This is a genomic window from Polyangium sorediatum (assembly GCF_029946465.1).
In the GTDB taxonomy this organism is placed as follows: Bacteria; Myxococcota_A; Polyangia; order Polyangiales; family Polyangiaceae; genus Polyangium; species Polyangium fumosum.
This window is the reverse complement of record NZ_JARZHI010000056.1, coordinates 1-57,294: the sequence shown is the minus strand read 5'-3', so window position 1 is coordinate 57,294 and position 57,294 is coordinate 1. Positions and strand designations below refer to the sequence as shown.

At 69.2% G+C, this 57,294-nt stretch carries 44 protein-coding genes and 2 pseudogenes (1 of these 46 only partly in view); 20 read left to right on the top strand and 26 right to left on the bottom strand.

Translation table 11 applies throughout. The annotated features are described in order from the left end of the window. The 4 genes from QHF89_RS37885 to QHF89_RS37870 form a co-directional block, all read left to right on the top strand. Nucleotides 1-459: the 3' portion of an FtsW/RodA/SpoVE family cell cycle protein gene (locus QHF89_RS37885; RefSeq protein ID WP_284721442.1), read on the top strand. 609 nt of this gene lie to the left of the window's left edge; 459 of the gene's 1,068 nt are visible here — the last part of the coding sequence; its start codon lies beyond the left edge, outside the window; it ends in the stop codon at nt 457-459. Between the two features lie 330 nt (nt 460-789). After that, nucleotides 790-2,232 (top strand): ferritin-like domain-containing protein, encoded by a 1,443-nt coding sequence (locus QHF89_RS37880; protein WP_136972603.1) that lies wholly within the window; start codon nt 790-792, stop codon nt 2,230-2,232. A gap of 316 nt (nt 2,233-2,548) precedes the next feature. Further along, nucleotides 2,549-3,238: a hypothetical protein gene (locus QHF89_RS37875; protein ID WP_136972604.1), complete on the top strand. Its 690-nt coding sequence runs from the start codon at nt 2,549-2,551 to the stop codon at nt 3,236-3,238. A gap of 56 nt (nt 3,239-3,294) precedes the next feature. Next, nucleotides 3,295-5,862 carry a hypothetical protein gene (locus tag QHF89_RS37870; protein ID WP_284721441.1) on the top strand — a complete coding sequence of 856 codons (2,568 nt, stop codon included), beginning with the start codon at nt 3,295-3,297 and terminating at the stop codon, nt 5,860-5,862. On the opposite strand, the gene QHF89_RS37865 is transcribed toward QHF89_RS37870, so the two are convergent. Continuing rightward, nucleotides 5,863-8,568, bottom strand: a complete 2,706-nt coding sequence (locus QHF89_RS37865) for a protein kinase domain-containing protein (RefSeq protein WP_136972606.1) — start codon at nt 8,566-8,568, stop codon at nt 5,863-5,865. It lies immediately after the preceding gene. 29 nt (nt 8,569-8,597) lie between these two features. Between QHF89_RS37865 and QHF89_RS37860 the strand changes: the two genes are divergently transcribed. Continuing rightward, on the top strand, nt 8,598-9,428 hold the full coding sequence (locus tag QHF89_RS37860) for a sigma factor-like helix-turn-helix DNA-binding protein (RefSeq protein WP_136972607.1): 831 nt from the start codon (nt 8,598-8,600) through the stop codon (nt 9,426-9,428). A 277-nt stretch (nt 9,429-9,705) separates the two neighbouring features. Here the strand turns inward: QHF89_RS37860 and QHF89_RS37855 are convergent, their stop codons facing one another. Continuing rightward, a complete protein-coding gene (locus tag QHF89_RS37855; RefSeq protein WP_136972608.1) occupies nt 9,706-11,016 on the bottom strand; it encodes a cytochrome P450 in 1,311 nt (436 codons plus the stop codon). Between the two features lie 465 nt (nt 11,017-11,481). Between QHF89_RS37855 and QHF89_RS37850 the strand changes: the two genes are divergently transcribed. Beyond that, nucleotides 11,482-11,805, top strand: coding sequence for a four helix bundle protein (locus QHF89_RS37850; protein ID WP_136972609.1), 324 nt, complete (start codon nt 11,482-11,484; stop codon nt 11,803-11,805). 51 nt (nt 11,806-11,856) lie between these two features. Here the strand turns inward: QHF89_RS37850 and QHF89_RS37845 are convergent, their stop codons facing one another. The 3 genes from QHF89_RS37845 to QHF89_RS37835 all read right to left on the bottom strand — a co-directional run bounded on the left by QHF89_RS37845 (nt 11,857) and on the right by QHF89_RS37835 (nt 14,874). Next, entirely contained in the window at nt 11,857-12,393 is a 537-nt protein-coding gene (locus QHF89_RS37845; RefSeq protein WP_284721440.1) for an RNA polymerase sigma factor, read from the bottom strand. A gap of 245 nt (nt 12,394-12,638) precedes the next feature. Further along, nucleotides 12,639-12,968 carry a four helix bundle protein gene (locus QHF89_RS37840; RefSeq protein ID WP_136972611.1) on the bottom strand — a complete coding sequence of 110 codons (330 nt, stop codon included), beginning with the start codon at nt 12,966-12,968 and terminating at the stop codon, nt 12,639-12,641. Between the two features lie 412 nt (nt 12,969-13,380). Continuing rightward, on the bottom strand, nt 13,381-14,874 hold the full coding sequence (locus QHF89_RS37835; RefSeq protein ID WP_136972612.1) for a hypothetical protein: 1,494 nt from the start codon (nt 14,872-14,874) through the stop codon (nt 13,381-13,383). A gap of 858 nt (nt 14,875-15,732) precedes the next feature. Here QHF89_RS37835 and QHF89_RS37830 point away from each other — a divergent pair. Continuing rightward, complete coding sequence (locus tag QHF89_RS37830) at nt 15,733-15,861, top strand: hypothetical protein (protein WP_284721439.1); 129 nt, start codon at nt 15,733-15,735, stop codon at nt 15,859-15,861. Between the two features lie 121 nt (nt 15,862-15,982). Here QHF89_RS37830 and QHF89_RS37825 read toward each other — a convergent pair whose 3' ends face one another. After that, nucleotides 15,983-18,178: an FHA domain-containing protein gene (locus QHF89_RS37825; RefSeq protein ID WP_136972613.1), complete on the bottom strand. Its 2,196-nt coding sequence runs from the start codon at nt 18,176-18,178 to the stop codon at nt 15,983-15,985. Between the two features lie 98 nt (nt 18,179-18,276). Here QHF89_RS37825 and QHF89_RS37820 point away from each other — a divergent pair, with 98 nt between their 5' ends. The 3 genes and pseudogenes from QHF89_RS37820 (at nt 18,277) to QHF89_RS37815 (ending at nt 23,493) form a co-directional block, all read left to right on the top strand. Then, nucleotides 18,277-20,577, top strand: a complete 2,301-nt coding sequence (locus QHF89_RS37820) for a DUF6891 domain-containing protein (RefSeq protein ID WP_136972614.1) — start codon at nt 18,277-18,279, stop codon at nt 20,575-20,577. 662 nt (nt 20,578-21,239) lie between these two features. Beyond that, nucleotides 21,240-21,469 (top strand): annotated as a pseudogene (locus QHF89_RS50045) (putative PEP-binding protein); the annotation flags it as partial. Nucleotides 21,470-21,804: 335 nt separating this feature from the next. Beyond that, nucleotides 21,805-23,493 (top strand): DUF885 domain-containing protein, encoded by a 1,689-nt coding sequence (locus tag QHF89_RS37815; protein ID WP_284721438.1) that lies wholly within the window; start codon nt 21,805-21,807, stop codon nt 23,491-23,493. A gap of 13 nt (nt 23,494-23,506) precedes the next feature. Here QHF89_RS37815 and QHF89_RS37810 read toward each other — a convergent pair whose 3' ends face one another. The 8 genes from QHF89_RS37810 to QHF89_RS37775 all read right to left on the bottom strand — a co-directional run bounded on the left by QHF89_RS37810 (nt 23,507) and on the right by QHF89_RS37775 (nt 29,638). After that, the gene (locus tag QHF89_RS37810) at nt 23,507-24,289 is read right to left on the bottom strand and encodes an amino acid ABC transporter ATP-binding protein (protein WP_136972616.1); all 783 of its coding nucleotides are present in this window, start codon (nt 24,287-24,289) and stop codon (nt 23,507-23,509) included. After that, entirely contained in the window at nt 24,286-25,359 is a 1,074-nt protein-coding gene (locus QHF89_RS37805; protein WP_136972617.1) for an amino acid ABC transporter permease, read from the bottom strand. Before QHF89_RS37805 ends, QHF89_RS37810 begins: the two co-directional genes overlap by 4 nt. Nucleotides 25,360-25,365: 6 nt before the next feature. Next, a complete protein-coding gene (locus tag QHF89_RS37800) occupies nt 25,366-26,244 on the bottom strand; it encodes a transporter substrate-binding domain-containing protein (protein WP_284721437.1) in 879 nt (292 codons plus the stop codon). Nucleotides 26,245-26,820: 576 nt separating this feature from the next. Further along, nucleotides 26,821-27,777: a hypothetical protein gene (locus QHF89_RS37795; protein ID WP_136973041.1), complete on the bottom strand. Its 957-nt coding sequence runs from the start codon at nt 27,775-27,777 to the stop codon at nt 26,821-26,823. Beyond that, entirely contained in the window at nt 27,774-28,079 is a 306-nt protein-coding gene (locus QHF89_RS37790; RefSeq protein ID WP_136929599.1) for a PadR family transcriptional regulator, read from the bottom strand. Before QHF89_RS37790 ends, QHF89_RS37795 begins: the two co-directional genes overlap by 4 nt. Nucleotides 28,080-28,182: 103 nt before the next feature. Next, nucleotides 28,183-28,578 carry a hypothetical protein gene (locus tag QHF89_RS37785; protein WP_136973040.1) on the bottom strand — a complete coding sequence of 132 codons (396 nt, stop codon included), beginning with the start codon at nt 28,576-28,578 and terminating at the stop codon, nt 28,183-28,185. A 131-nt stretch (nt 28,579-28,709) separates the two neighbouring features. Next, nucleotides 28,710-29,372, bottom strand: coding sequence for a hypothetical protein (locus QHF89_RS37780; RefSeq protein ID WP_136973039.1), 663 nt, complete (start codon nt 29,370-29,372; stop codon nt 28,710-28,712). Beyond that, entirely contained in the window at nt 29,306-29,638 is a 333-nt protein-coding gene (locus QHF89_RS37775; RefSeq protein ID WP_136973038.1) for a hypothetical protein, read from the bottom strand. The genes QHF89_RS37780 and QHF89_RS37775 overlap by 67 nt, the downstream gene beginning before the upstream one ends. A gap of 332 nt (nt 29,639-29,970) precedes the next feature. Here QHF89_RS37775 and QHF89_RS37770 point away from each other — a divergent pair, with 332 nt between their 5' ends. Next, nucleotides 29,971-30,291, top strand: a complete 321-nt coding sequence (locus QHF89_RS37770) for a hypothetical protein (RefSeq protein ID WP_136929603.1) — start codon at nt 29,971-29,973, stop codon at nt 30,289-30,291. An 87-nt stretch (nt 30,292-30,378) separates the two neighbouring features. Beyond that, a complete protein-coding gene (locus QHF89_RS37765) occupies nt 30,379-32,715 on the top strand; it encodes an MYXO-CTERM sorting domain-containing protein (RefSeq protein ID WP_136973037.1) in 2,337 nt (778 codons plus the stop codon). Between the two features lie 274 nt (nt 32,716-32,989). Here the strand turns inward: QHF89_RS37765 and QHF89_RS37760 are convergent, their stop codons facing one another. Both QHF89_RS37760 and QHF89_RS37755 read right to left on the bottom strand, forming a co-directional pair. Continuing rightward, the gene (locus QHF89_RS37760; RefSeq protein WP_170229126.1) at nt 32,990-33,826 is read right to left on the bottom strand and encodes a hypothetical protein; all 837 of its coding nucleotides are present in this window, start codon (nt 33,824-33,826) and stop codon (nt 32,990-32,992) included. Nucleotides 33,827-33,896: 70 nt separating this feature from the next. Then, nucleotides 33,897-35,072, bottom strand: a complete 1,176-nt coding sequence (locus tag QHF89_RS37755) for a hypothetical protein (protein ID WP_136973036.1) — start codon at nt 35,070-35,072, stop codon at nt 33,897-33,899. A gap of 100 nt (nt 35,073-35,172) precedes the next feature. Here QHF89_RS37755 and QHF89_RS37750 point away from each other — a divergent pair, with 100 nt between their 5' ends. The 4 genes from QHF89_RS37750 (at nt 35,173) to QHF89_RS37735 (ending at nt 43,602) form a co-directional block, all read left to right on the top strand. Continuing rightward, complete coding sequence (locus tag QHF89_RS37750) at nt 35,173-36,045, top strand: LysR family transcriptional regulator (protein ID WP_170229127.1); 873 nt, start codon at nt 35,173-35,175, stop codon at nt 36,043-36,045. Nucleotides 36,046-36,159: 114 nt separating this feature from the next. Then, nucleotides 36,160-37,080: a hypothetical protein gene (locus tag QHF89_RS37745; protein ID WP_136973035.1), complete on the top strand. Its 921-nt coding sequence runs from the start codon at nt 36,160-36,162 to the stop codon at nt 37,078-37,080. Nucleotides 37,081-37,704: 624 nt separating this feature from the next. Beyond that, a complete protein-coding gene (locus QHF89_RS37740) occupies nt 37,705-38,760 on the top strand; it encodes a hypothetical protein (protein WP_136973034.1) in 1,056 nt (351 codons plus the stop codon). A 3-nt stretch (nt 38,761-38,763) separates the two neighbouring features. Continuing rightward, nucleotides 38,764-43,602 (top strand): RHS repeat-associated core domain-containing protein, encoded by a 4,839-nt coding sequence (locus QHF89_RS37735; protein ID WP_136973033.1) that lies wholly within the window; start codon nt 38,764-38,766, stop codon nt 43,600-43,602. A gap of 213 nt (nt 43,603-43,815) precedes the next feature. Here the strand turns inward: QHF89_RS37735 and QHF89_RS37730 are convergent, their stop codons facing one another. The 3 genes from QHF89_RS37730 to QHF89_RS37720 form a co-directional block, all read right to left on the bottom strand. Then, complete coding sequence (locus tag QHF89_RS37730; protein WP_136929613.1) at nt 43,816-45,120, bottom strand: hypothetical protein; 1,305 nt, start codon at nt 45,118-45,120, stop codon at nt 43,816-43,818. 129 nt (nt 45,121-45,249) lie between these two features. Next, on the bottom strand, nt 45,250-45,462 hold the full coding sequence (locus tag QHF89_RS37725) for a hypothetical protein (RefSeq protein WP_136929614.1): 213 nt from the start codon (nt 45,460-45,462) through the stop codon (nt 45,250-45,252). Nucleotides 45,463-45,466: 4 nt separating this feature from the next. Continuing rightward, the gene (locus QHF89_RS37720) at nt 45,467-46,738 is read right to left on the bottom strand and encodes an FxLYD domain-containing protein (protein ID WP_170229130.1); all 1,272 of its coding nucleotides are present in this window, start codon (nt 46,736-46,738) and stop codon (nt 45,467-45,469) included. Nucleotides 46,739-46,842: 104 nt separating this feature from the next. On the opposite strand from QHF89_RS37720, the gene QHF89_RS37715 reads away from it, so the two are divergent. Beyond that, the gene (locus QHF89_RS37715) at nt 46,843-47,250 is read left to right on the top strand and encodes a PEGA domain-containing protein (protein ID WP_284721436.1); all 408 of its coding nucleotides are present in this window, start codon (nt 46,843-46,845) and stop codon (nt 47,248-47,250) included. A 304-nt stretch (nt 47,251-47,554) separates the two neighbouring features. On the opposite strand, the gene QHF89_RS37710 is transcribed toward QHF89_RS37715, so the two are convergent. Further along, the gene (locus QHF89_RS37710; protein ID WP_136929617.1) at nt 47,555-48,577 is read right to left on the bottom strand and encodes a tetratricopeptide repeat protein; all 1,023 of its coding nucleotides are present in this window, start codon (nt 48,575-48,577) and stop codon (nt 47,555-47,557) included. Nucleotides 48,578-48,613: 36 nt separating this feature from the next. Beyond that, the gene (locus tag QHF89_RS37705; protein WP_136929618.1) at nt 48,614-49,069 is read right to left on the bottom strand and encodes a hypothetical protein; all 456 of its coding nucleotides are present in this window, start codon (nt 49,067-49,069) and stop codon (nt 48,614-48,616) included. A gap of 174 nt (nt 49,070-49,243) precedes the next feature. Here QHF89_RS37705 and QHF89_RS37700 point away from each other — a divergent pair, with 174 nt between their 5' ends. Further along, complete coding sequence (locus QHF89_RS37700; RefSeq protein ID WP_136929619.1) at nt 49,244-49,567, top strand: hypothetical protein; 324 nt, start codon at nt 49,244-49,246, stop codon at nt 49,565-49,567. 55 nt (nt 49,568-49,622) lie between these two features. Here QHF89_RS37700 and moeB read toward each other — a convergent pair whose 3' ends face one another. Together moeB and QHF89_RS37690 are read right to left on the bottom strand one after the other, a co-directional pair. Continuing rightward, entirely contained in the window at nt 49,623-50,789 is a 1,167-nt protein-coding gene (moeB, locus tag QHF89_RS37695) for a molybdopterin-synthase adenylyltransferase MoeB (protein WP_136973031.1), read from the bottom strand. 98 nt (nt 50,790-50,887) lie between these two features. After that, a complete protein-coding gene (locus QHF89_RS37690) occupies nt 50,888-52,468 on the bottom strand; it encodes a hypothetical protein (protein WP_136973030.1) in 1,581 nt (526 codons plus the stop codon). A 103-nt stretch (nt 52,469-52,571) separates the two neighbouring features. Here QHF89_RS37690 and QHF89_RS37685 point away from each other — a divergent pair, with 103 nt between their 5' ends. Continuing rightward, entirely contained in the window at nt 52,572-53,270 is a 699-nt protein-coding gene (locus tag QHF89_RS37685; RefSeq protein ID WP_136973029.1) for a cob(I)yrinic acid a,c-diamide adenosyltransferase, read from the top strand. Between the two features lie 44 nt (nt 53,271-53,314). Here the strand turns inward: QHF89_RS37685 and QHF89_RS37680 are convergent. The 3 genes and pseudogenes from QHF89_RS37680 to QHF89_RS37670 all read right to left on the bottom strand — a co-directional run. After that, a pseudogene (locus QHF89_RS37680) lies at nt 53,315-53,845 on the bottom strand (phosphatase PAP2 family protein); the annotation flags it as partial. 326 nt (nt 53,846-54,171) lie between these two features. Beyond that, entirely contained in the window at nt 54,172-54,993 is an 822-nt protein-coding gene (locus QHF89_RS37675; protein ID WP_284721444.1) for a CDP-alcohol phosphatidyltransferase family protein, read from the bottom strand. A gap of 110 nt (nt 54,994-55,103) precedes the next feature. Next, nucleotides 55,104-56,258 (bottom strand): hypothetical protein, encoded by a 1,155-nt coding sequence (locus QHF89_RS37670; protein ID WP_136973027.1) that lies wholly within the window; start codon nt 56,256-56,258, stop codon nt 55,104-55,106. Between the two features lie 244 nt (nt 56,259-56,502). On the opposite strand from QHF89_RS37670, the gene QHF89_RS37665 reads away from it, so the two are divergent. Further along, entirely contained in the window at nt 56,503-57,117 is a 615-nt protein-coding gene (locus tag QHF89_RS37665; RefSeq protein ID WP_284721435.1) for an SRPBCC family protein, read from the top strand. Nucleotides 57,118-57,294: the final 177 nt, after the last annotated feature.

Here is a 57,294-nt window from a genome sequence, read left to right as displayed (position 1 = left end):
GCTGCGTTCGTTCACGGCGCCGATCCGATGACCGCCGGCTACCAGAGCGACCACGCGTTGCGGCTCGTCGGCGCCGGCCGTCTCCTCGGCGCCAAGAGCTTCGCGGGGAGCGAGCCCTACCCGCTGCCCGAGGCCCACGGCGACTTCGCCTTCGCGGTCTGGGCGCACGAGCACGGCTTCGCCGGCGCGGCGCTGGTGCTCGCGCTCTACCTCGCGCTGGTGCTCGCCGCGCTGCGGATCGCCGCGGGCGCGCGCGACCGCTTCGAGGCCCACGTCGCTGTGGGCGTCGCGGCGCTCGTGTTCTGGCAGGCGGTGATCAACGCCGGCATGGTGATGGGCCTGCTGCCCGTGGTGGGCGTCACGCTGCCCCTGATCTCGTACGGCGGCTCGAGCGCGTTCACGTGCCTCGTGGGCGTCGGGCTGCTCGCGAGCGTGGCCCGGCGGTCCACCACGGCGTAGCCAGGGCCGCTGAGCCTCGCCGGGCTGATCCGCCTCTCCACCACAGGCTCGGCGCGCTTCCGCTTCCGCTGCCGCTGCCGCTGCCGCCCCCGCTTCCGCTCCCGCTGCCGCTGCCGCTGCCGCTGCCGCCCCCGCTTCCGCTTCCGCTCCCGCTTCCGCTGCCGCTGCCGCTCCCGCTTCCGCCTCCATTCCCGTTTCCGACGCCCCCGCGCCGTCTCCGACGTCGTTCGCGTCGAGCACCACACGCGAACCGCACGCCCGCGGCATGCGTGTTGCCATGGATTCGGTCGAGCCGTTCGCTGTGTGCACGCGCGGGCTCGGGAGATCCTCATGGCCCATCGATTCCTGCGTGATTGCAACCCGGATCCCGATGAATCCGTGGAGTCATGGCTCGCGCGCATCTTCGAGCGCGCCCAGCGCGTCGCCCTCGTGACCGGGCTCCTCGCCCAGGGCTGCACGACCGAGCCCACGCAGGCGCTCGCGGAGCCCGCGGATACGGACGCCGTCGATGAGGCGGGAAACGCGCAGGTGGCCCGCGGAGTGCCTTGCGCGCCCGGCACGTACCTCCCCATCTCGGCGAGCGGCCTCTCGCCCGCGCGGCGCTTCGATTCCCTCGCCATCCGCACCCTCAGCGGCATCCGGGCCTCGGAGGAGGGCCCGGAGCGCTGGACGCTCTCCGACTTCAACGTCGTCAGCGAGGTGGGCACCGCCTGCGCGACAGCCACGACCCGCGAATGCCACCAGAAGATCCGCATGCACCCGGAGCCCTTCCGGGCGACGAGCTGCTTGCAGATCTGCAGCGAGACGTCGGTCGTGACCACGGCGGGCAACGAGGTGCGACGCTGGGTCGGTGTCCCGGAAATTCGCACGCTCCTCGGCCCGATCGACACGCCCGACGAGGCGCTGCTGCTCGTGGAGTCCATGGGATACGACCTCACCTGCGACAATGCCGAGCGCACCTCCGTGCGCGCGGCGCCGGACGGTTTCATCGTGACGGCCACGAAGATCACGAGGGACTGCGCGCCGATCATCACCACGCGATACACGCTGCGCATCTGGCGTAGCGGCGAGATCCAGGAGGTCCGCACCGAGGAGATCGAGCGTGACTCGGCGTGCATCGGGCGTGTCCCGGCCGGGCTCACGAGCGCGCCCGCGGACGAGGGGCGGTCTCGGCTCGGGGACTTCCTCGCGCGCGCCGCGCACCTGGAGGCGGCGAGCGTGATCGCCTTCGAGCGGCTCGCGGCGGAGCTCTCCGCGCTCGGCGCGCCAGCGTCGCTCGTGCACGAGGCGCGGAGGGCGGCCGAGGACGAGGTCCGGCACGCGGACGTGGTCTCGGCCCTCGCGCGGGCGCGCGGCGGCGGCACGCCCGTCTCGCCGCGTGTGGAGGCGTTGCCGCTCCGCGCGCTCTTCGCGCTCGCCCTGGAGAACGCGGTGGAGGGCTGCGTGCGCGAGACGTTCGGGGCGCTCGTGGGGGCCCATCAGGCGCGGCGCGCGGCAGACGTCGAGTTCGCGGCGGCGATGCAGGAGATCGCGGCCGACGAGGCGCGGCACGCGGCCCTGTCGTGGAAGGTGCACGTCTGGGCGATGGAGCGGCTCGGGCCGGAGGAGCGGGCGCATGTCCAGCAGGCGCAGGCCGACGCGCTTTCGCGTCTCGCGGCGTCGACGACGCGCGCCCCGGCCCCCGAGGTGGCGCGCGCGGCGGGTTTGCCGGGGCCTAACGAGGCGGCATGCCTGCTCGATGTGCTTCGGCAGGGCATCGTGGCGGAGGCGTAGGCGGGAGGTTTCAGGGCGAGGCTTCGCCCCGGGGCTTTGCCGAGGCGTTCGCCTCGCGCTGATGGAATGCCCCGCCGCCGCCGCTGCCGCTGCCGAATCGGCTCTCAAACTCGACGTGCAAGGAGAAGTCGAGGGCGTCCGCCTCGTCAGCACCTCGGTAAGGGCCGCAGTTCGGGACGCACGGCCTCGCCGAAGCGCGGGCTCGACGACCCCAAGGGGCCCGGCCCAATGCCGACGGACGACCCGTCAAAAAAATGCATGAAGCGATGCGACTTGCCCCGGCGACGCGTGATCTGGGTGCAAGGAGCAAGATTTCATGCGTCGACTCTGGGTCGTCCTGTTTGCAAGCACCCTGTTCGGGTGCAGCCTCATCCCGTCGAAGACCTCTGGCCTGCTCGGCAAAACCCCCGGCGCCACGAAGACGGCGGAGCAAGATCCATCGTCCCAAGGTTCAGCCGGCGTGAAGAACCTCTCCGAGCGCGCAGAGAAGGTGACCGCGAAGGCAGCCAAAGGCGAGGCGATCACGGCCGAGTGGCATAACCGCCTGACAAACCGCGAGGCCTTCGTCGCATACGTGACGAAGAGCTACCAGGAGCCGGCGGCGAAGGTCGAGGTGACGATCGAGCCGAGCTGGTTCGAGGGGTTCACGCCGCTGGATGCGAAATACAAGGCGGCGATCGACGAGGCCTCGAAGACGAACCGCTGGGATCACGCCGCGAAGATCGACGACAAGGCGACCACAGACTACTTCCGCGGCTTTCATAGCGGCAAAGACGGGACGGTCGACGCGAAGGTACTCGAGGTCGCCGCCTACGACGATTGGTCAGTCACCAAAGAGCTCGGGTTGCCCGTCTCGCGCGACCGCCGGGTGCAGGTGATGATCCAGGCGAAAGGCGAGACGTATTGCCGCGTCTACGGCGTGACCGTGAACTCGAAATACAACGGCGGCTGGGGCGCGCCGTACACGATCGGCGGCGCGAACATCCAGAGCTCGAGCTGCAAATAGAGGGCAGAGGTCCCACGTCGGGCCCAAGGTCGATGGATCCACGAAGAGAGAATGCAATGAACGGAAAGCAAACGCATTTCGTCGAGCTGCGATGTCTTGTCCTCGCCCTCGGGGTCGGCGCCGTCACGGCAGCCTGCGGGGGGGAGCCCGCGACCGAGGGCACGGCTCGGGCAGCCGCAGAGCCCCCGGCGCGGCATGCACCCGCCGCGATGGGGAGGGACCTACGCGCGGCCTACATCGCTTCGACGCAGCGCGGGGCGCCGCCGCGTTATGCCGCGGAGGCATCGTCGCCCGGCCGCCTGCGTGCCGAGAACGAGGCGCAAGCGTTCTCGACGACGCTCGACGGCGCCGGCGTGTCCGTGACCTCGCGCGACGGGGGGCTCACGTTTTCGATGCGCGCGACGGGGTTCGGCTGCGCATCGGCCGTCGCGACGCTCGGCGAGGCCTCGCCCGAGGCGGAAGGGAATTTCATTCGTTATCGACGCGAGAACCTCGAAGAATGGTATCTGAACGGACCCCTCGGGCTCGAACAAGGTTTTACGCTCGCGCGGGCGCCTGCTTGTGCGGGCACGAAGGTCGTCGCGCTGGAGCTCGGCGGCGATCTGCTTGCCGCGATCGTGGATGAGGACGGTGATGGGCGCGGCGACGCGCTCGAGCTCGCCGATGGCGCAGGTCGGAGGGGGCTCGCTTATTCGGAGCTCTACGCGACGGACGCGACGGGCAGGGAGCTCCCGGCGTGGCTCTCCCTCGAAGATCGGCGGCTCACCATTCACGTTGATGATGCGGGCGCCGTGTATCCGGTGGAGATCGATCCGCTGATCACGCAGCAGGCGAAGCTTACGGCGAGCGACGCCGCGGAGGGCGACTTCTTTGGCCTTTCGGTCGCGATCTCCGGGGACACCGCGCTCGTCGGGGCGCCCTGGGACGATGATAAGGGGTCCGCGTCGGGCGCCGCGTACGTTTACGTGCGTGCGGGCGGCATCTGGATGCAACAGGCGAAGATCGTGCCGTCCGACGGCGAGGGGTCGGACCGGTTCGGCTATGTCGTCGCGCTCTCCGGGGACCGCGCGCTCATCGGGGCGCCTTATGACAACCAGACGGGCGGCTCGGCGTATGTCTACGTGCGGAGCGGCGGCGTCTGGACGCAGCATGCGAAGCTCGTGTCGAGCGACCTCACGGCGGGCGACCTCTTTGGCCGATCGGTCGCGATCGAGGGGACGACCGCGCTCATCGGCGCGGAGAACGACGACGCGAAGGGCGCATACTCGGGCTCGGCCTATGTCTTCGTGCACAATGGCATCTGGACGCAGCAAGCAAAACTCGTGGCGAGCGACGGCGTGCCCTCCAGCATTTTCGGCAGCGGGGTGGCCCTCTCGGGAGATACCGCGCTCATCGGAGCCGAGGAAGGGGACGACAATGGCGTGAAGACCGGTACGGCCTATGTCTTCGTGCGGAGCGGATCGGCGTGGACCCAGCAGGCGAAGCTCGTGCCGGGCGACGCGAAGGCAGGAGATTACTTCGGGATGTCGGTGGCGCTCTCGGCAGACACCGCGCTCGTCGGGGCGTACAAGCACAGTGCGAAGGGCTATAGCTCCGGCGCTGGTTATGTGTTCGTACGGAGCGGAGCCACGTGGACCACGCAAGCGAAGCTCCTCGCGAGCGACGGGGTGGCGGGCGATGGCCTCGGTTACGAGGTCGGCCTCGAGGGGAACAAGGCGATCCTCGGCGCGTACGGCGCGGCCGCGCAGGCGGCGGGTTCCGGGGCGGCCTACCTCTTCGAGCGAAGCGGCGAGGCCTGGACCGAACAGGCGAAGCTCGTCGCGAGCGACGGCGCGATGGACGACCGCCTCGGCATTTCGGTCGCACTCTCGGGTGGCATGGCGATCGTGGGGGCGCACCTCGACGACGGGTTGGTGCTCGACGCCGGATCCGCCTACATCTTCGACGTCAAGTCGAACCCAGGGAGCTCGTGCGCAAGCGCGCTCGATTGCAAGAGCGGGTTCTGCGTCGACGGCGTCTGCTGCAATACGGCCTGCGGTGGCGGCGCCGCGGACGATTGCCAGGCATGCAGCATGGCGGAGGGCGCGGCGGCGGATGGAACCTGCGTGCCGCTCGCTGCGGGCACGGATTGCCGCGCGAGCGTAGGCGCGTGCGACGTCGCCGAGGTCTGCGACGGCGCCGCAAACGATTGCCCTGCGGATGAAAAACGCGCCATGGGCACCGAATGCCGCGCTGCCTCCGGCGAATGCGACATCGCCGAGACCTGCAACGGCGCCGCGAACGATTGCCCCGTCGATGCCAGCGCGCCGGATGGCGCCGTATGCACCGCCGGGACGTGCTCCGGCGGCGTGTGCATGAGCGGAAGTGGCGGCTCTGGCGGAAGCGGCGGCTCTGGCGGAAGCGGCGGCTCTGGCGGCTCCGGCGGAAGCGGCGGCTCTGGCGGCTCCGGCGGAAGCGGTGGCTCCGGCGGAAGCGGCGGCAGCGGCGGCTCCGTTGCCGAGGACGGCGGCTGTGATTGCAGCGTTCCGGGAGACCGTCCGGTCAACGACAGCCGCGCGGCCCTCTTCGTCCTCGGCCTCGGCATGCTCGTGGCGCGCGGCCGCCGTATCCAACGCCGCGCCTGATCAGCGGCGCCCCTTCACCTTGCGCTCGAGCTTGCGGGCGTCCTGGATCAGATCACGCAGATCGGCGTTTTCCTCGGCCGTAGCCTCGATCGGCCGCAGGATCGCGAGGGCCTCGTCGACGTGCGCCGCCGCGGACGGGCCCCGCTCGTTTTCCGCCAGAATGAGCAGGGCCGCCGCGACCTCGTGCCGGTTCTGCGGCGTGTCCACCGCCGCGAGGTGCCTCTTCAGCAGCTCGACGCTTCGCCGCTGCGCCGCCTGGCCCACGTCGAGCCGCTTCGTCTCCAGCTCGAGCTGCCCGAGATGCCCAAGCGCCACCCCCAGATCATGCTCCGACCGCCGCGCATCCGGCGCCTTCTCCGCGAGCTTTTCCAGCAAGTCCACCGCGCGGCGCATCTCGACCCGAGCCTCGTCCACGCGGCGCAGAGCCCGCAAGACGTCCCCCAGCGCCAGCGCCGACACCGACTGATCCCGCTGCCACTCCAGGTTGTCCGGGGCGAGCGCGACGAGCCGCGCCGACGAAGCGTCGCTCTCCCGCATCCACGGCAATGCCGCCTCCGCGTCGCCCCGCGCGATGGCCAAGGCCCCGAGCCGATCCGACATCGCCCCCACGGCCCGCTGCCACTCGATGTTCGACGGATCCCTCTCGGCGAGCGCGCGATACCCGGCGTGCGCCGCGCGATACGAAGGCTCGGCCGCGGCGAGCTCCCCCGCGTGCTCGTCCGCCGCCCCGAGCTGCATCTCCGCGCTCGCCAGATCGTACCGGGCCACCATGTCATCCGGGCGCGCCGCGACCCGGGCGCGGGCGAGATCCAGCGCCGCGACCGCCTCCTCGCGCTCGGCGCGGACTTCCCCCGAGAGGTTCAGCGTCTTCCACCGATCACAACGCAACGAGAACAGCAAGCGCGAAGCCTCGGACGCCGGGCCGCCCGCCTCGGCGACGAGCGAAAGCGCGGCCGGCCGCGCCAGCTCGAGGAGCCTCCGAGAAGCCAGCAGATCGCCCCTCAAGCGCGCCACCTCGGCGAGCGCCACGTGGGTCCTCACGAAGAGCCCACGGAGCTCCGGCCCCGCCCCCTCCCGGCCCATCGCCGCGCAAGATTCGTACAGCGTGGTCGCCTCATCGAGTTCTCCGCGGCGCTTGTGAACATCCCCGAGCCGGACCGCCGCAAGGCAGCGCGCCGCCGCGGCCAGGTCCCCGGCGCCTGCGCTGTCCGCCGCGGTCCTGCTGCGCTGGTAGCTCTCTTCGGCGCCCGCGAGATCGCCGCGCGCGAAGGCGACATCCCCCGCGAGACCCGCGACCTCGGCTCGCCGGAGCAGCGCGCCGGCGTCCTCGGCGCCGACCGAGCGATCTTGGTAGTCCTTGACGGCCCGGGCGACGCCGTCGAGCGCGTCGAGGCGCCCGACCCTCTCGAGCCGATCGCGCAGATCCCCCAGGATGAAGCTCACGAGCGCCTCCGCGGCGGCCCGCTCCGACTCGGCGCGCGCCCTGGCGGACTCGGCCCGCGCCTGCTCCGCGCGTGCGAAGGCCCGCTCCGCGAAGATGCGCCGCAGCCCCACGGCGCCAAGGACGAGGAGCACGACGAGCGCCGCGCTCGCCACGAGGAAGGCCGCCTGATACCGCCGCACGAAGCGCCGGACGAGATCGCTGGTCGTGTATCTGTGGGCCGCGACGAGCCGGCCGGCTTGCCAGCGCTTGAGGTCCTCGGCGAGATCCTGGGCGGACGGGTATCGCACCTCGGGCTCGGGCGCCATCGCGCGCTGGACGATGGCGGCGAGATCGGGCGGCGCGTCGGGGGCGTTTCGGGCGAGCCGCTCGGGAGCGTGCTCGGCGGCGCGCGTCGAGAGCGAATCGCCGCGGCCGGCGTGGGGCGGGGCGCCGGTGAGCACGTGGTAGAGGATCGCGCCCAGGCCATACACGTCGGAACGCGCATCGGCGGCTTGCCCGCGCACCTGCTCGGGGGCCATGTAGGCGAGGGTTCCGAGCACCTCGCCGTCGCGCGTGGTCATCGGTTCGAGGGCGCTGGCTTCGTCCGAGGCTCTCGCCCTGTCGGCGCTCTCGTCGCGCTCGCGGGCGAGGCCCCAGTCGACGACGACGACCTCACCGAAGGGACCGACGAGGACGTTCTGGGGCTTGAGGTCGCGGTGGACGACGCCTTCGCCGTGGGCGTAGGCCACCGCGTCCACGACGCCGATCACGGCGGGCAGGAGGCGGAGCCGCTCCTCGAAAGAGCGCGCTTTGGCCGCGCTGCGATCGAGGCTTTCACCCTTCACGAGGCGCATGACGAAGAAGGCCTCGCCGGTGGGCAGGACGCCGGCGTCGTAGACCGGGACGATGGCCGGGTGCTGGAGGCGGGCGGTGATGCGTTGCTCGCGTACAAAGCGGCGCTCGAGCCCTTCGGCGCTGCGGCGCAGGAGTTTGAGGGCGACGGGGCGCCTGAGCAGCCGATCGTCGGCCTTCAGGATGCGCCCCATCCCGCCTCGCGCGATCTCGGCGCCGGGCGTGTATCTGGGGGAGCCGTCGGGCAGGAGCGGGCTGGGGGGCGGGCTCGGGGGTGCGTCGGGGGAGAAGGGCTCGGTGCGGGCGAGAGCGGCGACGATTGCGAGGCAAGCGGGGCAGACGTCGAGGTGCGACTCGGTTCGCGTATGCTCCTCGTCGGCGAGGCTGCCTCTGACAAACGCGAGCAGGGTGAACTCGGAGGGGCAAGTCACCGGCGCATGGATGCTATGGTCGAAGCGGCATGTCGAGCCTCGTGGCAGAGCTGCGTGAAGAAGGCGCGATCCGGGCGCTCGCGCGACGGGCGCGGGAAGCGTGGCCGGGGATCGAGGTCCCCGAGGACGAATTTGGCGCCGAGCTTGCGGCGCACGCGACGGGCTCGAGCGCGCCTCCGGAGCGGGCGGCGGTGGAGATGTGGCTCGCGCTGGCGTGTGCGCGTGGGCACGGCAAGGCGCTGCGTGAGCTCGAGGCGCGCGCGTTTCCTGGGGCGCGGGCGGCGCTCTCGCGGATGGGGTTTTCGGCGGACGCGATCGACGAGGCGCTCCAGAGCCTGCGGGAGAAGCTGTTCGTGGCGCAGGGAGGGCAGCCGGCGCGGATCCTCGCGGCGGCGGCGCATGGGGATCTGGCGGGTGTGATCCGCGTGGCGGCGATGCGGACGGCATTGAATTTGAGGCGGCAGGATCATCGGCTCGCGCTGGGGGATGCGCCGCTGCTCGAGGAGCTCGCGGCGGAGGGTGATCCGGAGCTCGACGCGCTGAAGGAGCAACATCGCGCGGCGTTCAAGGCGGCGATCGAGGATGCGTTGAGGGGCCTTTCGCCGCGGGAGCGGACGTTGCTCCGGATGCACCTTTTGCATGGGCTCTCGATCGACACGATCGGGGCGACGTACCGGGTGCACCGGGCGACGGCGGCGCGCTGGCTCTCGGCCATCCGCGAGAAGCTCGACGGCGAGGCGAGGCGTCTCTTGCGCGAGCGACAGGGGCTCACGGATCGCGAGGTGGAGAGCCTCGCGCGGCTGGTCGAGAGCCGCATCCAGGTGAGCTTCCAGCGGGTGCTGCTTTCGGGGTGTGCTTAGGGCAAACCATCGATTGCCGAGGGCGGCCGCCACCCGCCGCCGTGGCGACCGCCACCCCCTGCGAAGGCCCGTGCCTCCTCAGGCGCACGACCTGCCCCCTTCCTCCAGGAACGGTAACAAATAGATTTCGCTTCCCGCTTCCGCTCCCGCCGCCGCTTCCGCTTCCGCCGCCGCTTCCGCTTCCGCTTCCGCCGCCGCTCCCGCTCCCGCTTCCGCTTCCGCTCCCCGCTTCCTTCGGGACGTCGGCGCACCTCAGTAGAATTCGCTGCGGCACGAATTACCGCACGATCACGCGCACGGGAGAGCCGGGCAGACCCTGCAGCCCCACCCGCACCGGCTTCTTGGACACGAGTTCGAAGCTGTAGCGCCGCAGCAGCGTGCCCAGGACAAGCTTCATCTCGTACAGCGCAAACGCGGCCCCGATGCAGCGCCGATTCCCGCCGCCAAACGGCAGGAATTCGAAGGGGGAATAGGTTCGCTCCAGGAATCGCTCGGGACGAAACACCTCCGACTCCGGAAAGACCGCGGGATCGTGGTGGGCCCAGATGATTTGCGCGAACACGCCTGCTCCGGCCGGCAAATCGTAGCCCGCGATTCGCATTGGCGTATTCAGCTTGCGCCCCACCCCCGGGCTGGGCGGGCGCAGGCGCAGCGTCTCGTTGCACACCGCTTCCAGATACGGCGCCTTGGCCAGCGCCTCGGGCTCCGGATCCGTGCCCAGCGCCGTCAGCTCGTCCTGCAGCCGGCGCAGCGCGGCTGGCGCGTTTCCGAGAAAATAGAGCGCCCAGGAGAGCGCGCCCGCGGTCGTGCTGTGCCCCGCGACGAGCAGCGTGTGGAGCTGCTCGAAGATCTGCTGGTCGTCGAGCGCCGTCCCGTCTTCCTGGCGGGCTTCCAGGAGCAGACTCAGGATATCGGTGCGCTCGGCGGGCTCGGCTCGGCGGCGGGCGAGCTCCGGATCGAGGAAGTTGCGCAGGTCCCGGGTCGCGCGCAGCTTGCGCGCCCACGGGCCGAAGCCCCCGAGCTCCCGGCGCAGCCAGGGAATTATGAGGGTGACGGTCAGGCCGAAGGAGAAGCTCTCGCGCAGCGCCTCGAGCAGCTTCTCGAGGCGCGCCGCTTCCTCCGGTGCAGTGACTCCGAACACGATGTGGATGATCGTCTGCAGCGAGATCTTGTGCATGAGGTCCTGCGCCACGAGCTGCTCGCCCGGCTTGAAGTCCCGGGAGTGCTGCAGGGCGAGGTCGCAGATCTGCTTCCCATACAGGCGCATGCGCTGCCCGTGAAACGGCGGCATGAGCAGCTTGCGCATGGCCGTGTGCCGCGCGCCCGAGAGCGCGAACAGCGACGACTCTCCGAACAGCACGGTGAAGTTCTCGACCAGCATCTGGTCGAAGGTCTCCGGCGGCGCCGCGAACACGGCGCGTAGACCCTCCACGCTGCCGGTGGCCAGCACCGGTTTGCCGTCCATCTTCGGGGCCGACATCGGATCGCCGTAGCGCTCCCGCATGCGCAGCGTGTAGCCGATGGGGTCGAGGATCCCCTGGATGTTCATCAGGAGGTTGTTGGTGGGGCCTTGGGGCAAAGAGGTCATGGGGTGCGTTCCTTCGATTGTTCTATCAGCTTAGGCTCTCGGGATAGGACATCCAAGTATCGCAAGCAGCGGGCCAGCTCAGATCCCGGTTGCCGCTGCCGCTGCCGCCCCCGCCCCCGCTTCCGCTTCCGCTTCCGCTTCCGCTTCCGCTTCCGCTGCCGCTTCCGCTGCCGCTTCCGCTGCCGCCCCCGCTGCCGCTTCCGCTGCCGCTGCCGCTGCCGCTGCCGCTTCCGCTGCCGCCCCCGCCTCCGCTTCCGCGTGTCGGACGCGAATTCAAAGGCGCTCTCGTCCGGGGGGGGCGAGCATGCCCGCGTGCTCGGGTGGCGCAAGGCCAAGCCGTCCTCGCCGTCCTCGCGCTTCGCGCTCCGGGCGGCTCCGGGCGGTGCGAGGCAAAGCCTCGCAGCCTTGCGACACCCTCCGCGCGCGGGCGTGGGGCAGGGGCCCCGGTCGGGGAAGGAGGAAGCAATGGCTCTGAGGATCTACAGCGTCACGATCGAAATGCTGCGGCGGCTGCGGCCGGTCATCGAGAAGATCGGCGGGAAAGATGCGAATCTCGCGGATCAGCTACGGCGCGCCGCCACCAGCGTGCCGCTGAACTTGAATGAAGGCGCGTATTCGCAGGGGCGGAACGAACGGGCACGATGGCACACGGCCATGGGCTCGGCGGCAGAGGTTCGAGCGTGTCTGGACGTGGCAGAGGCACTCGGGTACGTAGAAGCGGTGGATGATGAGCTGCGCGATTCGCTGGACCACATCATCGCTACCTTGCACCGGCTGACGCGGCGGTGAAGCGTAAAGCGGGCCGTCCCTCACCGGGCGGCCCGCCGTTTTCGCCGAGCGTCAGAGGGGGGCGTGTAGCGCCAGACGGTTTCGCGCCAGTTGCAGCCGGGCGTAGGCGGTCGTCCGTCGGACTCGAAGCATTCGGGCGATTTCCGGCATCGAGCGGCCCTCGATTTCATAGGCGACCAGCACGGCAGCGACCTTGCGGCCGAGTTTGCGAAGGGCCCTCGCAAGGAGGTGGGCGGCGTCGATTCCCTCGATCACCCGCGGAAAGACCGCCAGCTCCGGGAGCTCTCCCGGGAGCTCTTCCGTCCGATTCCGCGCGAGCTTCCGATGATTCGATGCGATGTAGAGCGCCACCATGGAGAGCCACAGCCGCGCCTGTTCGCCAAACGCGACGCCGTCGCGTCGCCTCCAAGCAACAATGAACACCTCTTGCACGAGGTCGTCCGCCTCCCGCTCCGGAACGCCACGCTTCAGAAGGACGCGCCGAACGAAGTCCCAGGATTCACGGTAAAACCGCGCGAAGGTCGCCTCCGGGGAGGGAAGGGTTGCTGGTTTCTTGGCGGATTCAGGATAGACGTCTACGTTGCTCACAGCTTGTGAACTCCAGCTCGATTGGGGTTTGCGGGTCAGACGCCGGTCGGTGTTGCTAGCACCGGCTGGCGTCGCTTGTTTTGGTCTCATGAATCGGGGGGAAAAGCAATTGCGAAATGAGGGGACGGGTTCGTCGCGGGACGAGCCACGATCCGCCGCAAAAGGCGCGAGGAGCATCGTTATGGATGCTGCGATCCAGGCCGTTTGGCGGGCCGTCCGGTGAGGGACGGCCCGCCTTGCGGGGGTCACGATGCGCGGCGGTAGACGAGGCGGCCGAGGGTGGCGATGACGTGGTCCATGCGATCGAGCATGCGTGCATCGACCGTGCCGATGTAGCGCATGGCCTGTGCGACCTGGATGCAGGCGAGCACCTCCCGGGCGGAACCGAGGGCTGTTTGATAACGCTGCCGTTTATGTCCCGCCGTGTTCCCCGCGCCTTCGGCCACATTGAGGGCGACGCTATGCATGGCCCTGCGCAGTTGCCGAGCCAGATCGGAATCCCTCCGTTCAATCTGCTCTGCGATCCCCGCCGCGTCCCCAGCCATAACCAAAATGACCTCGTAAATCCTCAGCATGACGAAACCCTCCGTCCGACGACCCTTTCGTCGGGACCCCCGTCCCACACCGTCGCGCGGAGGCCTCTTCAAGGCTGCGCAGCACCGCCCGGAGCCGCCCGGAGCAGCACGCAGTGCTGCGAGGACGGCGAGGACGGCTTGGCCTTGAAGAGGCCGAGCACGACGGTACGCTCGCCGTCCCCGAGCGGGTTCTCTGAATCCCGCAGCCGCCGCCGCTCCCGCTTCCGCTCCCGCCGCCGCTCCCGCTCCCGCTCCCGCTTCCGCTCCCGCTTCCGCTCCCGCTTCCGCTTCCGCTTCCGCTTCCGCTCCCGCTCCCGCTTCCGGCTCCCATCATCGCCAGATTCCCGCGCTGCGGTTCTGCGGGCTGGTTCCTGGTCAACTTGGTTGCGGTGCCGACGCTCCGGCTCTAGCCCTACCAGGGCTCCAGCGTCGCCACGTCGAGGGAAGCGCGGACTCCCTCCGCCATCATCGTATCGAGCCCGGGGAAGCTGGCCTTCACCGCATGCGCGCTCAAGGCGTCGGCCTGCGCACGGACTTCGGATTCGAGGCCGAACGCTTTCGCGTGGCGTGCGACGAGCAGCAGATCCCGTTCGCGGAGCGTCGGAGCCTCTGCGAATCGACGAAGGAAGCCTTGGAGGAGCGCACGCACCTGCGGATCGCTGGGCTCGCTCGCGGCAATCACGCGCTGGACGGGCGTCAGATGATCGTGGATCCAATAGGGTTGCAGGACCTGAAACGCGTCAGAGTGAGTCAAGAAGAACGCGCGCACGGCGGGATCGGTCACCAGCTCCGGATGCTCGGGGAGAATCCGGAGCACCGCTTTTCCGTCTTTCGAGAGCGTTGAGCCGGTGGAGAGCGTTCCCTGCGCGAGGCGGTCGAGGAGCGTAGGCAGCTCGAGCTCCTGGGCCGTCTTCCCTCGGCAATCGAACCCGCGTTCGTACAGAGCGGGGATGAAGAGGCTCTCGTCCAGGCTGCGCGACGGCGCTTCGTACCAGCGCTTCGAGAACGAGACGAGGTCCTTGCGGTCCATGTGACATTCGAGCTCGGCCATCCTCGCCGCGACGTACAGATCTCGCCGCGCGGCGGGCCTCCCGCGCACGGACGCCACGCGCGCCTGCCGGTCGACGATGGTGCGAAAGAAGCCTGAGGCGAGCCCCTCGCGTCCGAAGAGCTTCGCGTATCGCGCCATGAGCTGCAGGTGATCGAGGATCAACCCGTGCTCGACCTCCTCGTAGTCGCGGTCGAGCGCGGCCTTCGTCTCGGCCAGGATCTGGTCGAAGAGAGTCGTCGAGCTCGAGAGCGCGCGCTCGAAGTGCAGCTCGACGGCGGGCTCGAGCAGCCGACGCTCGATCGCGTCTCTTGCGCCGCGCCGCTGGGCGAGAGCGGCGGCGTGAGCCTCGTCGTAGTTTGCACCCAGATGGCCGTCTGCGAGCGCGCCCAGCGCGAGGCGCCGAAACATTTCCTTCTCCAGCGGTGGACCGTGCTCGCCGGGCGTCGATTCGTAGTCGGCGATGCCTTCGGGGCGGAGTGCGGCGAGGCGAAGGAGGACGCGCGTCTTCTCCGGCCAGTAATCACGCAGCTGCTTCATCGTCGTGATCCCGACGACTCGCGCCAGCTGGAGGCGATTGTTTGCGATCGGCGAGTGACGGAAGAAGTCGGACTCGAGACGGTCGACGATCTCCTCGGTGCACGCGGGCGCATCGGGCCTCTCGTCGTCGTAGCCGTACGTGATCACGAGTTCCGTGGCGCAGATGCGCGTCTGCCAAGAGCCCGTCGGCTCCGTCGCATCGTGCCAACCCTGGCGAACCCACCGTGTTGCTGCGCTGTCGCTCTTGAGGCACGGCCGCGTCGTCCACGGGCCGCACGCCGCGATGCCGATGGCAAAGAGCCCGAAGAGCCAGCGCACAATACGGATTGTATGCCGAGCGCTTAGGAAAAATAACCCGCCAATTTCACCCTCGCGCAGGAGTCGTCACCCCGCTGCCCCCCACCGCGGCCGTATCCCCGGCCACAGCATGACGCCACCACGCGTGGGCCTCACGCGGAAAGTCCTGCTCGTCATCGAAGTTTCTTGCACTGCGAGCACACATATGCATCGGCGCCGGCAAACAGCGGGGCCCGAGACGTTCACCGAAGGCGCCGCATCAGGGCTGCTCTCGCCGGTGCGCTTTCGAGAATGGCAGCGAGAGTTGCCCGAGGGGCACACGCTTACGCATCTGCGGTCCACGCGCCGAGAGCCCTGCGCGGGCCAATCTGCACGCGAATTGCATCCGGTATGAGCGCGACATTTCGCCATCGCATCGTGCCCGCGCACTTCGGGCACACCGTCACGTCGACGGAAAATACATGCCGCAGAAGCCACGCCCACGGCTTGCGGCGACCGGCTCGGATCCACCACGCACAGCGCAGGCAGTCGCGCTGCTACGCCATAAAAGGCGCGCCGATTGCCTAGCTCTTCATCGATCATCCCTGGCGGCCGCCACACCTGGTAAGGCCCATGGCCCACTCGGCACTCGACCTACCCCCCTTCCTCAGCAGCGGTACAAAAACAGATCCCTCTTGCCGCTCCCGCTCCCGCTTCCGCTTCCGCTTCCGCTCCCGCTTCCGCTTCCGCTCCCGCTTCCGCTCCCGCTCCCGCAGCCGCTCACGCTTCCGCTCCCGCTACGGGTTCCGGCCCCCCCTGACTCGGCGCGACCCGCCGGATCCGCATACCGCAGCCGCCGGATCGGCCCCGCTGGCGCGGGTCGGTGCCACTTCGGACCCCGTGGCCGCCCTTTGGGGCGTCCCCGGCGCCGATCCCCGGACGATGCTGCTTGCCGTGCTCGTGCAAGGCGAGGTCACGGCGGCGGCGGCTGGCGACATCGACGTCGCGACCATCGCAACGAGCAGGTGAACTAGGTCCCGACGAATCGATCGCAGTGCAGTTTCCTCGAAAGTTGGCGCTCGTATCCGCGAATTGCGGACCGAGCGTCGATAGCCAGCGGTGGCGAGATGGATCTCGCGTTTCCAGACGCTCAGCCAGTCACGCGGATCGACACCACTCCATACCCGCGCTCCTCTCGCTCCGCCCACGCGGTCAGCGCCGCGAACGACGGATCGACGACCGCCGCCGCGAGCTCGGCGTCGCTCACCCCCTTGCGCACCGCCCAGGGGACCAGCACCAGCCGGTCGCCCGGCTCGACCGCGATGTCGAACGCCGGCTGGGCTCCCTCGGTGCGGCCGAAGGACGAGGCGGAGGCGTTGTCGAGGTGCTTCCGGAGCTCTGCGCCCGCTTCTCCTTCGAGCATTTCCTTCGTGAGGTGGCCGCTCGCGAGCATGTGCTCGATCACCCCGTGCTCGTCCACCACGATCGACGCCTGCCCGCCGCGCACCCGGTAGACGCGCGTGGCCCCGCGGCGCACGAGGCGCACGCGCCCCCGCACCACGGCGGCGATGACGCCCTCGGCGAGCACGCCGAAGCGCGGATCGGCGGCGTTCATGGCGGCGAGCGCGGCGTCGATGCGCGCCGCCAGCGCCTCGGGGAGCGCCAGCGGATCGGCGGGCAGCGGCGCGCGATCCAGGACGTGCGAGGTCCAGCGGTGGTGGTGGTCGCGGACGCCGAGCGGCGGCGTCGCGGTCGCGACCGGGAGCGGCGCGCCGTAGGCGTGCTCGGCGAGCAGCTCGCCGAGCACCCAGCGGCACACGTCGGCGCCGACGTCGCCGCAGTAGGGGGCCACCCCGCGGAACAGCGCGAACGCCGCGGCGCCGCCGGGGCGCGGGCTCCACACTTCGGCGTGCTCCAGGCCCCGCGGGCCCCACCCGAGCGCGGAGCGGAACGTGATGCCGCCGTGGGAGGCCGCGCGCCGGCCGTACGGTGGAGGCGGCCAGGCCTCGCCGCGCGCCAGGGCGACGTCCTCGAGGCCCACCACCACCGCGGTGTCGCCGAGCGAGAGCGCGCCGGTCGGCTTCATGCCCTTGCGCAACGCCGGCAGGCCGGAGCACACGCCCCGCGCCACGTCGATCACCTCCGCGCTGTGGACGCCCACGTAGGCGCTGTCGCCGCCGATCACCAGCACGCGGCCCCCGTCGATCGCCACCGTGGCCGGGGACATGCGCGGCGCGCGCAGATCAACGGTCGGCGTGAAGGAGCGGGTCGCGAGATCGAACACGTCCACCTCACGCGTCACGCCCGGCCCGGAGGACGGGAGCCCCGAGACCACCAGCGCTCGCCCCTCGCCCAGCGAGACCAGGAACGGGGTGCGGCGCGGGCGCGCGGGCGGCGCGATGGGCTCGAAGGTGAAGGTCTCGGTGTCGAGCACGAAGTACGCGGTGGGTGGCAGGGGGGCGAAGAACCCGTGATCGTTCGCGATCAGGAAGCGGCGCGCGTCGAGGCGCGCCATGACCACGCGGGAGAGCGGCGGTCCGGGGATCGGCGTCCAGGTGTCGCGCGCGGCGTCGTAGAGCTCGGCCACGTGCGGGCTCCGCTCGTGCTGGCCGCCGAGCACCAGCACCCGATCGCCGGGCAGCAGGAGCTCCGCGCCGCCGGTGCGCGCGGCGCGCATGGACGCGGCGCGCGCCGTCGTGAGCGTGCACGGATCGAGGATCTCGACGGTGTCCGTCCCCCCGCCGGCGATCACCACGCGCCCGTCGCCGAGCCGCGTGGCCTTGGGGGCGACGCGCGCCACCTGGAGCGGGATCTCGCGTGTCTCGCGCGCCGAAAGCGACACCACGTCGGCGTTGGCGAACGGCTCCCCGCGCGTCGGCGGCTCCCCGCCGGCGACCAGCAGTCGATCGTCGTCGATCATCGCGATGGCCGGCGCCGCGCGGGCGCGCGACAGCTTGGCGATCGTGTGGAGAGCGGCCTCCGAGGATCGCGAGGGCAGGCCGCGCGCGGCCTCGTGGATCGTCGGCGCGCTGATGTAGAGGCCGCCCAGCTTGTGGAACAGCAGGGTGACCGGCCCGACGTCGAGGAACGCGAGCGTCGACAGCGACGCGGCGTGGGCAGGCCCGCCGCCCTTGCGATCGAGCAGCACGGCGACGTGCACGCCGGGCGTGGAGCGCAGGCTCCACCCGGGCTCGCCCGGCTCCAGGATCACGTGGACCGGGGCCACGCCCGGGTCGGGGAGGACGATCTCACAGGCCGGATCGCTGCCGATCCGAACCGGCGCGTCGGTGCGCAGCAAGAGGCCCGCGGCGGCGCCGTCGAGCACAGTGATCTCCACGGGCGTCATCGCGCCAGGATACGACGTGGGCGCCGCCCGCGTCGCGCGGTTCGACGTCGTGCCGATCCGGTCCTTGTGGCGTCCAGCGTCCCGTGCGACCAGGCGCCATGCTCGGCCATCGAGACGTCCCCTCCAAGCTCGACGCGATGATCGCACGCGAGCTCCACCTCGGGTACTCGGACGACGAACGGATCGTCGAGGATGCCACCGAGCAGTTCCCGGATCACGGCGAGCCCGTGGTTCGGGCGGCGCTCGCGGCCGCGCTGGAGAAGCGCGCGATCGAAGAGCGAGGGTGGCCCGAGACCACCGACTGCGATCGCCTCGACAGCGCGTTCGCCGCGCTGGAAGCCGAGGGCGTCGTGGCGCGCCAGAGCTTCTGGTGCTGCACGAGCTGCGCGATCCCGGCCATCAAAGCGGAGATGATGGACGAGGAGGCCCGCGGCACCGCGGTGCGCGGCTATGTCTACTTTCACTGGGGCATGCTCGACGACGTCGCCTCTGGAGACCCGCTCGGCTTGCAGTGCGGCGGCGCGATCGCGGACGACGACAGCGCGCACGGCGGGATCGTCGAGCGCGTCGTGGCCGCCCTGAAGCGCGCCGGTCTCGCGGCCGAAGGGCGCAGCGAGCGGACCGTGGAGGTCGCGCTCGACTGGAAGAAACGCCGGCGCGCGCCGCCCCGGCCCGACGACGCGAAGTCGATCGAGGAGCACGTGGCGGCGTGGGAGCGCGCGTTCGCGACGGCGATCCTCTGCTGCGTACCGAACATGTTCCCGATCGAGCTGGGGCCCGCGCTGGTGTCGGTCGGCGCCGGCGCGCTCGCGGCGCGCTTGGCCTCCCGGAGCACCCGTGCCGGGATGGCCGATATCACCGCGCGCGCCTTGGCCGGCGCCGGCGAGGAGGCGCTCGCCCGCGAGGTGCTGCTCGCGGCGTACCGCCGGCATCCGTCGGTCGACCGCCGGTGGGACAATGACCTCACCACGGCGCTGACCCGCGATCCCGCCCTCTCGTACATCGCTCTCCTCCTGCGCGGCGGCCTTTCGGACGACGTCGTCGCGCGCGTCGCCGTCGCCCGCATCAGCCCCCTGCCGCCCACCATCTTCGCCGCGGCGGCGAAGGCATGGCTCGCGTGCCTCATGCGGGAGGCGGGCCGGCCCATCTCGAAGTACCAGGAGGATCGCTGGATCGGCGATTCGCGCGCTGTCTGGTCGTACGACGAAAAGACCCCCTACGAAGGGTCCGACGCGCGCGAGGGCCGCGTGCTGCTCGCGGCCGCGCTGTGGTCCTACCTCCCGCCCGAGGAGAACAAGGGCTACATCAAGCCCGCGTTCGATTGGCTCTGGTTCGACGACGAGCCCATCGCAAAGCCCGAGTCGGTCGCGCGCCGGGGCACGTTCCGCGCGTCTGCGTTCGTGGAGGATCTCGCATCGCACCTCGACGAGGTGGAGGGCGACGCCGTGCCGGACCTCATGGAGGAGATGATCGCAGCCGGCGAGACCGATCTGGCGCGCGCGCTGCTCCCGAAGCTCGATGGCGACGCGCGGACGCTCGCCCTCATCGCGCTCGGCGAGCTGCCGCCCGTGGACGTGAACGCCACGAAGGAGCGCATCCGCGAGCTCGAGACGTCCTACCAGGATGGCCTCATCACGCACGCCGCGTGGGAGCGGGGGCCGGTCGTCGCGGCCCATGCCCTCGCCGCGAGCGGAGATCCCGAGTCCGCGTTGGCGCTGCTCGCCCCGAGCCTCGAAGAGAAGGTGGCGGAGAGCAAAGCGGACGTGGCCGCGGCGCGCGCGACCCTCGACCAGGCCGCCGCCGCGTCGTTCGAGATCGACTGGACAGCGCGCGCGCCGGACGTCTCCACGGAGTGGACACCCGCGGACGAGCGGAGGCTCGAGCGCATAGCCCGGGAGCTCACCGCTCCCGAAGCGCTGGGCCTCATGCAGGTGAGGCTGCGCATGCGGTGGCTTTCGCAGTTGCTGGTGACGTTCGCGGCCGTCGATCGCGAGCGCAGCAGCAAGATCTTCGACGACGTGGTGGAGCGCTGGGGCGTGCACCAGGCGTGGTGGGGGAGCTGCGTGACGATGATGATGGCCATCGGTCGCCTGGACGAGGCGCTGAAGTTCGATCGAGCTCCGGAAGCGCCGTCCACGGATCTGCGCTCGGTGGAAATCGCGCGATTGCTGCTGCTCGCCGGGCGGCGCGACGATGCCCTGGAGCGGCTCGTCGCCTTCATGGCGAAGAGGGCGTGGCCCAGCGCGCTGCTCGACGTGGGCCACATGCTCCTCTCGCTCGCGGTGCCCGAGAAGCGCCCCGCGATCGCGGCGCGCCTCCGCGCTGCGTACGACCGCGCCATCGTGGTGCTCGACGAGCTGGCTCCGCCTCCGCAAGCGGCGCCGGGCGCGGTGAGCTGATTCGGGCTCCGACAGCGGCGGCTCCTCCTCGAACCCGCGCTGGGGTGTCGTGTCGTGAGGCTGCGGGCCGGAGGGCCGCTGAACGGCCAGCAATGGGGGCGCCCGCGCCCACAACGGCACCGGCCGACGGGATCGCAGGGCACGGCTTCCCGCTCCCGCTCCCGCCTCCGCTTCCGCTCCCGCTTCCGCTCCCGCTCCCGCTGCCGCTCCCGCCTCCGCTCCCGCCTCCGCTCCCGCTCCCTGCCTCGTCGGCGAGCCCCCCCCGTGATCGGACTCCGCCGCCTGCCTCGTCGACCAGGCCCCCGACGAAGTCCGACCTCCTCCGGGGTCTCGTCGACCAGGCCCCCGACGAAGTCCGATCTCCTCCGGGGTCTCGTCGACCAGGCACCCGACGAGGTCCGACCCCCTCCGGGGTCTCGTCGACGAGGGATCCGGGTGAACTTACGTTGTAGTTGCGTGTAGGCACCACGAGGTGTCCTTCGTGTCTGTGAGCACACGAGTGCGGCAGGGCTGCAGGAGCGTGCCCGGTGGGCTCTGGGCCCATCGAACCCTTTCCGCTCCCGCTCCCGCGCACGGGACGTGTCGGAGCGCTTCCAGATTCGGCTGAAGGTGTACGGGCGCGAGCGGGAGATTGCCGCCCTCATCTCAGCCGTGGACCGTGTGTTGACCTGGAGATTGCAGACCGCGCCGAAGAGGTCGCCGCGTTGCCGGTGGACGGCGTGGGGCTGCTCCGGGCTGAGTTCGCCGCGACGACTTCACCCAGCGCATGTCGGCGTCCCTGCTCCGCATCCCCCGCGCCTTTCATCCCCGACCGGTCATCTATCGGACCTACGATTTCCGGACCAACGAGTTCCGCGGGCTAAAAGGGGGCGAGCGGTTCGAGCCCATCGAGAAGAGAGCCCGGACGCTCTTGAGGCCCAAATAGCGCTCTAGAATGCGGCGCGCCATGCATTCTGGGGGAAGTTCCCCAGCGAACTTCGCGCCTAGCTGCGGGAACCGCTCGCCATGTTCGGGGACGGCGGGCAGACCCCATGGAGAGCAGCCGCCGGGGCGTTCGTTGTTCGTCTTTTCCTGAAACCCATTCAGGTCCGCGAGGCGCTCCGGAAACTGGCGGCTCACACCTCGGCGGCCTGGGCATTGCTGCTCGTCCGGTCGGAGAGCGCTGCTGCTGTCACGGCGCTGGATTGGGGGGATTGTATGGTGAGAACGGGCAGGAATTTCCCACGCATGAAGGCGCGCTCGTTCGTGGCGCTCTTCTCGCTCTGTCTCGCGCTGCCAGCCTGCAGCGCCGGCACGCAGGTGAAAGGACCCGCACGCGCGCCGGAGAGCTTCCCGGCGCTGCGCGATCGCGTCGTCGATGCGTGGCTCGCCGATCACCCGCAAAGCGCGCGCCAGCTCGGGCTGCACGCGTTCGACGGGGTGGTGCCCGATTTCCGCAAAGCCGCCATCGATGCGCGGCTCTCGCGCACGCGCAAGGCGCGCGAGGAGCTCGCCGCGGTGCCGCCCGCGGGCCTCTCGGCCGATGATTCACTCGACCGCGCGCTTCTGTTGCAGGAGCTCGATTTGGAGCTCTTCGAGGCGGACGAGATGCACGTCTTCCAGAAGGCGCCGCAGACATACGAGGAGCTGTTCGCGGTGAACGATTACCTGGACCGCGACTATGCGCCGCTCGAGGTGCGGGCGCGCAAGCTCCTCGAGCACGAAAAAGCCGCGCTCGGGCAGGTCGCCCATGCCCTCGCCAACCTCTCGCGCCCGGTTCCACGGCCGGTCCTCGAGACGGGGATCCATATCTACAAGGGCTACGTGCGTTACCTGCGCGAGGACGTCCCGAAGCAACTCCAGAAGCTCACGGATGTCGCCCTGCTCGCGGAGATCACGCAAACCAACGAGAAGCTCGCTCGCGAAGCGGAGACGATGGTCGAGCGCCTGCGCGTCGATTACCTGCCGTCCGCGGATCAAAGTTTTGCGCTGGGCGAGGCGGGGTTCAGGAAGCTCCTCGAGGTCCAAGAGGGGCTCCATCTTTCGCTCGACGAGTTTCTGCGCCTCGGAGAGGCGGATCTCGAGGCCAACCGACGCGCCTACGAGGCGTTGCGCAGCAAGGTGACGCCGACGCGCACGACAGCCGAAGCGCTCCTCGCCGAGGCGACGAAGCTCGTCGACGCAGCGCGGGCCTTCGTGGTCGAAGAAGATATCGTGACGATCCCCTCGCAGGAGCCGATCCTGGTGAAGGAGACGCCGCCGTTCATGCGGTGGAATTCGGCCTTCCAAGACGCGCCCGGGCCCTTCGAGACCGCGCGGGTGCCCTCCTTCTTCTACATCACGATGCCCGATCCCTCGTGGCCCAAGGCCGAGCAGGAGGCTTACCTGCCCTGGCGAGGCCAGCTGATCTCGATCACCACGCACGAGGTTTGGCCGGGCCATTTTCTGCAAGGTCTCTGGCAGAATCGATCGCCTACACGTGTCCAGAAGATGTTCACCAGCTACTCGTTCAGGGAAGGGTGGGCGCACTACGGCGAGCAGATGATGATCGACGAGGGGTTTGCCGCGAACGAGCCGGAGGCGCGCCTGGGGCAGCTCTCGGACGCGCTCCTGCGTGATTGCCGCTACGTAGTCGCGGCGGGCCTCCACGCGAAAGGCATGACGGTCGAGCAGGCGGCGGAGCGATTCGAGAAAGAATGCTTCCAGGACCCCGCCACCGCGCGGGAGCAGGCGGTGCGTGGAACATTCGACCCGGGCTATTTCGCGTACACGCTGGGCAAGCTGCAGATCCTCGCATTGCGGGAGGAGGCCAAGAGGCGGCTGGGGAAACGATTCTCCCTGCGGAAATTCCACGACACGCTGCTCGCGCACGGGGCGCCGCCGATCGCGCTCGTGCGTGAGCGGGTGCTCGCGGAGATGGAGGCGATTGCAAAGTAGCGGCTCTCGTCCGTCAGAGCACCGAAGAGAGAAACCGCCGCGTTCGCTCGTGCGCGGGATTGTCGAAGACGGCTTTCGGCTCGCCCTGCTCCACGATGACGCCCTCGTCCATGAACACGAGGTGGGTCCCGACTTCCCGCGCGAACCCCATTTCGTGGGTCACCACGACCATGGTCGTCCCCTCCGATGCGAGCCGCTTCATCACGGCGAGCACCTCGGCCACCAGTTTCGGATCGAGCGCCGAGGTGACCTCGTCGAACAAAATCAGGTCCGGGCGCATGGCCAGGGCTCGTGCGATCGCCACCCGCTGCTGCTCGCCCCCGGAGAGCTGCCCTGGCTGGCTCAGGGCCTTCTGGGCCAGCCCCACGTGCTCGAGCTCCGCCATGGCCCGCTCCCTGGCCTGATCCCTGGGCATGTGCAGCACCTTTTCCAGGGCCAGGGTGATGTTCCCCAGCGCAGTCTTGTGAGGAAAGAGGTTGAACGCCTGGAACACGATTCCCATGTGCGTTCGCACCTCGTTCAGGTTCACCCGAACGTCGGTGATGTCACGGCCCTTGAACCAGACATGCCCGGACGTCGGCTCCTCGAGCATGTCGATGCAGCGCAGGAGCGTGGATTTGCCCGAGCCAGAGGTGCCAATCACCACCAAGACATGGCCGTACGCAAGATCGATGTCGATTCCCTTGAGCACGTGCACGCTGCCGAACCACTTGTGAATGGCCTCCAGCCGGATGAGCGGCGCGCCCGCCGGGACCGGCCCCGCCGGCCACGTATGCGCATTGTCCTCGCGGCTCATGCCACGGCCCCCAAAAGACCGCTCCGCAGCCGTTTCTCGACCCAGGTCACCAGCCTGATCAGGGGCAGCGTGACAACGAGATAGCCGAGCCCGGAGGCGACATAAAACGTCGCGTTGAAGTACTGCGAGTAGCCCTGCGAGCCGACGGTGAAAAGGTCGCGCTGCGCGAACGACAGCCCCAGAAAGGCGATGAGCGAGGTGTCTTTGATCAAGATGACGAACTCGTTCATGAGGGGCGGGATGACCCGCCGCACGGCCTGGGGAACGATGACGTACCGCATCGATTGCATGTAGCCGAGCCCGAGCCCCCGGGCCGCTTCCATCTGGCCGCGCTCGATCGACTGGATACCAGCCCGGAACACCTCCGCGGAGTATGCGCCGGTGTTGAGGGAGAAGGCCAGGATGGCGGCGGTGTAGGCGGACATGTTCACGCCGAGCCCGAGGGCCAGGCCGAAATAGATCAGAGAGAGCTGGAGCAGGAGCGGCGTCCCTCGAAAGAGGTTGATGTACACGCGCACCGGAGCCCGTACGACCGCTCGTTTGGAGATCGTGAACACCGAGAGGACGAGGCCGAGGATCACCCCGAAGAGCTCGCCCGCGCCGGCCAGGAGAAGCGTATTTCTGGCTCCGTTCAGGAAGGCCTCGTAGTGCGGTACGATCTGCTCGAAGCTCAGGAAGTTACGGGCGAACCTCTCCATGTCGCCCTGGATGAACCAGAGAATGGCGAGGCCGCAGAGGGCGGCCTGAAGGCCCAGCACCGCCCCGGCGATCGCCTCTTCCCGTGACACCCGGGTCGGCATGCGCCGGTAGGTCCCGAAGCCGAGCGCCGTGGCGCCCGCGCCGAGCAGGCTCCCGGATACGAGGATCGTGAAAAGCTCGCTCGATTGCAGCGCCGCCGCGATCCGGTCCTCGCGCTGGATCCCGTATTCGGTCAGCACGGATGCCGTGCCCCCCAGCACGATCGCGAGGGCGAGCCCTCCGACGGCGGCGCTCACCACCCCGAGGGGCCGGCTCCCCTCGCGGAGCGCGGCGATCCCTCGAATCGGATGCGGCGTTGGTATCCGGTTCATGCGCGCTCAACCGCTCGCCTTCACCGTCAGCGACTGCAGGGCTGAATAATAGGGCTTCGTGAATGACACGATTTTCTCTCGGGCCTTCACCGTGGCGTACGAGGGAGAGCCCACCGGGGCATACGCGGTCACTGCCGCGGCGACCACGTCAAACCTGCCCGCCGAGAGGCTCGTGAAAATGGTGTCGAAGTTCGAGTTGACCCACTTCGGGGTCAGGCATAGCTCCTTGGCGATGGCTTCGATGAGCTCGACATCGAATCCCGTCGTTTCGCCGCTCTCGGTGAAAAACTCGAAGGGCGGATAGGGGATATCCGATCCGACCGTCAGCGTCCTCGGCTGGACCGTCGACAGCGAGGGGCAGCCGGAGAAGGGCACGGCCGTCGCCTCCTCCACATGAGACGGGAGCTGCTGCCTGGGAAAATACTTGGTGAAGATCGCCTTGTAGGTGCCGTCTGCGAAGAGGTTCTCGAGCGCCTGGTCGATGCCCTGGAGGAGCGCGAGGTTTTCCTTGTGGACGGCGAATGCGTATTTTTCGCCATTGTCGATCCGCTGGACGATCTTCAGATCGGGCTTCCTCTCGACCACGTCCTCGGAGATCGGAAGGTCGTTGATGATGGCTTGGATCTGCCCCGCCTCAAGCGCGTTGTACATGTCCGGGGCCTTGATGAAGGTCACGATCTGGACGCCCCTCGGCGCAAGCGTGTCCTCCGCGTAGAACGCGCCGGTCGTGCCCCGCTGCACGCCAACCCTCGTCCCGGGCATGAGGTCGCTCACGCTCGTGATCGGGTGGGCGGGGAGCGAGGGCGGTGCCCTCTTGTCGCACGCCGCAGCGGCCAACCCTATCGCGGCGAGGAACGCCGACGCCCAGGCGAATCGCTTCTGCATTCTTGTCCTCTCTCCGCACGAATCCGGGCACGAGCTGGACCAGACGCCGGGCTCGCCCAACGCATCCGTTTCGTTGGGCTGGCGATCGAACAGGTTGTCCAGGCGGGCGCAGGCTTCCTTGGCGCCGAGCCGACAGAACAGGCGGAGCGAGCTCCGCGCCTGCGGGCTCCGCGCGCGAGAGATGTCCGCCGAGCAGCAACGACGCGTCTGCGGCCGCGGCGGCGCCGAGGGACGTCCATCGCCTGCGGAAACCGTACATGGTCCATGGCGATTGCACGTGTCGTGCCCAGCGTGGCCAAAGCGTTCCCTGGCACGCCGATCCGGGTGACCCTCCGTGCGGAGGCTGAGCATTGGTCTCATCGGGGGCGTGGGAGCCGGGGCGCTGCCCCGGACCCCGCGGGGGCTGTTCGCCCCTCGACCCGAACCAGCGCCTGCGCTGGACCTTTCGTGGAAGAACTGCGCTCCGCGCAGTTCTTCCAAGGGCCGATGGCAAGACCACGGACGCGCGTCTTTCCTGGCAACGGGGCGTTGCTAGCGGAGCCGTCAGCGCTGCATGGCGCCTTCCAGAAGCTTCGGTCAGGCCATCTCGCGGTCGCTGCGACCCTGTCCCGAGCCAGCAGCCTGCCGACGGAGGACACGCCAGTGCACCCAGGAAACCGTCACGACGACCGCGGTTCCAAGGAACACGAGCGGATCGCTCGTTTGCAGGAAGTCGCGTGTGTTCCAGCCGATCACGGCAACCCCGAGCGCGATGAACCAGCGGGGATCCGCGAACCCGGAGACGGTGCACGCGACGAGCAGAAGAGCCGCGACGGCGGTCGCACACCGGTCGATGGTGCCGGGCACGAGGTGCCACGTCGTCGTCGCGAACCAGGCCGCGAAGCGAAAGGCCGTCGCCGCGAACGACACCAGCGCAAGCCCGACGAGCGCCGGCCGAACGGCGAGCGCGCGCTCGGTCTTCCTCGTGCCCATCGTGCATGCAGCCATCACGAAGGGGATGGCGCCCGGAACCGCCATACCGAGCGCCCACCGGATGCCGATGGGCCCCGGGTAGCGGAGCGTCCCGAGGAGGCCGATGGCGCCGAGGGTGAGGGCTCCCGTCCAGAGGAGCACACGCCGCCGATGCAGCAGCGCGACCGCGAGGAGCACGTACGCCGCGAGCTCGAGCGCGAGCGGCCCGGCGTAGAGCACGAGCTCCTCGGACGGCACGCCGGCGGCGCTGTTGGCTGGGAGCCAGCGCAAAAACCACCCGAAGCGAAGCAGGAGGGCGCCGATACGAACGCTGGCGAGGAGGATCGCGCCGAGCACGATGCCCTGGGCGAGCACGAGGCGGAAGGGCTCGGTCGCGGGCGTCGTCGCGTGGGCGCGAATCGCCGAGAGGACGAGATCCCACGCGTCTCGCGGGTGGGGCCAGGACTGCTCGGCCGTGCACGTCTCGAGCGTGGTACGGACGAGCTCTTCCTCCCACCGCGCTCGAAACGACGCCGGGAAGAGGGAAATGAGCGCGCGGACGCGACGTTCGAGGGGGCTCATCGGTGCGCGAGCCTTTGCTTGGCGAGCCCCACGAGGGCCTCCCGCCGTTCGGTTTCTTCGACGAGGAGGCTCCGCCCGCGCCGCGTCAGGCGGAAATAACGTCGCGGCCGCCCCTCCTCGATTTCCTCGCGATCGAGCTCGACGTGACCGGCTTCTTCCAGCCGCTCGAGCGCTCCGTACAAAGTCCCGGGGCCGAGCCGGATCGTCCCTCGGCTCAACTCGCTCGCCTCGAGGAGAATGCCGTAGCCATGGCGAGGCCGATCCGAGAGCGCGAGGAGAATCAGGTACGTGGGGTCCTGCATCGGCTCTCCACATATCGCTTCCCCATGTATCGGTCAACGATATATGGAACCCGGCGACCGTCGTCAGAGCCGCCCGGGGCTCCGGACGCGGCGTCGCGCGTGTTTACGTGGACGTAGAAAGCTCGCCTTCCTCGATCTTGGCCTCGAGTCGCGCCAGGGCTTGCTGCAGGTTCGTGCGCTGCGAGCGACTCTCGATTCCGTACTCGTAGAAGCCGCCGTCTCCGCCCACTTGCTCCGGGAAGCGCGCGCGGAGCCACGCACGCAAGGGTGCGCTCACGGTGGCGTGCATGAGGTCGAGCCGCACGCAGATGCCTGGGGAGACCCAGCTCCCTCGGTACACGCCGTCATAGGGGGGGTCACCGGGGATGATCGGGTGCGCAGGCGCCTGCGCATAATGGTATGGGAGCCAGCCGGCGTCTTCGCTCATCGGACGCGCCGGAGCCGCATCGAGCGCGTCCGCGAACGGCAGCAACCCGGGCGAGAGCTTGGAGGGGGACATGGGCACCTGGTGAGACTATCACTCCCTTTCTGTGCGTGTCGACGCCGGCCGTCATGACGTCGTGACGGGTGCTGTCACGGCGTCATGACGATTGTCGCGCGCCCGTGACGGCCTGCGTGGGTCGCCTGTGCTCAATTCGAGCGCGCACAGTTGAGGTAGAAGCAGTTTCCCATGGGAAACGCCACGCCGAACGCTCCCTCACCCCTGTGGCAGGACCCGGTCGATTCCCCGGCCTTCCCCGTGGCCCCGACGGCCTCGGCGCCGGTGCACGCCCACCCGTCGTTCGAATTCTTGTCGATGACGGAGGTACAGGTGTACCCCGTGCCGCTCGCCGCGTCGTTCAGCGTCGTTCCCGTCGAATCGACCGATATGACCGTGAGCGCGACGTCCGCCTCCGGACAGCCCCGCTCGCAGACGCCGGCCTTGCAGGCGCCCTTGCAGTCGAATACCTCCTCGACGACCACGCCCGTGAGCATATCCTCGCAGTTTACGGAGTCGCAAATCGCGGACTGGCAGTTGTACTGGACGAGGTAGCCGCTCTCGTCGCAATGGTCGACGAACGTGCCATTGGTCCCCGTCACGGCCTCCATGACGTACGGGTTATTCGTGGTACCGAGCGAGATCCAGAGCTGCCCCTCTCCGCACTTGTGCGTCTTCGTGGGGCCACCTCCGTCTCCGCCGGCCGCGCCCCCGCCTTCGCCGGACACGCCTCCGCTGCAGCCGGCCATCACCACGACCCAGGCTGCCGCCACGAGCCCCAAAACCCGCCCCATCCGGCCATCTGTCTTCGCCATGTTCGCCTCCGTGCGTCGCGCGTGCCTTTGCAACCGCCGTGCCGCGCCGCGAATGGTTCTTCGAAGGTCCCCCACACGCTGGCGGCGCCGCCGCCGCCGCCCGCGCCGCCCGCGCCCCCTTCGCCCGTGGAGCCGCCGCCGCCGCCCGCGCCGCCATTCGCCCCGCTTCCCTCCGTGGAGGAAGGAGGATCGGCGTTCGTGCCGCCGCAGCCGGGGATCAAGGCATAGAGGAGAATCGAAATGGAAAACGAGCCGATGTTGCGCATGGCGGTTTGAATACCCATCGATGGAGGGCGGGGCAACGGCGACGCGCGCCGTAAAGTGGCTGCGGGGGCCCCGACGGGCACCCAGAGAAATGCTGGGACACCGGGGGGGCCGGGTGAGCGCTCTCCCTGATGTCGGCGGCGCCGACCTCGTCCAACCTCCGGGCCCTGGACATGCGCGGTCGCTTTTCTTACCAGGGTGCGTGTCGCCGCATGTGGGCCCATAGCCCCCGGTAAATCAATTCACCATCTCGATTTCGACTGCGGCTTCTGATAGCGTGACGTCACGCCTGGAACAGGAGCACTTGAAGATGTTGCGTACAGCATGGTTTGTCATGCTCGCAGCCCTCGTTTTCGGCTGCGGCGACGATGGCGAGCGCCCGATCACCGACTTCAACGGCGTTCCGTTTGGTGCGACGTGCGACAACGACAAGGATTGTGGCGGCGCGCAAAACGCATGCTGCACAGGGGGAAAGTGTTCTCCCGAGGGGTGGTGCAGCCCAAACTGCGCGAGCGATCAGGATTGCCCGAGCGGTTTCTTTTGCATCGACCGAGACGGAAAGCGCTGCTTCAACGAATGTGCGGACGACCGCGATTGTCCCACGGACTTCATCTGCGAAGAGAAAAGCGGGCACAAGACGTGCCGGTACAAGTGAGAATTGCCTGCGCGGGACGAGGTCGTTCGTGAGCAAAGGGGCGCCGCGCGGCCTCGAACGCACAGGCCCATGCTGGAGGAGGCACGCATGAAGCTCAGCAAACTCTTGTTCTCGGGGATGGCACTCTGCCCTGCGCTGGCGCTCACCACCGTCGCCGCGCGCGAAGCTCGCGCGGAGGACCGGACCTTCCCCGCCGGGAGCCTGATCATCCCCATGGATCAGGCCTACCAAGCCGAGGGGATCTACCAGTCCTACGGGCTGCTCTTTCACCTCCTCCGCGAGGGCGTGCCCGTACATTGGGTGATCGAGTCTGACAAGGTCTGGCACGGCGCGGCTTGCAACACCGCCGGCGACCTGTGCGCGTGGGACTGCGCGGAGGAGGGCTCGGGGGTGAAATGCCCATACCCCACGGCGAGCCCCGACTTCTTCGCGGGCGCCCAGGTGGTCTGGGGCAACCCCGCGAAAGGCGCCACGATCAAGAACCACGGCTACCGCGGCGGGCCGTTCGTCGTCGACGCGCCCCACCGCGACAAGGCGCTCGAGATCGTCAACGCCTGGAACGATCAAAGCCTGTGGGGCCAGAACCCGTGGGCGGACCGCGCCACATTCCAGGTCGTGACGGTCCACGAGGCGACCGCGCCCTTCTCCGCCGATTCCAAGAAGGAGCTCCTCGCCGCGCCGACCATCGCCGTCTTCGCCGACGGCAATGAGGACATCGCGACGGCGTATCTGCGGGCTGCAGGGATCAAGCAATCGAATGGGGCGGAGTTCCCGGCGGCCAAGTGCGGCGCGGGCACCTGCGGCCCCGGCACGGCGAACCCGGACCTGCTCACCGTGCCCAGCGTCATGGGGAACATGGGCACCTGCGATGCGCCGAACCAGAACCACAAGAATGGCGCCCTCTTCACGCCCGAGGGCCTGCCGGCCTACTGCCAGATCATGAGCATGCACTGGAACGTGGCCGACCGGGAGCTCGTGCAATGCGGCGGCGGGAACTGCCCGGCGACGCCGGAGGAATGCGCCGGCGAGCCCATCACCTACCACGGCCACGAGGTCGTCGCCGAGGTCCGCTCGTTCCTCCAGTACCCGACCCATTTCTTCGCCGAGTGCCAGGCGGTCAACGCGTACGAGAATGCGGTGCCGAACCCTGCGTGGCCCTATCTCGACGATCCCGGGCGCATGGGCCATTTCCTCACGACGACCGGAAACCCGCCCCCCTGTCCCTGCAACCCCGGCCCCGACGAGGGCGACTTCCAATGCGTGGTCGACGGCTGCGGCCCCGGCAAGGACTGCTGCCTGCCGAAGGACATCAAGGAGAAAGGCGCCGGCTTCCTCATCGCACCCTCGCCGAGCCCCATCAAGGTGCTGCGCCCCGACGTGCCGTACATGCAATTCGATGGCTTCTTCGCGCCGGAGGGCGGGAGCGAGCCGGCCTATAACCTGAGCACCTACCTCGGGACCACGTACAAGAACGATCGCGACGTGACGTTCATCACGGCCACGGACGGGCCCGGCAAGGAGGACGTCTGGATGTCCGGGTACATGGACGGGACGTGTGACGTCGATCCGCCCCCGCCGCCTCCCAAGTTCACGGGCGACGAGGCGCCGCCGAAGAGCTTCAACCCGGAAGAATCGTGCGGCGGCAAGGTGAGCTACCTGGGCGGCCATTCCTATACTGGGAAGGCGGGGCAACGCCTCTTCTTGAACGCCCTCTTCGAGGCGGATTGCACGAGCGAAAGCGGGCAACCGCGCATGGGCCTGTCGCTCACCGGCGAGCTCGTCGTGGCGGCGAAGAGCCTGCCCGTCGAGCGCGGCTACGTGGTCGGTTACAAAAACGAGGGGAGCGGGCCGGCGCTCGACGCGGTCCTCCGCGCGCTCCATGCCGCGAGCGGCCTCGAGGTCGTCGACGCCAAGATGGGCACCGTCTCGGCCGAGGGCGGGAGCTGGGCGCTCGGCGCCATCAGCGGCACAATCTCGCAGCCGAACGATCCCGCGGCGTCGGGCTCACGCGACGCGACGCTGAAGTTCACCCAGTTCGGCGAACACGTGCTCAACCTGGACATCCGCTACAGGGTCGGCGTGTCGACCCTTTCGAGCACGATGAACTACATGATCCGCGTGCTCCTCGACACGGACGGCGACGGCGTGCCCGACGAGACCGATCCTTCGCCGAACGACCCCGCGTCGTGCGGCGACTCCGACATGGATGAATGCGACGATTGCAAGAGCGGCACGTTTGATCCCGGAAACGACGGGTGTGGACCTGCCGGGAGCGGCGGGAGCGGCTCGTCGGGCGGCGCCTCGTCGGATCCGGCCGGCTGCGGCTGCCGTATCGGCCCGGCCAGCGCGAGCCCGGCCTTGCTGCTTGCGTTTTCACTCCTGGGCCTGGGCCTCGGCCGAAGGACCCGTCGCCGCCCCCGCTGAAGCGCCCGCCTCTGCCCCCTCAACCATGCCGATGGAGGGACCGACGTGGACACGGGTCCACCTTCGCCATGTTCGCCTTCCTCGTCTTGCACCACCGCCGTTCTCCGGCAGCGGAAGCGGGAGCGGAAGCGGAAGCGGAAGCGGAAGCGGAAGCGGAAGCGGAAGCGGGAGCGGAAGCGGAGGCGGGAGCGGAAGCGGAAGCGGCAGCGGCAGCGGCAGCGGCAGCGGCAGCGGCAGCGGCGGCGGTGACGTCCGGCGCCGCGCGGCGCTCGCCTCATTCCACGCGGGCCGAGAGCGCGCGCACGAGCTCGACCGTGGCCTGCCCGAGGAGCCCGGTCTGCGCGAGTCCCTCGAAGGTCGCGGCGTGGGCCGCAAACGCCGCGCGGCAGTCACGGATCACGGGCACGGCGGCGAGGTGCGCCGCGACCAGGTCGTCGAGCAGGAAGAGCGGCCCGCCCTCCGCTTCGAGCGTCGCCTGGATCCGGGCCTTCACCACCGCCTCGGGCTCGTCGGGCAGCTCTTCCAAGGACTCCTCGGCGATCACCTCGAGCCAGTCGCGGAGCGTCTCGCGCGAAGACACGGCGGGCATCGCGAGCAGATCCGCCATCGCGGCGACCGCCGCCGGGGCCGCCGAGGCGACCGTATGCTGGTGGGCCACGCACTCGCCCGCGAGCTCCGCGGCGTCCTCCGCCCACGCGGGGTCGACCGCGAGGCAGCGCCGCAAAAGCACGCCGACCATCGTCCCCGGGCCAAAGGCGCACGTAAAGCGCCACCAGGGCGCGCGCTCGATGGAGTCCGGGCTCGGGCTGGCGCGCGTAGGCTCGCGGAAGGGCGCGAGATCGAGCCCCGAGGCCGCCAGGGTGGCGTCGAGCTCGGCGAGCGACGGCGCCCGCTCCGGCGGGAGCGGCCGCGTGGTCCAGTCCTCGTGCTCGTCGAAAGGCTCGACGGTCGAAACGCCGAGGAAGGTGCGGCCGAATTCCCCGGCGAGCCCGTCGCGGCGCGCGGCGGCGAGGGCTTGGGGCAGGCTCTCGCGATCGAGGAACTGCCAGGCCTCCTCGGTGCAGGTACCGTCGGGATGGCGGAAGGCGAGACCCATGATGTAGGAGGGCATGGGGGCTCGTGTACCACGCGGACGGAGGGCGACGCAGCGGAACCGTGGGCCGAATCGAGCGCCCGCGCGCTCAGGGCGTGATGCTGAACCGCGTCGTCCAGCGCTGCGTCGTGCCCGGGATCGTCACGGAAAGCCGGCACTCGCCGGGGTCCCCGATCGCGGCCACCGGCATGATGCTGGACGCGAAGGGCTCGACGCCGCCCACGCTCGCCTCGCATTGCGCGGGCGTCGACGACGACGACGCGAACCAGGACTCCGGCATGTTCGCGCAGAGCTTTCCGTGGGTCGTCATGGCCGCGTCGACGTGGAGGTCGACACCGTTGCTCTCCTCGGGGAGGAAAAGCGTGTACGACGTGCCTTCCTCGATGGGCTCCGAGACATTGCCCTTGAGGGCGGCCTTGCGGAGGAAAAACGAGGCCTCGACGGACGTCAGCGCGTCAGGGCCCACCACCTCGAATACCTGCATCCCCTGCACCGGCAGCGTCGTGTCGACCGACACCGTGACCGTGCCTGGGCCCGCGGTCAGGTACGTGGAGCCAGGCCCCGACGTCAGATCTCCGTGCGACCGGAGCGTGAGGGCCACGGGCGCGGGCGCGTTGACCGGCGAAAAGGGGTTTTCCATTGCATCGAGCGGCCGCGCCGTCGGCGCCCACAGCGGCGCGTCCGACGGCAGCACCAGGGTGTCCCAGCAGTCGGCGAGGCGCTGGTCGAACTGCTCGATCACGAAGCCGGCGACGGGTTTGACGTGCAGCACGAGCCGGTGCTGGAGCGGCACGGCCGTCGCCATCGATCCGTCGCCGGAGGGGCAATGCTGCTCGGTGATCTCGCCTTCGAGGAGCACGGTCACGGTGCCCTCCTCGTGGAGCTCGATCGCGAGCGCGCCGTCGACGAGCGCGACCATCGCGGCCGTCCCCTGCACGTCGGCGATCGACTGCCAGACCACCTGGCCCGGGGAGATCGAGCAGTCGGACGACAAGACGAAGCCGTTCTTCGCCACGAGCGTCACGTCGCGCGGGTAGCCCTCGGAGAGCCCGTAGGTCAATTCGGTCTCTTCCTTCGCCAGCCCATTCGCGAACTCGGCGTAAGCGTCGACCTTGGACGACGACGCGTAGCTCGCGGGCAACGTCAGCGTGTGGACCGGCGCTGCGGGGCCAGGCGGCGGCTCGGCAGCGCTCGGGGCGGGGTTGTCGGCGCAAGCGGCGAGGGCGAGGCCGAACATGAGCATGAGCGGAGCGAAGGGGCGCATGAAACCTCCAGGGGGCGAGGGGACGCGGCAGGCGTAGCGCCCCGGAGGCCGGGGGAGAATGCACGTCGGCACCCGACGGCCGTGCAAGAATCCACAGCGTATGAACTGGGACGATCTTCGCTTCGTCGCCGCGCTTTCGCGCGCCGGATCGCTCGCCAAGACGGCCGCGGCGCTCGGCGTCGACCACACCACGGTCGGCCGTCGTATCGAGGCCGCCGAGCGCGCGCTCGGCCTGCGGTTGTTCACGCGCACCGCCGCCGGGTACGTGCTGACCCGCGACGGCGAGCGGATGCTCTCGCCCCTGCGCCAGGTCGAAGACGCGGTGCTCGCGCTGGAGCGCGGCGTCCACGCGCAGCGCGGCGCGCTGGAGGGCACGGTGCGGGTGACCTCGCCCGAGACCTTCGGCATTGCGTACCTGGCCCCGCGCCTCGCGCGGTTTGGCCGCCAGTACCCGGCGCTGTGCGTCGAGCTTTTGCCGGCAGGCGTGGTGCTCGACCTCAGCCGCAGCGAGGCCGAGCTGGCGTTGCGTTTTGTACGTACATCGCACGAATCGCTGCGGGTCCGCCGCGTCGGCGAGGTGAGGCACGGCCTGTATGCGTCCGCCGCGTACCTGGCCCGGCACCCGGTGCGGGGGCCGGGGGATCTGCACGCGCACCCGCTGCTGCTGCCCTCGAGCGGCGTCGAAGTGGCCTGGCTGGAGCAGCTCTCGCCGGGCGTGCGGCCCGCCTTCGTGAGCGACGTGTCGCTGGCCCTCGCCGAGGCCGCCCAGGCCGACGCCGGGGTGGCGGTGCTGCCGAGGTTCTTGGGGGACCAGGCGCCGGGCCTGACGCACGTGCCCATGCCACGCGAGCCGGGGCAGCCGTTATGGCTGACCGTGCACCGCGACCTGCGGCAAACCCCACGGGTGCGCGTGCTGGTCGATTTTCTGGTCGCCGCCCTGCGGGCCGACCGCGACGTCTTGCTCGGCGCCTGAGCCTTTCGCCCTCGCGGGTCGTGGCCGGCCCCGATGTTGCAGCCTGCGTCCGGCATGCACCCCGGCCGCGTCCTTGCTTGTGCCGGGCTGTGCCTGGAAGGCGAGCTGGGATCTATGGACCTCACGAAGCGCATCGGACTTCTCGCGGCCCTCTTCCTCGTGGCCCTCGCCCCGGCCTGCAAGAACGCAGCGGTGACGGGCGGCCCGGGGGAGAACCTCGGGGGCGGCGGCACGGGTGGCACAGGGGGGACGAGCGACGGCGGCGGGGGCACCGGCGGGTGCCAGGACCCTGCGCAGTGTCCGGTGAGCTGTCCGGAGGTCGGCCCGCCGCCGGGAGGACCCTGCCTGGTCGAGGGCGAGGTGTGCGTGGATTTCGACGAATGCGGCTATGGCATGCGGGTGGCGTGCGAGGACGGGTTCTGGTCGACTTCCGTGCACGATCCCGGGCCCCACGCGTGCGGGTGCGGCGCGCCCTGCATCGATCCCTGTCCTGAAGCGCAACCCGTGCCTGGCAGCGCGTGCGACGGCGATTTTTACGAGTGCTCCTACCCCGAGCCGATGTGCGACGGGAACGAGAATGTCGCGATGTGCCAGGGCGGGACGTGGGTCCTCAGCTATCACGGCTGCCTGAAGCCGTGCCCGGATACGCTGCCGGCCGAAGGCACGCCCTGCAATGCATGTTGTGCGTCGAGCACCTGTGCCTACCTCGACGCGAGCGGCTGCCCCGCGCAGATCGCCTGTGAGAACGGCGTATGGGCTTCAAGCGCAGCGTCCTGCACGCCGAGCTCGGCGTGCGCCACCCTGGACAAGGGCCCGTGCAGCCATGCCCAGGGGTGTCGATGGATGCAATGGCTGCCCGTCGGCACGTGTGACTCCTTGCCCGAGGGTGGGTTCCCGCAGGGCTGTTATCCGGTGGCCGACTGCGCCTCGGACGCGGATTGCGAGGGCGGGACGTGCAAGGCGGTCGCGGTCGACCCTTGCCCTGACGGCGATTGCAACATGTGCGCGGACCTGGCGCATCTCTGCGTGCCCTGATCGACCTGCTTCCGAGAGGGTCGTGACCCTCCCGCATGGCAGGTCGAGCCCCCTCGGAGAGGGTCACGATCGTCCTGCATGCCCCTTCGACAAGCCTTCGCGAGGGGAACGACCGTCCCGCAAATCCCGTCGACATCCCTCCGAGACGGTCACGACCCTCCCGCAGGCCTCGTCGAGCCCCCTCCAAGAGGGTCACGATCGTCTCGCAAGCCCCGTCGACATGCTTCCGAGAGGGTCGTGACCCTCCCGCAGGCCTCGTCGAGCCCTTTCCAAGAGGGTCGTGACCCTCCCGCACGTCCCGTCGACAAAGCCTTCGCGAGGGTCGTGACCCTCCCACAGGCCTCGTCGAGCCCCCTCCGAGAGGGGTGTGGCCGTCTTGCAAGCCCCGTCGACATGCCTCCGCGAGGGGCGCGACCGTCCCGCAGGTCTGCTCGACCCGGCCCGGAGAGGGTCACAACCCTCCCGCGGCCAAGGACCTGCGCCCCTCCCAGCGGCTCCGCCGTCCCACCGCACCCCCTCGCGACGCCGATGACGGATTGGGGAGCTTGCCGAAGTGCGAGGCTTGACGTGGGAGGGACCACCGTGTTTCCGTTCTGACAACACTAGCCAACCAAGGAGGCTCTCATGTCTATCTACAGGCTCAAACGGTTTGAGGTCAGCGCCATTAGCCTCAACAACCAGTTTTACGCGAACGGGAGGCAACAGCTCCGAGTCGACATTACGATCCAGAAAGAGAAGTGGGACGAGAACATACGCGATTGGGTCGAGGAGGCTCTCACCGAGACCGAACGACAGACGCTCACCCTCGTCGACTTCTCGTCCGACCTGAACCAGACAAACCTGCCGCAGGGCTGGTCCGTCGACACGGAGCAAAATGGATTCTTCACGGGGCCCTACTTCGCCTCCCTGGCAGAGCCGGAGCCCGAAGCAGGGGGGAAGGCGGAGGCGACGCAGGCTCCACCCGGCGAGCCCGGAGATGCCATCAAGACCAATGCCAACGCTGTCGCCGAAACCCACGCCCGCTACACCCGCTCCACCTTCGTCGGCATCGCGAAGCTGATGGCCCGCGTGAAGCTGGACGGCGGCCAGGTGCTCACGACGAACATGTCGTCCGGAGATCACAACTTCACGAGCAGCGTCATGCTGCAAGCGGTCACGCCTCACGCCATCCAGCCGTCGCAGCTCACCATGACCACCCGGATCCTGCTGAACGACCCCGTGATGAGCGGTGCGACGCAGAGGGTCACCGCATACTTCTGGACGATGCCCGTCGGGCTGGAGATCTACTCCATCACGCACGTGGGTGAGCCGAAGCTCTTCTTCGTCAGAAAGGACCAAGGCCAGCTTTTGCGTGGGAGAGGGTATCCCTCCGATATCAACATGCTCGTGTACACGTCGTATGGCGACATCAATGTTTTCGGGTGGGAATACCGCATCACCATCGCGAAGAACCAGTTCGCCGTGGATGTGCTCCGTGTAAACCCCTTTAGTGCCGTAAAATCCACCTGGAATACGGGTGTGGTGTTTTCCGTCATCGACATGTACGGCAACGAGCACCGGTACCGAGTCGATCCATCGAGCGACGACTCGACCGTGACCATCGCCCCTGGTCCAAGGTCAATCGAAATGCCCCAAGCTGAGCCGGCGCATGCAGAGCCCGCGCGCGCGGGGGGAGCGTGAGCCATGAGCGTATCCATCTACTCCAACGCATTCAATTTCGGTTCGTACCTGAGCGGCGCGGTGGACCCGCGGACCGGGCAGTATTCGGTCGCCATTCCCTTCGTGCAGATCCGGCCGCCCAACCTGGATGATCTGAGCCGCAGCATCGGGATCACCTTTTCGGCGCTGCGCCCCGAGAACCGAGGGTTCGGCATCGGCTGGTCGATGAGCCTGTGCTCGCTGGATCTGACGAACAACCAGAACGTGCTCACGCTCTCCGATGGCCGGTCATTCCAGGGCAACAGCCTGCCGCCGGACGGCTACGATCTCACCTTCAAGGATCAGAAGCTCAAGGACTTCCGCGTCACCAAGATCGACGCCAACACGTTCGACGTCATCTCCAAAGACGGCGTGGTGGAGCGGCTGATCAAGAGGGGGGGCGAGCTCGTGGCCCGGCTCTCGCTCCTGCGCTTCCCCAGCGGCGAGACCTTTCAATATTCCTATGATCATCAGGTCAATGGCGTCTCGTATCTGACCAAGATCGTCTTCGTGCAGACCGGGGAGACGTACCTGGAGATCACCTACCAGGGTTTCAACGCGCGCCAGGTGAGTTATCCGGTCGACCATGGCAAGACGGCGCGGATCCAGCTCGATCACCAGAATGACTTGCTCACGTCGGTGACCCTGCCTCATGACGCCGGCCAGAGCGGGGGCAGCGCCGCGGCGTTGCCCAGGTACACGATTTCGTACCGTCCCCTCGGGGCTTTTCAGGGCATCGACCGGCTACGGAGCCCCACCGGCTCGGTCGAGACGCTCCAGTACAAGGAGGAGGGCCACAAGCTCAATGGCGGTGGTCACGTCCCCTACGTCATCTCTCACGAAGTGGCGCCCGGGCGTGGCCAACCGAGCACGAGGAGGACCTACAGCTTCAGCCAGGACCAGAATTTCCTCGGGTATGCCTCAGGGGCGCCCGTGTTCAGGCCGGGCGAGGACAACCTGTACCTGGTGCTGGGGAACTATACCTACAAGAGCACGGAGTACGTCCTCGAGAACGGGAGCAACCTCTCCGTCACCGAGCGCGAATTCAACCGGTTTCATCTCTTGACCAAGGAGGGGAAGACCCAGCAAGGGACCCGGACGTCCACCGAGATCACCTACAATGAGATCGCGGGGCAGAGCTTCTCCCAGCAGCCGGCGAACCTGCAGCAGCCGCGGGTCGTGACCAAGCGGTACGAGAACCTCCAGCCGTACGCCTCCCGCGAGGAGCGAACCGAGACGGAGACGGACGAATACGGCAATCCCCTGAGCCAGCTCGATCCGACCGGGGTGAAGACGACCTTTACGTACTACGCGAAGGGCGGGGAACCGGGGTGCCCGGCGGATCCCTTCGGCTTCGTACGCTACGTGAAGCGCGCCACCGTGACCCCCGCAGCGGCCGGATCGACGACCTCCAAGGTCACGGACTACACCTACCTGGAGACGTCGACCTTGGGTCAGGCGCCCGCGCGTTATTTCGTGAACAAGGCGACGGAGACGTTCAATGGCGCGGAGGTCAAGACCTTTGCCTACAACGACACGCCCACCAACGCCGCGACCCACGCCCTCTTGAAGAGAATGGACACGCGGTGGAACAACAAGACCACCGTGATCGCATTCGACCACGTGGTGTCGGGAGGGACGACGAAGACCACCACCACCGTCACCGGATTCGACGGCGTGAAGGCGACCCTCAGCACCACCCGCTCACGCATCACCGGCCGGCGCTGGCAGGAGTACGACGTCAACGGGGTAACGACGAACTCCACCTATGACGTGCTGGGGCGGGTGGTCGAACACACCACGTCCCCGGGCACCTCGTCCGCGGCCACGCGGCGCTACGAGTACAGCTTCCCCGGCGGTGACGAGACCGGCCGCTGGCCCGTGCTGACGGAGACGGACCCGCAGGGGGTCGGCAAGAGGGTCCATTTCGACGGCCTGGGTCGCGTCGCCGCCGAAGAGGCGCAGGATGACGTGAGCGGCTCGAGCGCCCCGGGGGCGTATCGCCTGGTGACGGAGAGGTTTTATGACGTGCTCGGCCGGACCGTCTCGGAGAAGCGCCACGACTGGTGGTGGAACGCCGGGCAGACGGCGCGAACCGAGACGATCCACGAGACCCGGTTCGAGCACGACGGCTGGGACCGGCTCCGGCGGACGGTCTTCGCCGACGGTCACGCCGAGCTGACGATCCACGATGTCGTCGCCAGGACGGTGAGGACGGGCATCGAGGGGGAGGGCAACATCCTCACGGTGCTCGATGCCTTCGGCAATCCGCTGACCAGCACCCAGGTTCATGCAAATGGCGTCACGTACGCCACCTGGCGCAACCAGTACGATGGTTTCGGGCGGAAGATCAGCGAGCAGGACGCGCTCGGGAACACGACCCGGTACAGCTACGATCTCTTCGACCGCGTGACCGAGAGGACCCTGCCGGAGAACACCCAGGTGCGGGTCCAGTACGCGGATTTCAGCGCCCACGACCTGATGGTGAGCTTGACGGTGGACGGCACCAGCTTCGGCACGCGCAGCTACGACGGCCTGGGCCGGGTGACCGCGGCAGGCGTGGGCGGACGCACCACCAGGTACGCCTATCAAGGAGGCGGCGACAAGCCTTCCCAGGTGACCACGCCCAAAGGCAACGTGCTGGCAATGGCGTACGCGCCCGTCCTGGGGGGGCGGCTCGTCGGCGTCACCGGGCCCGACGTCTCCTCCGAGTATCAGCTCGATAAGCGGACCACGGCCCTCACCCAGGCGAAGAGCGGCGACTTCATCCAGGACCTCGGCTACTTCGCCTCGGGGCTCTCGCGCAGCTCGTCCGAGCAGGCCATCCCGCGCCTGGGGCGGAATCGCGTGACCACGAGCTACGCCTACAGCATGTCCGGTCGGATCCAGACCTTCGTCGACGGTTTCAACAACGCGCACACGCGTGAATACGACACCCAAGGGCGCTTGAAGTCCTGCCAGCAGGGCAACCGCCGGGCGAGCTTCGGCTACGATGCCAAGAGCCGCCCGAAGAGCATCGTGGTGGAGGACGCCGCCGAGAGAACGAGCCTGACCACCACCTTGACCTACGACGATTTCGGTCGCGAGACGCTGCGGGTCACCTCGGGCGGGTCCTCCACGCGGATCGAGACGAGCTACTTCGCCAACGGTCAGGTCAGCGGCCGGGTCACGACCGAGGGCGGCGTGCTCCTGCGTGACGAGACCTACGTCTACGACAAGCGGAGCCGCCTCCAGCAGTACCGTTGCGCGGGGAGTCAGCCGCCGCGCGATTCCCGCGGGCGCGTGGTGGTGGCGCAGCAGTTCACCTTCGACAAGTGGAGCAACATCACGCGGCGCGAGACGACCTTCACCGATGGGGTGGAGGTCACGACCTACCAGTTCAGCGCCCAGGACCCGACCCAGCTCTCCGCCGTCGTGCAGAATGGCCAGACCATCGCCCTCGCCTACGACGCCGCGGGGAACCTGACGCGGGACGAGCGGGGCCAGGAGCTCGAATACGACAGCCAGAACCGGCTCATCCGGGTGCGGAACAGCCATGGGCAATTGCTGAGCGAGTACCACTACGACGCGATGGGCAAGCTGGTGGCGCAGTCCCTGCCCACCGGCGGTCACACCCAGCGGTACTACCAGGGCGAGATCATCAGCAACCAGACCCTGGACGATCGAACGATCACGTACCTGGGCGCAGAGGGCCAGTATTTCGCGCAGGAGGAGCGGCAAGGCGCCACCACCCGCGGGCAGCTCTTCGTGACCAACAGGGAGCACAGCCTGGTGGCGTCGGTGGACGCCGGGAGCACCGAGGACGTCCGCTACACCCCTTACGGCGAGCGCAGCACCTCGGGCGAGGGAAGGATGGTGATCGGATTCAATGGCGAGAGCGTGGATCCGGTCACCGGGTGGTATTTCCTGGGCAATGGGTATCGCGTCTATAACCCCACGCTCATGCGCTTCCATAGCCCGGACGGCTGGAGTCCCTTCGGGCAAGGAGGGGTGAACCCGTACGTGTACAGCGCCGGCGATCCCATCAATCAGATCGATCCCACCGGACATCTGAGCTGGAAGGCCTGGCTGAACATCGGCCTCGCCGTGATCGGGATCGCGGTGGGTATCGTCACGTTGGGGGCGGGGGCGGCCGTCAGCGCGGCGGCCATCGCCGCGACGACCCTGGGGATGGCATCCAGCGCCGTGAGCATCGCCGGGGCGGTCCTCGAAGACAACGAGAAGGCGTCCTCGATCCTGGGCTGGGTATCGCTCGGGCTCGGGGTCGCCAGCGTGGGCGCCGGGATCACCGCGTTCGCCCGATCCACGGCGTCCGTGGTCTCCGCCGGAGCGAAGGCCGCCCAGACCGTCAAGAACGAGGTGGCAGGGATCACCGAAAGTCTGGTGAGCAAATCCCTGGCGGTTTCTCGGGGCAAAACCATTGCGATGGCGGTGGAAGGGATCGGCCACGCCGCGGATGTGGTCTCCAAAGGCACAGGGATCGCAGCCAACTTCGTTGAGAATGAAAAAATCGCAAACATCCTCAACTGGGTATCTGTAGGGACCGGGGCCGTCCCCACCGCCCTGGGCGGCGGTGGCCTGATCAAGTCGGGGCTGACCAAAGGCAGCACCGAGAGCCCAGCGCTCCACGCCGCGCCGACCGGGAGCCGGGCCTCCAGCTCCGACGTCGCGCTGCTGGCCGCGCGGCCGCTCCGCGCCGATACCCCGTTCCGGGTGAGCTCGGATCGCTTCAACAACGCCTACAACATCTTGCCCATCTCGCCGCACGGGCTCTTCCGCAATGCGGAGATCGAAGTCGAGAGCCTCTTCGTCACGCGACTGTGAAGCCCCCGTCACGTTAGAAAACCCCGGGGGGCGAGGAATGCCTCGCCCCCCGGCGAGAGCGCCCCTCTCGGCCAGCTCCGCGCCGTCGAGCGCCCGCGAGAGCAAAGAAGAGCTAGAGCCGTTGGAGGGCTCACGTGGTTCGTGATGGAACCAAGGGGCCGCCACGCCGTGGAAAGCGGGCCGGGGGGGAGGGTGGGGGAGGCTGAGGGACGCTCAGCGCTTCTTCGTCGCCCGCGGCTTCGTCGTGCGGGCCTTCGTCGTCGTCGCCGGCAGCGCGCGCTTCTTCGTCGTGGCCTTCGTCGCCTTCTTGCGCGTGCCTTCTTCCGTCGTGGCGGACTTCGTCGCGCGTTTCGTCGTCGCGCGCTTCTTCGTCGTCGTCCGCGCAGCCGATGCACGCGTGGTCGCAGACGTCCGCGAGCTCGCCCGAGGCGAGCGCTTCGTCGTGGTCCGCGCGCGCGCAGGCTTCGGCTCCGGCTCCGAGGGCACGGCCTCCTCCTCGGCTGCCTCCTCGAGGGGGAGCACCGCGCCATTGCCATTGGCGTGACGCGGAGGCTCGGGCGCCTCAGGCCTCACCGCGGGTTTTCCGCGCGGCTGCGCGCGGGCTGGCTCGGCGGGCGCAGGCGCGGGCGCCGCAGGCAGGGACGTGATGAGCGGCGCGCCCGCGTCCGCGAGCAAGGCGTCCACCTCGGCGGCGAAGGCCGCGACGTGCATGTCGACGTCGCGCGCATCCAGCTCCGAGAGCGGCGTGTAGACGACACGCACCCTGCGCCCGTCCGGGATCTCCCACGAAGCCGTGTTGCCCGTGCGGCGGAGCGTGCGCGTGGCCGCACGATCGATGAAGCGCATGAGCCGCGCGCGCTCCGAGGGGCTGACCTCACGCGTGAGCGGCGCCGTCCGTTCGAGCGTCGGCAGCTCCACCGCGCCTTGCTCGACGAGCGCGCAGAGCTCGTCCGCGACCGCTTCCTCGAGCTCCAGGTGCAGATCCGGATCGGCCGGCGGCTCGGGCACGAAGACAGCCTCGCGCGTGGCGGGATCGTAGCTGTCGAGCCGCGCGCCTGCGATGAGCCCCGCGCGCTCGAGCGCCACCACGAGCGAGTCCGCCCGCGCGCGTTTGCCCGCGGTAGCCGCGACGTACCCGAGCAGATCGAGCTCGACACGCACGACCGCTTCGTCCTGCGAGGCGCTCGCCTCGTCGAGCGCGATGCGCGCCGCGTCGAGCACCTCGCGCTCGACGACGCTGCGATCCGCGAAGACATCTTCGAGGTGCTCGGACGCGAGCAGCGCCTGCGCGACGCGGCCCGTGAGCCGCGAGAGCGCCTCGCGCGTGGCAGGATCGTCGGCGGGCGTCGGCACGCGGAGCGCACGCTCGGCGAGCGGCTCGACGTAGCCGGACATGGCATCGTCCACGGCGCGGACGAGCGCGGCCGTCCCCCCTTTGACGACGAGGATCCGGCCTCGACCCTTGAGACCCTCGACGATGCGGGAAGCGAGCCTCCGGGAGAGGTTGAGCGCGTTCACGAAGCGTGAAGCTTACACGCTTTGGCGCGTATGGTCCGCCGTTTCGAGGACGAAACGTGCGCGCAAAAAGAGGGGGAAAGGATCGAGAGGAGGGGACGCGACGAACGTCCGCGCAGAGCGGGAGACGTCCTAGTCGGCCTCGACGAGCTTGACGACCACGTCGCCGATCCGAGCAGGCACGCGGGCCTTCGCCTCGGCGAGCGTTCCAGGGCGAACGCTCACGCGCACGACGAACCCAATGCCGTCTTCACGCTCGACGCCGACGCCGGCGCAGAAGGGCTCTGCGCCGATGTCGTTCTTCAGTTGTTCCTTCGCGCGGCGCGCGGAGCCGACGTCGCTCATCGGATCACTCGCTGTAGCCGACGGCGAGGACGCGGAAGGTGTCGGGCGGAGCGGCGACGTTGTAGATCTTCGCCGTGAAGATGCCGCCCGAGTTCGAGTCGAGATCGTTGCCGGCGACGAGGGCCTGATCCGCGCCGCAGATCTTGCCCTCCTTGTCGTAGAGCGAGACGAGCGCCCACACGCTCTTCGCCTTGAACGCGCTCTCGTTCGTGATCTTGCCCTCGACCTGGTGAGGGTTGAAGCCCTTCTTGGCCGTGAACTTGGTGTCCGAGATCTTGAGCTTCGCCGCCTTGCCCGTGAAGAGCGGGCGCATCGGGTTCGCCTCGGTCTTGTACGACGCCCACTTCGTCGTCTTGTAGAGCGAGAACGTGCAGGGGACCTTCTCGCCCGGCGCGAGCTCGCGGATGAGGCTCGAGCAGGTGCCGCTGTCGATCGCCGTGTTCCCGTCGTCGAAGAACGTCACCTTGATGTTCGGGAAGCCGAGCGGATCCTTGCCCGTGTTGTGAATCTCGCCCACGAAGTGGATCGTGCTGCCGTACTCGGCCTTGTAGTGGCGAAGGTCCTTGAGCTCGGCCTTGAGATCACCCGCCTTCGGGGGCTTCGCGAGGTCGCCGAGATCGCCGAGCTTCGGGCCGTCCGGGTTCGCCGAATCGAGCGGGATCGCCGCGATCGCCTCGGACGTCTTCTTGGCCGCGTACCAGAAGAAGCCGACGACGCCGATGATGGTGACGAGGAGGAGGCCGCCGCAGCCAAGGCCGATGATGAGGCCCATGTTCGGGCCCTTCTTCTGCTGCGGGAGAATGGGCCCGCCCATCGGAGGGCCACCCATCGGAGGGCCGCCCATCGGAGGGCCGCCGAAGCCGCCGCCGGGAGGAGGGCCATAACCGCCGCCGGGAGGAGGACCATAACCGCCGCCGGGAGGCGCGCCGCCAGGAGGCCCACCGGGAGGCCCGCCGAAGCCGCCGCCGCCGGGAGGACCGCCAGGGGGGCCGCCAAAGCCACCGCCGCCGGGAGGCCCGCCGGGAGGACCGCCAAAGCCACCGCCGCCAGGAGGACCGCCGCCGGGAGGCCCGCCGTAGCCGCCACCACCGGGAGGGGGACCGTAACCGCCGGGCGGGCCACCACCGCCGAAGCCGCCAGGCGGACCGCCGCCGCCAAAGTTGTCACCTCCCGAAGGCGGTGCCCCGCCCGGGGGTGGTGCAGGCGGCGGCAATCCGCCCCCACCGGGTCCAAATCCATTTGCCATGCGCGGCTCGCCCGTCGTGTTCTCGATCATGGCGACGGAGTATGCCGCAAAATGGGGAAGGACGGGCAAACGGATCCAGACGAGACGAACAGGATCCGTCGGCCGGGGCTGCGCGGCTGCTACGATGGGCCCTCATGACGACCGAGGCGTGTTCGACGATCCGCACAATCCTTGCGATTTCCATGATCTTCGTGTTCGCCGGGGGAGGCGCACTCGGCTGCGGAGGGGCCGCCGAGGGCGGGGCCGGCCCCGAGACAGCAGGCCAAACGGTCCCGAAGGTCGAGGAGCCAGAGCAAGCCGAGGAGGTCGTGGAGGACTCGGGGACGCTGGACATTCTCTCCGACCCCCCGCAAGACGTGCTGCTCGACGGCAAGCCCATCGGAAAGACGCCGCTCACGAACCACCGCGTGAAGATGGGCCCCCACGACGTGACGTTCCTCGATCCAGCCGAAGGCGATCGCACGATGAGCGTCAACGTGTCGCCAGGTGATCACCAGACGGTGAAGCTCGATCACCCGCCGAAGATCCGCGAGCAGAAGTGAAGCTGATGCAGCGCGGCGCCGGGGTTTCACCCCGGGCCCGACCAGGGGTTGTCCACCCCTGGACCCGGACCAGGGCCAGCCCTGGACCTCTGGGCATCGACTGCGCGAAGCGCAGTCGATGCGGGGAAATTGTTTGTAGCTGTCCGCCCCCCTTTGCAGGGCCAGCCCTGGGCCGCAGGTGCATCGACCGCGATGCAGTCGATGCGGGGAAATTGTTTGTAGCTGTCCGCCCCCCTTTGCAGGGCCAGCCCTGGACCGCAGGTGCATCGACCGCGGTGCGGTCGATGCACGAGAGGGGGAGATTTTAGAGGTGCCTGCGCGCGATCTCGGCCCACGTGCCCGTGGGTTCGATCTCGAGGTACTTGCGCCAGCAAGGCCGCGCCTTCGCGCTCTCGCCGACCTGCTCGTACGCCATCGCGAGGTTGAAGTACGCATCGGCGAAGCGCGGATCACTCTCGATCGCGCCGCGGAAAAACTCGACCGCCGCGCCCGCGTGGCCCCGCTCGAGCATGACGTAGCCGAGGTTGTACTGCGCCTCGGGTTGCTTGCGATCGATCTCGAGCGCGCGTCGATAAAGCGACTCGGCCTGCACCTCGTCGCCGCGGCGAAAGCAGATGTTGCCGAGGTTCGTGTACGCGATGGCGAGCCACGGATCGATTTCGAGCGCGCGACGGTAAAGCTCCTCGGCCTCGGACATCGTCTGCGGGTTCTCGTCGAGCTGGCTTGCGCGCACGTAAATCTCGTACGCAGTCTTCGCGCGATCCCGGCCGACCATGGGGCGCAGGACGCGCACGACGTCGTCGCGCAGCGACTTCACGTCGAAGTCGAGCACCATCTGCCCCGTGAGCGGTTCGAACGTGCCCGCCGCGCTCTTCACGACGACACGTTGCCCATCGGAGACGATGCGCAGCTCGGCGAGCGGACGCGTGACCTTGGGGAGCGCGCCGCGGATGTTCTCGACCGCGCGTGCGACGTCGCGCAGGCGCACCTTGCGCGCGAGCAGATCCCGCGCAGCCCGGAGCGCAATCACGTCGGAGAACGTGTACGCGCGGCGGCCCTTGCGACGGCCACTCGGCGAGACGATCCCCGCGCGATCGAGCGATCGCAGCCGGCCCGCAGAGATGCCGAGGAGGCGAGACACCTCGGCCCCGGTGAACATGTCGCTCACGGGCTCGCGCGTCTGCGGGACGGGTAGCTCCGCGGGCAAACGCGCCGGGTCGGGATCGGGCAGGCGCTTCGGAGGCTCGGCCACGCGTCCACCGCCCGGCCCGAAGATCACGTGGATGACCTTGTTGGCGTCGGGGTCGCGGCGTTCTTTGTTGTTCATGGCGTAGGGCAGGAGCGAGGGGCGAGGGGCGCGAGTTTAGCGCGATGCGCCGCTCGCGGCGGAGGCATGTACGACGGCGACGACGTCCACCAGCACGACGACACCCGCAGCGGACGCGCGTACGTCGATCTCGGCGCGCACAGGTCCGAGCTCCCCCTGCACACGTGTACACGCCTCCCTGCGCGCGATGCGGAGCACGCGGAGCTTGAGGTGCGGGTCACACGCGAGGAGCGCGGCCATGGACGCGAGATCGGGATCGGGCAGCGTGCCACCCCGAGAGCGCGCGAGCAAAAGCACGCTCGTCGAGCCGTAGTAGACGACGCCGTCTCCTTCGGTCTGGGGCATGCCCTCGCTCACGATGTCCGCGCCTTCAACCATGGCACGGACGAGGCCGTCCTCCGCGGCGACGAGATCGAGCTGTCGACGCCGGACGAGAGGCCCCGGGCCTGCCTTGACGAGGCCGGGACGCGTGCGCGGTGGGCTCTTTGCCATCGACGACGGATCGTAGAGATCACGCGCGCCGAGATCGAAAAACCGGCACGATCGCGAGGGAACTTGCGCGCGGGGGCGCTTCCGTGCATCGGCGATTTCGTGCGACTGCCCGCACGAACTTGGCCCGCGGTCATGGGGTCTGCGAGGGTCGCGCGTGGGAGGAGCGAAACCGAGATGGGACACCCTGGCGTCGAGCGTCGGAAGCACTGCGTCTACGTCACCCGCAACACGGAGTACCACATGCGCGACGGGGTCTGCGTCGCGGTGCGGGACCGTCGGACGGGGAAGTTCGTCCCCGCGCACATCGCGGTGTCGTTGAAACTCGAAGGGGGCGTGCGCTTGTTCCCGAACGGCGCGGTGATCCCGCGCATCGACAAACCCGGCGTGGGAGACGCGATCTGGTTCGCCACGGCCACCGACGCGAGCCGGCAGCTCGTGACGAGCCGGATCGAGGCGATCGAGCGTCCGTCGAAGGACATCGTCGCCTCGTACGCGTGACTCGACGCTCGTTCACGAGCGTCGAGGGGAGATCGCGAAGCGAGCTCCCTCGGGACTAACCGATGTTGCAGAAGTGTTCGTAGTCGATGTAGCTCGTGATCGTCGGATCGGTGCCGCAGACGGGGCAGGTCTTGTCCTTGCGGAGCTTGAGCTCACCGAACTTCATGCGGAGGGAGTCGTAGGTGAGCAGGCGGCCGACGAGGGGGTTGCCCTGGCCGAGCACGAGCTTGATCGCCTCGGTCGCCTGGACCGTGCCGACGAGGCCCGGCAGGACGCCTAGAACGCCAGCCTCCTGGCAGCTCGGCGCGAGGTGCGGCGGCGGCGGCTCGGGGTAGAGGCAGCGATAGCAAGGGCCGCCGGCCGCGGGGTGGAAGGTCGTGACCTGACCCTCGAAGCGGAAGATCGAGCCGTGCACGACGGGCTTCTTCATCCACACGGAGGCGTCGTTCACGAGGTACCGCGTGGGGAAGTTGTCGCAGCCGTCCACGATGATGTCGAAGTCGCGGAAGATGCGCTCGACGTTGTGGCTCGTGAGCCGCTCCTCGAACTTCACGACCTTCACGTCGGGGTTCAGATCACGGATCGTCTTCTCGCCGCTTTCGACCTTGGGCATGCCGACACGCGAGGTGGCGTGCATGATCTGGCGCTGGAGGTTCGAGGCGTCGACGACATCGGCGTCGACGAGGCCGATCGTGCCGACGCCGGCCGCGGCGAGGTAGAGCGCAGCGGGGCTGCCGAGACCACCCGCACCAAGGAGCAGGATCTTCGAGGCGAGCAGCTTCGCCTGTCCCACCTCGCCGACCTCGGGCAGGAGCAGGTGGCGCGAGTACCGATCGCGCTGCGCGTCCGAGAGCTGGGGCGGGGTCTCCATCGGATACCCGAGATCCTTCCAGCGCACGAAGCCGGGGTTCGCGCTCTCGACGCGCGTGTAGCCGAGGTCGAGGAGCGTCTTGGCGGCGAGCGCCGAGCGCGTGCCGCCCGCGCAGTAGAGGACCACGGGCGCGTTCTTGTCCGGGACCTTCTGCTCGATTTGCATTTCGAGGAAGCCACGCGGGACGCTGAGCGCGCCCGGGATGTAGCCGGCGCGGTTCTCGTCTTTCTCGCGCACGTCGACGAGCACCATGGGCTCGCGGGCTTCGAGGCGGCGCTTGATCTCCTCCAGAGTCACGGTCGAGATGGTCTTGCGGACCTCGGCGATCAGATCGGTGTAGGTCGTCGGCATGCGGGTCCTCGCTGGGCGGGGAGGGGTTCGTCGTTCGGAGACAACGTGCCGTCAAGGGTGGCCCGTGGAGCCGCCCTCGGCACGTGGCGGGTCCTTGCTCACTTGGGCGCGGGCAGGTCCTCGGGGCGCGCGCGCAGGCCGGGCAGGACCTCGTCCTTGCGCAGGCCGCCCTCGCACACGAGCTTCACCGTGCGCTGATCGGGCAGGACCTCTTCGAGCGTGACGATCTGCGTCTTCGCCTGGCAGAACGCGACGAGCTTCACGCCCGGCAGGAGGCGGCCGATGCGCAACGTGCCGCGCTTGACGACCATCTCCTTGTCGTCGGCGAGGCGCTTGACCGTGACGTCCTGCCCCTTCACGGCCGAGACCGTGCCGAGCTCGAGGTTCGCCTCGCCCGGGCGGAGCGGCGCCCAGACACGCGTGCCGACGAGCTGATCGTCCGGCGGGATCCAGTCGGTCGTGTTCTTCGCGGCGAGCCGCGCGAGCGGCGCCCAGCCGACGGCGCGCTCGAGCTGCACGTCGAGCGAGGCGTTCGCCGGATCGACGTCCGTGACGAGCGCGAGGTCCTTCGTTTGTCCGAGGATCCACACCTCGGTCGCGGGCGCGAGGTCGCGCTTCGAGGGCGCGTCGCTCTTCGCCGCGGGCAGGATCGCGATCTTGCCGTGCGCCCAGCGCTTCTCGGCCTTCTTTCCGGGCTTCATCTTCACGCGCTGGGCCTCGACCCAGACCGCGAGCGCCTGGCGCTTCTTCGCCACGACCTCCGGCGCCGCCTTGTCCTTGGCGACGGGCGCCCCGTCCGGGCCCACGATCTCCCAGCGCACGAGCTTGATGAGCCGATCGACCTCTTCGAGCGATTTCGGCGCCTCGCGGCCCTGGCCCACGGACCGCGCCGAAAGGCCCGCGATCTCGGGCGTGATCGCCGCGCGCACCACGCCGAGCAGGCCCTTGGCGCCTTCGTCGCTGATGTCGCCGCTCTTCTGCGCCTCGTCGATCTTCGCGAGCGCGTCGGCCCAGTGCTTGGCCTTGAGCGGCTCTTCGAGCGAGGCCTTCTTCGCCTCGAAGATCGTGGTGTCGACCTCGGTCACGAGCTTCTTCTGCGCGGCGCCGCCGAGCACCGTCTTCGTGTCCTCCGCGCCGACGAGCGCGCGCGCGGCGGCGAACTTGCCCGCCGTCGTGGCCTCGTCGATCCGCCCTTGCACGCACGCGAGGGCCTGCGCGCCGATGAGCCGTCGCAGCTCGCGCACGAAGACCTCGCTCTCCAGATCCCGCATCGGGCCCGCGATCTCGCCGAACGCGCCCTTGCAGTCGCCGTCCTTGAGCGACGCCTCGATCTCGTTCGCCCAGAGCTTGGCGTGGCGCTTGTCGACCCTCTCGAGCTGCTCGGCGATCTGGAAGCTCAGCGACTCGACGTTGAGGTCCTTCGCCTGGCCGAGGAGCTTGCGCGCCTCGTCGAAGTCCTTCGCGTTGTAGGCCTCGTCGGCCTTCTCCATGAGCTTCTTGGCGTTTTCGATCTTGGCCTTCTCGGCGCGCTCTTCCGCGCTCTCCGGCGGCTTCGCGGGCGCCGGCGGCGGGCCGCACGCGACGAAGGTCGCGGCGAGGGAGGCCGCGGCCGCGAAGCGCGCGAGGATCGTCGCGACGCGCTGCGTGGTGCTCGGGAGGGAACGGACGCTCTTTCGCATGACGCGGGACTCTCCCATCCCACATCCTCGATCGTCAACTCGCGCGAGCGCCGAACCCTCTCGGCTTGACCGGCCTGCCCCGGCGTCCTACGACGGCCAGGCCATGGCGGACGAGTCGAAAGAGGAGGGGCACGCCCCCACGGAGGGCACCCGCACGTTCAACAAGCCGCGGGTCACCATCAACCGGGTCTACACGAAGAAGGGGGACACGGGCGATACGGGCCTCGTGGGCGGGCAGCGGGTCCCGAAGGACGACGCGCGGATCGAGGCCTACGGGACGGTCGACGAGCTGAACGCGTTCGTCGGCGCGGCCCGGCAGTCGATCCTGGAGGGGCTCGCCGCGGACAAGGTGCGCCCCGAGAGCGCGGCGGCGCTCGGGGAGCTCTCCGATACGCTCTGCCGGGTCCAGCACGAGCTCTTCAACCTGGGCTCGCTCCTCGCCACGTTGCCCGAGGACGTGCACCCGCGGCAGCCCCGGGTGACGGCCGCGGAGGTGGAGCGGCTCGAAGCCGAGATGGATCGTTGCCAGGAGGAGCTTCCGATCCTGCGCTCGTTCGTGCTGCCAGGTGGCTCCCGCGCGAACACCGACCTCCACGTCTGCCGGACGGTGTGCCGGCGCGCCGAGCGGCTCTGCGTCTCGCTCGCCCGGCAAACAGAGGTCGATCCGCTCGCCGTGACCTACCTGAACCGCTTGAGCGACGCGCTCTTCGTCTGGAGCCGCTTCGTGGCGCTCCATCTCGGCACGGGCGAGGTGCTCTGGGAGCCGGACAAGTCAGCGACGGGCCAGTCGAAGGCGCGCTGACGAAACGAGGCCTCGCCCACCACGAGGGAGAGGCCGTACACGAGCGCCACGTACGCGAGGCCGAGCACGACGTCGATCACGTAGTGGTGCCCGAGGTAGACCGCGGCGAACGGCATCACGAGCGCGTAGGCGATCTGCAGGGCGCGCGAGGGCGCGCTCGCCGTGCGGAACGTCGCGATCAAGCCGTAGAGCGGATACGTGACGTGCAGCGAGGGGAGGGCGCCGAAGACCACGGCGCCGTGCCCGTAGAGCGAGGCGAAGGTGCCGTAGCCGAGCCACGCGTCGACCCGCGTGAGCGCGGCCGGCGATCCACGCGCGGCGAGATCGATCGCGCAGCCGTGCGTGGCCACGTACCAGGGCGGCGCCGCCGGCAGGAGCAGGTACGTGGCGAAGCCGAGGACGTGCGTGCCGAGCGCGAGCGTTGCGAAGCGCCGCGCCGCGTCGGGTCGTTTCACGCAGAGGTGGGCGTACTGCGCGGCCATGATGCCGAGGTACGCGCCGTAGGGCAGGGCGCAGAGCAGATCGAGCGCGGGGTTCGCGAGGCCCGCGAGCCACTCGTTCGGCGTGACGATCATGCCGCGCACGCCCACGCCGAAGAACACGAGCTCGACGTCGCGTAGCTCGCAGCCGAGGACACGCGACGCCGAGACGCTGACGGGCCACAGGTACCGGAGCGCGTCGTACAGGAGGAAGAGCGTGAGCGCCGGGATCGCGGCGAGGTAGAAGCGACGCACGCGCGCGCCGCCGTAGGCCGCGGTGGTGGCGAGGGCCGCGACGAGGAGGATGTCCCAGCGCGGCCGGTCGACGACCACGACGAGCGCCGCGTATCCGATCCAGGGGAGCGCCGGCAGGAAGAAACCAAACCCCCAGCGCGCGCGCGCTCGCGCCCTCATGGCTCGCCTCAGTGTTCGACGGGGAGAGGTCCTCGCGCGCCTTCGCCCTTCCGCGCGAACGACTTGCCCGCGCGCTTCGAGGTCGCGGGCTCGGGATCCCGCAGCGCCGCGCGAGTCCGCGCGACGAGCATGATCGACGCGAGCGTGCCCACGACCGCCACGAGGCCCACGCCCACGAGCGTGAGCGGGCGAGGCAGGCCGCCGAGCACATTCGTGGACGGGACGAGCGGCCCGAGGAGGAGCGACGCCGACAGGTACACGACACGCTCGTGCCTGCGCATGAGGCCATTCGGGAGCACGAGTTTGTGCTGATCGGCCTTCGCCCGCGCGTAGCTCACGAGCGACGAGGCGACCATCGCCGCGAGCGGGATGACGAGCGAGACGACGTTGTGCCGGTAGTAGATCGCGAGGCCGACGAAGGGCGCCGCGTCCGCGATACGATCGACGAACGAGTCGAGCACCGCGCCCGAGGGCGACGCGACGCCCCGCGCGCGCGCGACCATGCCGTCCAGGGCATCGAGCACCGAGCCCACGATCACCACGGCCGCGGCCTCGGCGAAGCGGCCCGTCGCCGCGAGCGGCAGGCTCGCGCAGCAGAACACGAGAGAGGCGTAGGTGCATGCGTCCGGCGAGACGTGCAGCGCGATGAGCGCCCGTCCCGGCGCGTGCATCGCCCAGTAAAAAGCCTCGACGAGCCAGCCGGGCAGGAGCGCGCTGCCGGGCGAGGGACCGAGGCGCGGGTGCGCCGCCCGTCCAGAGCGGGCCACGCGCGTCGCGTAAGCCGCGACCACCATCGTGCACAGAAGAAGCGCCACGAGCGTGATGACCATGGTCACGACGTCCGCTGGTGCACGAGGCGCGCCCGCCCCCGCTGCGCGGATTTCAGGCGGGCGCGCGGAATGGTTTGCTCGCTCGAGCGCTGTCCCGAGGGAGACGCGCGTCAGTCGCAGGCGACCCGACGCATCCGGATGCCCGCGTCCTTCTCCGCCCACGCTACGCCGAGCTCGCTGTTCGTGAACGTGACAGCCGGGTAGCGCGCGTTTTTGCCCGAGACGCGGAGCGTCGCGCCGTCACGCGCGAGCCCTGGCCCGAAGACGGCCAGGAAGATCGACGGCGGACCGCCCTGGAACTGGTAGTAGGCGACGGCCGCGCGCTCGCCCATGACGGCCACGGCGGGCCAGTTCGCGCTGCCCTCCGCGTCCTCGACCCGCACCTCGTCTTGCTTCGCGCCGCTCGCGGAGACGCGCGCGAGATAGATGCGCTCCTCGCCCTCGCGCGTGTCCTCCCAGGCGACGAGCGAGGCTCCGCTCGCGTCGATCGCCACGCTCGGCACCCGCGCCTCGCCGGCGCCCGTTCGCACCACCGTCCCCGCCACCTGCCCACCGGGCATGCCCGTCGTCCGCGCGATCGAGAGATCGGAGCCCGTGCTCCACACGACGGCGAGCTCGCCACCGTGGCTCGCGAGCGCCGGAAAACGCGCCCCGGGCAGCGCCGTCGTGGAGCTCATGCCCGCGCCGCTCACGAGCCCGAGCCGCGCGCCCGGCGTCTCCATCCACGCGACGGCGAGCCCGCCCGACATCGGCGCCGTCGCAGGCCGCGCCTCCGACGCGTCGCTCGTGCCGAGCTGGATCGGCTGCCCCGTCGGCGTCCCGTCCGCGCCGAGCATGTGCGCCTGGATCACGATCCCCGACGGTCCCGTGTCCTCCCACGTGACCATCGGCCCGCTGCTCGTCGCCTGCAGCGTGGGAAGCGCATGCGAGCCCGCGAGCGTCGCCACGACGTGCGCAGGCGACACACTGCCGTCCGTGCCGATCCGCGCGACCCGCACCTCCTCCGTCCCGCCCGTGCGTGTCTGCCAAGCGAGGAGGTAGCTCCCGTTTGTCCAGAGGATCGAGGGCGTGATTCCGTCCTCCTGGCTCACCACCACCGTCCCGCCGAGCGGCGCGCACGCCGCCTCTTCGACGCCCGGCCCGCCATCGGGCGTCACCGGCGGCGGCTCCGGCGGCTTCGTCCCGGGCGGCGCCGGCGTCTCGTCGCCGCCACAACCGAGGACCCCGAGCGCCGCCGCGAGCCCGGACAAAAACATCAAGGACATTCGAATCATAGGTATCCCCCTTGTCCACGCGCCGGCGATCCGGGGCGGCAGCACGCGCACGCCACGCCACGCGGTTCACGCGCGGGTCCACGCACCACATCCCCCCCGTCTGGACCTCCGGACCATGATTCGTTTCAGTATGCGGTGTTACTTGTCTGAGGCCACGCCGCGCGCTGGCAACGGATCCATCCGTTCACACGCCACGCATGTGCGTGGATGTGTTTATTGGACCACAATCGATCGCATGCAGCATCGAACGCGCGGCGGGGTGCGCTTCCGGTGGTTCGGGGCGCTGGGGCTGATGGGGGTGTTCGGGGGCGGGGAGGCGGTCGCGGAGCCCGCACGAGTCGCCGCCTCCACGGCAGCAAACGCGATGGCCGTCGCCGTCCCGATCCCAGGATCCAACCTCGTGCGAGGGCGCGCGAAGGTGATCGTGGCCGCCCCGATCGACGTGGTGCGCGCGCAGGTGCTCGCCTTCGGGGACTACGCGCGCTTCATGCCGCACTACAGCCGCTCGAAGATCCTCGGCCGCACGAAGAGCGGAGACCGCGAGATCTACATGGAGGTCACCGCCCTGCACGGAGCCGCGCGCTTCTGGGCACGGATGGCCGTACGCAAGCTCGCGAGCACAGCCGGCGGCATCGAGACCTACGACGTCTCGATGCTCGAGGGCAACGTGAAGGACTTCCACGCCGTCTGGCGTCTGCGCCCCCTCGACGCCGCCCGCACCGAGCTCGAACTCGAAGTCTTCCTGCTGCCGCGCCTACCCCTCCCAACAAGCCTGCTCAACACGGAAAACCTCCAAGGCGCAAGCAAAGGCGTCCGCGCGATGCGATCGTTCGTGGAAGGAAAACGCTGAGTGGATCAAAGCGTCGCGCCGGGGCGCTGCCCCGGACCCCGCGGGGGCTGTCCGCCCCTCGACCCGGACCAGGCACGGCCCTGAGCACTGGTCTCATCTCACAAGCCCATTCTCCCTGAGGACCCGCAGCATCTCTGCTGCGGGTGCCAGGCGTTCCAGGCCGCGGCTGATGGTGAC

Bases quoted from the DNA above. Each gene is read 5' to 3' on its own strand.
- QHF89_RS37880 (WP_136972603.1), top strand. From the start codon at position 790: ATGGCCCATCGATTCCTGCGTGATTGCAACCCGGATCCCGATGAATCC.
- QHF89_RS37875 (WP_136972604.1), top strand. From the start codon at position 2,549: ATGCGTCGACTCTGGGTCGTCCTGTTTGCAAGCACCCTGTTCGGGTGC.
- QHF89_RS37870 (WP_284721441.1), top strand. From the start codon at position 3,295: ATGAACGGAAAGCAAACGCATTTCGTCGAGCTGCGATGTCTTGTCCTC.
- QHF89_RS37860 (WP_136972607.1), top strand. From the start codon at position 8,598: ATGTCGAGCCTCGTGGCAGAGCTGCGTGAAGAAGGCGCGATCCGGGCG.
- QHF89_RS37855 (WP_136972608.1), bottom strand. From the start codon at position 11,016: ATGACCTCTTTGCCCCAAGGCCCCACCAACAACCTCCTGATGAACATC.
- QHF89_RS37850 (WP_136972609.1), top strand. From the start codon at position 11,482: ATGGCTCTGAGGATCTACAGCGTCACGATCGAAATGCTGCGGCGGCTG.
- QHF89_RS37840 (WP_136972611.1), bottom strand. From the start codon at position 12,968: ATGCTGAGGATTTACGAGGTCATTTTGGTTATGGCTGGGGACGCGGCG.
- QHF89_RS37825 (WP_136972613.1), bottom strand. From the start codon at position 18,178: ATGACGCCCGTGGAGATCACTGTGCTCGACGGCGCCGCCGCGGGCCTC.
- QHF89_RS37820 (WP_136972614.1), top strand. From the start codon at position 18,277: ATGCTCGGCCATCGAGACGTCCCCTCCAAGCTCGACGCGATGATCGCA.
- QHF89_RS37815 (WP_284721438.1), top strand. From the start codon at position 21,805: ATGAAGGCGCGCTCGTTCGTGGCGCTCTTCTCGCTCTGTCTCGCGCTG.
- QHF89_RS37810 (WP_136972616.1), bottom strand. From the start codon at position 24,289: ATGAGCCGCGAGGACAATGCGCATACGTGGCCGGCGGGGCCGGTCCCG.
- QHF89_RS37805 (WP_136972617.1), bottom strand. From the start codon at position 25,359: ATGAACCGGATACCAACGCCGCATCCGATTCGAGGGATCGCCGCGCTC.
- QHF89_RS37800 (WP_284721437.1), bottom strand. From the start codon at position 26,244: ATGCAGAAGCGATTCGCCTGGGCGTCGGCGTTCCTCGCCGCGATAGGG.
- QHF89_RS37795 (WP_136973041.1), bottom strand. From the start codon at position 27,777: ATGAGCCCCCTCGAACGTCGCGTCCGCGCGCTCATTTCCCTCTTCCCG.
- QHF89_RS37790 (WP_136929599.1), bottom strand. From the start codon at position 28,079: ATGCAGGACCCCACGTACCTGATTCTCCTCGCGCTCTCGGATCGGCCT.
- QHF89_RS37785 (WP_136973040.1), bottom strand. From the start codon at position 28,578: ATGTCCCCCTCCAAGCTCTCGCCCGGGTTGCTGCCGTTCGCGGACGCG.
- QHF89_RS37780 (WP_136973039.1), bottom strand. From the start codon at position 29,372: ATGGCGAAGACAGATGGCCGGATGGGGCGGGTTTTGGGGCTCGTGGCG.
- QHF89_RS37775 (WP_136973038.1), bottom strand. From the start codon at position 29,638: ATGCGCAACATCGGCTCGTTTTCCATTTCGATTCTCCTCTATGCCTTG.
- QHF89_RS37770 (WP_136929603.1), top strand. From the start codon at position 29,971: ATGCTCGCAGCCCTCGTTTTCGGCTGCGGCGACGATGGCGAGCGCCCG.
- QHF89_RS37765 (WP_136973037.1), top strand. From the start codon at position 30,379: ATGAAGCTCAGCAAACTCTTGTTCTCGGGGATGGCACTCTGCCCTGCG.
- QHF89_RS37760 (WP_170229126.1), bottom strand. From the start codon at position 33,826: ATGCCCTCCTACATCATGGGTCTCGCCTTCCGCCATCCCGACGGTACC.
- QHF89_RS37755 (WP_136973036.1), bottom strand. From the start codon at position 35,072: ATGCGCCCCTTCGCTCCGCTCATGCTCATGTTCGGCCTCGCCCTCGCC.
- QHF89_RS37750 (WP_170229127.1), top strand. From the start codon at position 35,173: ATGAACTGGGACGATCTTCGCTTCGTCGCCGCGCTTTCGCGCGCCGGA.
- QHF89_RS37745 (WP_136973035.1), top strand. From the start codon at position 36,160: ATGGACCTCACGAAGCGCATCGGACTTCTCGCGGCCCTCTTCCTCGTG.
- QHF89_RS37740 (WP_136973034.1), top strand. From the start codon at position 37,705: ATGTCTATCTACAGGCTCAAACGGTTTGAGGTCAGCGCCATTAGCCTC.
- QHF89_RS37735 (WP_136973033.1), top strand. From the start codon at position 38,764: ATGAGCGTATCCATCTACTCCAACGCATTCAATTTCGGTTCGTACCTG.
- QHF89_RS37725 (WP_136929614.1), bottom strand. From the start codon at position 45,462: ATGAGCGACGTCGGCTCCGCGCGCCGCGCGAAGGAACAACTGAAGAAC.
- QHF89_RS37720 (WP_170229130.1), bottom strand. From the start codon at position 46,738: ATGATCGAGAACACGACGGGCGAGCCGCGCATGGCAAATGGATTTGGA.
- QHF89_RS37715 (WP_284721436.1), top strand. From the start codon at position 46,843: ATGACGACCGAGGCGTGTTCGACGATCCGCACAATCCTTGCGATTTCC.
- QHF89_RS37710 (WP_136929617.1), bottom strand. From the start codon at position 48,577: ATGAACAACAAAGAACGCCGCGACCCCGACGCCAACAAGGTCATCCAC.
- QHF89_RS37705 (WP_136929618.1), bottom strand. From the start codon at position 49,069: ATGGCAAAGAGCCCACCGCGCACGCGTCCCGGCCTCGTCAAGGCAGGC.
- QHF89_RS37700 (WP_136929619.1), top strand. From the start codon at position 49,244: ATGGGACACCCTGGCGTCGAGCGTCGGAAGCACTGCGTCTACGTCACC.
- moeB (WP_136973031.1), bottom strand. From the start codon at position 50,789: ATGCCGACGACCTACACCGATCTGATCGCCGAGGTCCGCAAGACCATC.
- QHF89_RS37690 (WP_136973030.1), bottom strand. From the start codon at position 52,468: ATGCGAAAGAGCGTCCGTTCCCTCCCGAGCACCACGCAGCGCGTCGCG.
- QHF89_RS37685 (WP_136973029.1), top strand. From the start codon at position 52,572: ATGGCGGACGAGTCGAAAGAGGAGGGGCACGCCCCCACGGAGGGCACC.
- QHF89_RS37675 (WP_284721444.1), bottom strand. From the start codon at position 54,993: ATGGTCATCACGCTCGTGGCGCTTCTTCTGTGCACGATGGTGGTCGCG.
- QHF89_RS37670 (WP_136973027.1), bottom strand. From the start codon at position 56,258: ATGTCCTTGATGTTTTTGTCCGGGCTCGCGGCGGCGCTCGGGGTCCTC.
- QHF89_RS37665 (WP_284721435.1), top strand. From the start codon at position 56,503: ATGCAGCATCGAACGCGCGGCGGGGTGCGCTTCCGGTGGTTCGGGGCG.